Below are 57671 nucleotides of genomic sequence, written 5' to 3'. Positions count from 1 at the left end.
CACGGCCGACTTCCACAGACCCGAGGAGGGCGGCATCGAGCACCAGCACCCGATGCCGGAGGTCGCCGCCCCCGAGGAGCTGCCCAGCGCCCTGGACGAGGTCGGTTCCCGCCTCGGCGAACTGCCCCCGTTCATCAGCCGCCGCCAGCCCTTCGACATCCGCTACGTCGACCGGCTGCGCTGGACCAAGGAGGAGCTCGCCGGTGTCGAGGCGCGCAGCGGCGTCTGGCTGCGCACCAACGGCCGGCTGCCGGACGACCCGCTGATCCACGTCTGCGCCCTCACCTACGCCAGCGACATGACGCTGCTCGACGCCGTCCGCGCCCCCGTCGAGCCGCTGTGGGGCGACCGGCACTTCGACATGGCCTCGCTGGACCATGCGATGTGGTTCCACCAGCCGTTCCGGACCGACGAGTGGCTGCTGTACCAGCAGGAGTCCCCGATCGCGCACGGCGCCCGCGGCCTGGCCCGGGGGCAGATCTTCGACCGCCACGGGCAGCTGGTGGTCTCCGTGGTGCAGGAGGGGCTGTTCCGGCCGCTGAAGCGCCAGGACGGGTAGCCGCCGGGCTATCCGTGGTGTGTGCTCCGTGTTGAGCGGTGTGTCGGTGCGTTGCCGCCGCATTGCGGTTCCGGCGGTTCCGGACCGGCGGGAATGATCCGTCCCAGCGGGCGGTGTTGTGGATGACCGAGACGGGCGGCCCGAACGGCGGGCCGTCCGCGGACCGACCGGGAGGGTGACCGATGACGGCGACGGCCGCGGAGGACTGGAAGCACTGGAGCGACGGGCGGGCGGCGTCCGTGAGCGCGCTGCACGGCCAGCTCGCACTCACCGGTACGCACTGGCTGGAGCCCGGGCCCGCCGGGATCCCCGGCCTGCCCGGGCAGTGGTGGGCCGACGCCGAGGGCGTCCGGGTCCGGGCGACCGCGGGCGACGGCATCACCGTGGCCGGCGCCGACGGGCCGGTGGACGGCGAGGTGCTGCTCCGCCCGGACAGCGACCCGGCCGCCGACACCGCCACCCTGGGCGACCTGTTGCTCGTCCCCATCGAGCGGGAGGGCGAGCTGGCCCTGCGGGTCTTCGACCCGGCCTCGGAGCGCCGGACGGCCTTCGCGGGCATCTCCGCCCACCCGTACGCCCCCGAGTGGGCCGTGCCCGCCGTCTTCACCCCGTTCGACGGCGAGGCCCGGTCGGTCGTGGTCCCGAACGCCGACGGCAAGGAGCGCCCGCTGGCCGTCACCGGGCAGATCGCCTTCACCGTGGCCGGCGAGCACCGCACGCTCACCGTCAGCCGGTCGGGCGACCGCCTGAGCGGCGTGATCGCGGACGCGAGCAGCGGCATCGACACCTACCGCTTCCGCTTCATCACCCTGCCGGCGCCGGACGCCGACGGCCGTACGGTCCTCGACCTCAACCGGGCCTACCTGCCGCCGTGCGCCTTCTCGGACCACTTCATCTGCCCGTTCCCGCCGCCGGGCAACCGGCTGGACTTCGCAGTGGAGGCGGGGGAGAAGCAGGTGCTGACCCGGTAGCGGGCGCGGGGGCGGGCAGGCAAGTGCGGGTGCGGGCCCCCGGTGCGGGGACGGCCGGGGGCGGGGCGGAGCATGGGGAACTATGTCGAACGATCAACATTCCGCCTCCGCCGCGTCGGCGGACACCCCACCCGCCGCCGAGCCCGCACCCGACCCCGCGGGCGAATCCACCGGCCCCCTACCCGAGGACCCGGTGGCCACCGCCGCACCGTGGTACCGGAAGGCCTTCGCCGACCTCAGCCCGCTGCGCGACAACGCCGACTACCGCCGCGTCTGGTTCGGCCAGGCCGTCTCCTCCATAGGCCAGCAGATGACGGCCGTCGCCGTCTCCGTCCAGGTCTACGACCTGACCGGCTCCGCCTTCGCCACCGGCCTGGTCGGCATCTTCTCCCTCGTCCCGCTGGTCGCCTTCGGCCTCTACGGCGGCGCCATCGCCGACACCGTCGACCGGCGCCGACTGGGCCTGATCGGCTCCGGCGGCCTGGCGGCCGTCTCCGCCGTGCTGGCCGCCCAGGCCCTGGCCGGCCTCGGCACGGTCGCCATCCTGTACGTCGCCGTCGCCGTCCAAGCCGGCTTCTTCGCCCTCAGCTCACCCGCCCGCTCCGCGATGATCCCGCGACTGGTGCCCGGCCACCAGCTCCCGGCGGCCAACGCCCTGAACACCGTCAGCATGAACCTCGGCCTCACCGTCGGCCCCATGCTCGGCGGCGTCCTCATCGGCGCGTACGGCGCCCAGGCCGCCTACCTGCTCGACACCGTCGCCTTCACCGGCACCCTCTACGCGATGTGGCGCCTGCCCGCCATGCGCCCGCTCGGCGAACGCAAGGGCCGCGCCTCCGTCCTGGACGGCCTCCGCTTCCTGCGCGAGCAGCCCAACCTGCGCACCAGCTTCCTAGCCGACCTCGCCGCCATGGTCTTCGGCATGCCGCGCGCCCTCTTCCCCGCCATCGCGGTCACCTTCTACGGCGGCGACGCCGGCACCGTCGGCCTCCTGGTCTCCGCCCCGGCCGTGGGCGCCCTGATCGGCGCGCTCTTCTCCGGCTGGGTCAGCCGGGTGCACCGCCAGGGCGTCGCCGTCCTCGCCGCCGTCGCCGCCTGGGGCCTCGCCATCGCCGCCTTCGGCGCCCTCCACAACCTCTGGCTAGGCCTCCTGCTGCTCGCGGTCGCGGGCTGCGCCGACACCGTCAGCATGATCTTCCGCAACACGATGATGCAGGTCGCGGCCCCCGACGAGATGCGCGGCCGCCTCCAAGGGATCTTCATCGTCGTCGTCGCCGGCGGCCCCCGCCTCGGCGACTTCGAGTCCGGCACCGTCGCCGCCCTCACCAACCCCGCCACCTCCGTGATCAGCGGCGGCATCGCCTGCGTCGCCGCCGTCCTCCTCCTCGCCGCCCGCCGCCCCGCCTTCCTCGCCTACGACGCCCGCCACCCCACCCCCTGACCCCACCACTCCCGAACCTGGCAGCGAGCACCCCCCGACGTGCTGTATTGTTTTCCACGTCGCCGGGACAACCGGAGACAAGGTCGAGAAGCCCACAGCAGAGCCCCCCAGGCCCTCGCTGAAGGCACCGAGACCACGGGACGTGGCGCAGCTTGGTAGCGCACTTGACTGGGGGTCAAGGGGTCGCAGGTTCAAATCCTGTCGTCCCGACGTGAGTCGGAAAGGCCGTTGGCCGGGAGAAATCCCAGGTCAGCGGCCTTTTGCATGACATGGCGTCAGATTCAACAAACGGTTGTTCGCATGCGGCTGGGGACCAGTTGGGGACCAAGTGGTCTCGAAGTGGTCGCATCCGGGGACCGAGGGGTCTCTCAATGGGCATTTCGTGCCTCGAAATTGACTACCCACGGTGACCGAGACCGAATCGTGACCAACGATTTTCCGACACCCCATGACGCAATCCGGCCATGTTTTCGGGCAGTTGAGCGACCGCTCCCGAATCTGTCAAGACGTCAGCCGACTTCGTGACCTCGCGCCGGAGGCGTCGCGCGGCACCTCCCGGACGCCTCCGCAGGCCCGCTCGGGAACCTGCTTGCGACCCCTGATCATCTACACACGGTGACCATCGCCGAGACAGCGCGAGTGGGAGAATCGGCCGACGACCACGACCGCGCGGAGGCCGCAGGGTGCTGGCAGGCGAGTTCCGACACAAGGGCGCCGGCCCACTGCTGGGCGCCCGACGGCCCGGCGAGATAGGGCCCTTCGGACCGTACGGATCCGGCGACCGGGCCGACTCGGCGATCGGTCGCCTCTCCGATCCCGGCACGCAGGAAGAGGGGAGCGCAGATGCCGAGTCATGAACCGACCGACGGGCCGCCCCCGTACAGCGCCGGCCCCGGTGACGGCGCGCCGCTCGGGCCGTGGGCCGGGGCACAAGTCACGGCCTGGCGCGGCAAGACCGGTGCCCTCTGGCACGCCGATCCGAACTGCCACGCCCTGCGCAGCCGAGCCGTGGAGGAAGTCTTCGTCCAGCCGGCCGAGGGCACCCTGGGCGACCGCAGGCTGCCGGAGAACCTGCACTGCCCACCGCCAGGCCCGCTCCGCGACTACCTCACGGCGGCCCGGAAGCTGGAGGAGTACGAGCGCGCGACGGAGATCGGGCACGAGCAGCTCGCCGACGGTCGGCTGCCGGTGATCGCCTTCGGCGCGCTGACGGCCCGGAGCGAGGTGATCGACGCGCTGGAGAGCGATCCGTTGGAGTCCTCCTGGCGCTCGGCCCGCCGGCGCCGCGACGAGCTCGTCGACCGGACCCGCCCCATGCTCGCCGGGCGTCTCCCGCTGCTGCTGGCCGCCCAGTGGGTGCTCACCGGCAAGACCGCAGGCCAGTATCAGCACCGCTACACCGACTTCGCCGACGTCGTCATCGACGCGTTCGAGAACGAGGGCCGTGCCTTCGTCGGTCTTTACGACTACATCACCAAGGACCTGCTGCCCCGCTGGCTGCACGACGTCACAGCCGGCTACGCGCCCAACCGGGCGAGCGAACGGATGGCAACGGAGGAGGCCCGCCGCCTGGAGCAATCCCACCAAGCGCCGGAGCCCGAGGACGTCCACCGCGTGAGCCAGACCATCGCACGTATCGGGCAGGACTGGTCGGACCGCCTCGCGCACCTCGCCGCAGCGCACGACGGCCAGGTGATCGCCCTTTTCAACGCGGAGCGGTTGCCGATGGACAAACCGCTGTGCGACCTGTTCATCACCGTGCTGCCCTGTGCGCACCTGCATACCCGCGACTTCGTGTGGACAGCTGGCCGTGTCCCGGCGGTGCTCGGCCAGTTCTTCTTCGACAAGCATGCCGGTGAGCGGATCGGCGTGATCCTGGAACCCGACGACGTGGCTGCCTTCGACCCGGCGACCTGTGTCCTGTTCCTGCGCAACCTCGTGACGCAACTGGGCCAGCCGGACCTCGCCGACTACGTCGAGGCCGGCGTCGGAGCCGCGGCATCGGACGACGTCCGAGCCGACTACCCGGCAGCACGGCTGAGGTGGCCGCATGGGGGCCTGGTCTACGTCTACCCGGGACTAGGGATGACCAGCGAGGACCTGCTGCCCGCGTTGTATGCGGCCAAGGATGGGGTGAGCGTCCCTGCTCCCGGGCTGTGACCTCGTGACTGTCGGGGTCCCTGCGGTGCGAGGCGCATCGACGCTGACACGTCAAGGCCCTTCCGGTCAAGGGCGCACCTTCGGCTGCCAGGGGCGAACAGCCACACCCCCGGCTTCGCGGGGCGAAGTTGGCGACCAGCTTTCAGTCGACCTCGAAGTGGGGCACACCCCTGGCCTCGCGGGGTGAACTCGAAGTCGTTGGTGAAGTCCGGCGAGTCCTCCGGCGCACTCCCGGCCGAGCGGGGCGGGCGTTCTGGGCTTCGACTGCTCGGGCCTGAGTGGCTGTTGATGCCCCTATGGATGTCAACTTGTGGTTCCGTCGGGTTTTGCGTGGCACACGGCTGTCCTGCTGGGGGCGATGAGTCGGTAGATTTCACGTGCGGCGTATCGCTTCAGGCACCTGATGATCTCCCGGCGGGTCTTGCCCTCGGCAAGGCGTCGCCGCAGGTAGTCCTGGGTGCGGTCGTCCCAGCGAAGGCGGCTGAGGACGATCCGGTAGAGGGCGGCGTTAGCCTGTCGGTCGCCTCCGCGGTTGAGCCGCCGTCGTTGGGTCTTTCCGGAGGATGCCTCGACGGGGCTGGTGCCACACAGGGCGGCGAAGGACGCTTCGCTGCTGAGGCGGTCGGGGTTGTCGCCTGCCGAGATCAGCAGGCTGGCGGCGCTGTCCGGGCCGACGCCGCGCGTGTCGAGCAGGCCGGGGAAATGCGCTTCGACTCCCGCGGCTATCCGCTTGTTGAGGCTGTCGATCTCCCCGGTCAGGTACTGGATGCGGCCGGCGAGGAGCTTCAGCACGTGTCGGGCAGTGTCCGCCGGCCCGTCTTCCTGCGAGTCGTCCAGTTCGGCACACCGCTTGAACAAGTGCGGATTGCTCAGCCCGGCCAGCGCCTCGCGCAAGGCGGCGTCGGCCGAGACCAGGACGCTCTTGAGCTGGTTGATGGCCTGGGTCCGGGACTTGATCGCGGACGCTTTCGCGAGCTTGAGCAGTCGCAGTGCTTCGACCGGACCGTCGCTCGTCTTCGCGGTTGCGGTCGCGCGACCGGCCAGCACTGCGCGGGCCGCCGCTTCCGCGTCAACGGCGTCGGTCTTGCCACGGCGTCGACGCGCCGCCTTGTCGGGCTGGTTGACCTCGGTCACCTCGATGCCCTCGGCGCGCAGGAATCGGGCGAGCGCGGCGCCGTAGGAGCCGGTGCACTCCACCCCAGCCCGGTGCAGGGCACCGAACGAGCGTGCCCAGGCGACGAGTTGGCGATATCCCTCGGTGGTGGCCGGGAAGGTGCGGCCGTCCAGGGCGGCGCCGAGGACGGTGACGACGGCCGCCGCGTGGAAGTCCTTGTGGGTGTCGACGCCGAGGAGGATCTCTTCGCCGGGATCGGCCGGGGTGTGACGCTGGGCAGCGGGCTGCGTGATGCTGGGCAAGGTCGCCTGTCTCCTGATCGCCTCGGAACCGGTAGCCGTCGCCGGACCGGGGAGGTCAAGACTGTGATCGTGCCTGTCGCGAAGGCCCCTATCGGGACACGTCCCCTGCCCGGCGGCAGCTGGAGCCGCTTCGGGCGGTGGCCGACAGATCAACAGAAAGGCACCAGGGCCAGTCTTTCCGCGAGTCAAGCCGCCGCTCGAAGCGGCACCAAATCATCCTCACAGTCTTTCCGGGCGTGAGGGCTGTGTTTCCGCTGCTCAGGCATAGGGTCGGTGGCCTCGGGGAGTGGTGACGTGTTGAGTCGCCGCTCGTGTGGAGGTCGGGATGCCGTCGGTTGTGGGGCTGCTGGAACAGCGTGAGCTGAGTGCTCGCCGTCGTGTGGACGACCTGCGGGCGGAGGCCGACCGTATCCAGGCCGAGCTGGTGGTGGCCGAGCGGGAGTTGAACGAGTGGGTCATCGCCCGTTCGCGTGTCGACGAGGTGCTGTCCCCGGGCGGAGGTGACGGTGCCGGCCCGGATGCCGCAGAGGAGCCGTCGGATCGCGGTGTACCGTCGGCTCTGCCCGCATCTTCGGGGGCGGCGAAGCCGAAGTCGGTGGTGCCGATGTGGCGTGCGGGGCTGGCCTGGTCGGTACTGTCGGTGGACTACCAGCGCATCCTGCAGGTGCTCGCGGACCGGAATCGTCTCGGCCAGGGGCCGCTGACGTGCCAGGAGATGGCCGCCTGCTTCGGCCTGGACCCGGTGCCCGGGAAGGTGGAGGCCCTGCGGTCGAAGGCGAAGCGGCTGACAGCGCGGGGGTGGCTTGCCGAGCCGACGCCGGGCCTGTTCACGCTCGCGAAGGCCGGGGCCGGGCAAGGCGCCGGGTCATGAGCATCGTCGCCGACCAGTAGACCATCGCCTCCGCGCTGGTGGTGCAGCGTTCGAAGTCCCGCACGAGGCGACGGCTTCGCATCAGGTGGGCGAAGAACCTCTCCACGATCCACCGCTTGGGCAGCACGACGAAGCCGCGCATGTCGTCAGTGCGTTTGACGATGGCGAGGACCAGGCCGAGGGCGGCCAGGCAGTACTCGACGAGGCTGCCGGTGTAGCCGCCGTCGGCCCAGACCAGCGCCAGCAGGTGGTGCGCGTCGGCCACCTGGGCGAGCAGGACGTGGGCGGCGGCGCGATCGCCGATGTCCGCGGCGGTGACCATCACCCCCAGCAGCAGACCGAGCGTGTCGACCACGACGTGGCGCTTGCGGCCGTTGACCAGCTTGCCGCCGTCGAAGCCGCGGCTGTCGGCGCCTGCGACGGCGTCCGCCTTGACGGACTGGGAGTCGATCACGCCCGCGCTCGGCTCCCGATCCCGCCCCGCCTTCTCGCGGACCTCTCCGCGCAGCCGGCCGTGGAACTCCTTCACCAGGCCGTGGTCGCGCCAGCGGCGGAAGAACGCGTAGACCCGGTCCCACGGCGGGAAGTCGGCCGGCATCGCCCGCCACTTCGTTCCGTTGTCGACGAGGTAGCGGATCGCGTCCAACATCGTCCGGTGGCAGTAGGCCTCCGGCTGACCGCCCCGGCCTCGCAGCCAGCCCGGCACCGGCAGCAGCGGCCGCACCACCGCCCACTCCGCGTCCGACATGTCCGTCGGGTAGCGGCGCTCGCGCGCCCCGTGGTCGGCGGCATTCCCGAACCGGTGAGCGAGGCAGTCACACGCGAGGGTGACCGAAGTGGACCCCGCTCCCGCGATGGCGTAGAACTGCGACAACAGGGCCTCCTGGAACGCTCTTTGGCGTAGACACCCTTCGAGCTACCAAGAGGCCCTGTTCTCATGCCCGGCACCCACCGAAGTCACCCGATCGAGACTCCCGTTCGACCAACACCGCTCAAGATCGGAACGACAACAGCCACTCATAGCCCGCGCGGGCGTTGGCGTCGCGGATCGCGGCCATCGCCAGGCGCAGGGAGCTGACGGGCGCGCCCGTGCCGTCGCGGCCGCCGCGGCGGCGCAGGTGGGAGATGTAGGAGACCATGTTCGCTTCGCTGGTGCGCGGGCCCGAGTGGCGGCCGTTGTCGGCGCACCAGCGGGCGAAGTAGCGCCACTGTTCGGCGTAGGTCTGGCTGGTGCGCGCCGGCCGGGCGGTGGCGAGGTCGTCGGCCGCGTCCTCGGCCAGTCATCGCGAGGTGGGTTGAGCCATGAGTGACCGAGGGCAAAGCGGGACCCGCGACTATGCGCCCATCACGGAAGTCCAGCTGCCGCCGGACCCGGGCCTTGGCGGCCTTTCCGCGCTCATCCGTCTCGATACCCGGCCGCCGTCCCCCGTGCGGGCAGACGGTGGCGGACCCGGAGGATGGCTGAATGTCGGCACCCGTCGAATCCCCCGTCCGCTGAACGCTTCCGAGCGAGCCGTGCGGGAGGATCCGGTCCCGAGCCAGGAAGGCATTGCCCTCCCGCCGGGCGGGGCCGCACAGGCCAGGCCGCAGAGGTCCGCCAGGAACGCGGCGGCGGCTGGCAGCTGCCCCTGCAGGCCGGTCGTCCAGCGCGAGAACTGCTCCGGGGTGAGGCCCGGTGGCGGGCCTCACCCCGGGCGCCTCACCACACGGTGTCGAGGATCTGCAGGAGTTCGACGACTCGTGCCGTCTGCACCGGCGCGAGGTCGGGATCCGGGGCCACCGAGTTGAAGACCAGGGCGAGCATCACCGCCGTGTCCAGCCGGTAGAGCACGTCGGCCACAGGGGTGACGGACGGACTTCCCCCCGCCGCTTCGTAGCCCTGGCGAATGGCCTGCTCGTCCAGGCCGTTGTCCGGGATGAGCGCGTACTCGGACAGGCGCGCCAGCTCCATCGCCGGGTCCCCGATCAGCACGTTGGACCAGTCGATCAGCGCGGCGACCTCCCCCCGGCTGCACAGCAGGTTCTGCCGGCGCAGGTCCAGGTGGAGCAGCGCGGGCCGGGCCGAGGTCTCGGCGAGCCTGGCGGTGATCGCCGCGCGGGCGGGGATCTCGCCCAGGCCCGGGCGCAAAGCCAGCAACCGGGCGAACCGGTCCGGCAGTCGTTGCGCGAGCAGTTCGGGAACCGGCCGGCCGCCCTGGACGACGGGCGCGATGTCCGGAACCGGCTTCCGGTGCAGAGCGGCGACCAGCGCCCCGACCTCGGACCAGTCCGGAGTCTGGGAGTCGGAGTCGACGAAGGACGAGACCAGCACCGGTGTGCCGGTCCGGGTGTGCTCGATGCCCAGGGCCCGGGCGACGGGGAAGCCGTCCGCGGCCAGCCACTGGGTGAGCCGCAGCTCCTGCTCCAGCAGGGCGTGCGCGCCGACGCCGACGTTGTTCGCGGTGTGGAACGTCCGGGCGCGCGGCACCCGCAGCACCACGTCACCGCGCCCCGCCCCGGCCGGCGGGCTCGCCAGGTAGACGAGGAACTCCACCCCGCTGCTCAACACCTCCGGCGGGGTGTAGCCCAGCGAGGCCGCCAGTTCGGCGAGCCCGTCCGTGACGTCCTCGTCCCCGGCCGGTCCGGTGGTCGCCTGGTCGGTCATCGGACGGCATCCGCGAGTGCTGCGGCGCCGGGGACGGCGTCGTGATCGGCGGCCGTACGCCGCCACATGTGGTGGAGCCAGTCCTCGTAGGCAGGACCCCGCGGCTCGTCCAGCACCAGGCAGAGCGGCTCGATCACCCGTCCGGGGCCGCCGGCCAGGCCGCCGTGGTGCATCGTCAGATTGTCGCCGATCAGCAGGTCGAAGCGCTCGCTGGGAGCCAGGATCTCGTAACGTTCACGGAACTCCCGCCAGTTGAGCCCGGCTCCCAGGGCCGTGACGTGGCAGAACACCCGTCGCACCTCCCCCTCGCAGCCGCCGCAGGGGCACCGGGTACTGAGCACACGCAGCAGCGGGAAGCGCTCCTTGGCCGCATCCGCGAGCGGACGCTCGCAGTGCAGCAGCGGCGTGGCCAACAGCGCCTCCTCGGTCAGCCCGAGGAACCCGGCGACGGTGGGGTAGGAGGATCCGTGGCGCTGGGCCGCGGCGAAGGAGGCGCGGATGTTGCGGGCGAGCCAGCGCGCCGTGCTCACGCCCTGCGCGTCGCCGCGCGACCGGCGGACGTCGTCGAGGACGCGCAGCCAGTCGTAGTAGGTGGTGACACTCAGGCCCTCCCCGGGGCTGGCGATGAAGATGCCCTGGTACAGCTTGTGGGGGTGGGTGGTGGTGTACCCGGTGTCCGAGAACGTGCGCAGCGACGGATCCCACTCGGGGTCGTCGAGCAGGCTCGGCGTCAGGTAGGAGGAGTGCTGGCCGTCGTGGTGCGGCAGCAGCGTGCGGACCTGCCGTTCGTCCGGGACGGGTGTGGGCTGCGCCGCGTCCGCCTCGACGTACAGCTCCTCGGGCGCTCCGTCCCGCACCAGTTGCTCGCGCAGCTGCGCCGTGAGACGGTGCGCCACCTCGCGGCTGTCCTGCTCGCCCCAGCGCAGCGCCCCGATCCGGAAGACGACGAAGCCGTGCCGGCGCAGCGCCGTCGCGCCCTCGGCGGCCACCGCCGGCAGGGAACGGTCCCACCGGGCCCGGTCGCCCAGGGTCGCGCAGTCGATCAGTTGTTCAGTGACGGGAAACCTCACCTGACACCTTCCTCAAGCCCTTCTCCGTGCATTGTCTGGCATCGCTCGACGCTACTTGACCGCCAGGAACCCCTCGAAGCAGATGTACTTCTGCATCGACATGACCTGGCTGAATCCGGCCCCGCGGAGCATGTCCACGTTCTCCTCGCTGGTGAGGCAGTCGAGGACCCCTTTCAGGCTCCGGGACTTCCCGAGCACCTCGTCCGGGGTGTACCCCTGGTTCATCTTGAACTCCTGGTACGTCTGCTGCATGAGGTCCTGCAGCATGGGGGTGGCGGACCGAACCTTCTCGAACACCACGACGGCCCCTCCCTCCGGGAGCGCGGAGCACAGGGAGGCCAGCAGGACCCTGCGCCGTTCCCGCGGCATGAACTGGAGGGTGTAGTACAGGGTCGCGAAGTCCAGTCGGTCGAACTCGATGGCGGCGGCGTCCGCCTCCAGGATCGAGATCTCCGGGTACTTCGCGCACTGCTCCGCGGCCGCCGCCGCCATGCTGGGCTCCACGTCGATCCCCAGGAACCTGGCCCCGGTGCCCCGGTGGCGCTGCGCCAGGGTGCGGATCAGGGTGCCGGTCGAACAGCCCACGTCCAGGACGAGGCCGGCCGGGCGGACGAAGAAGTCGGACAGCTGGGCGACCAGTTCATGACCCTCACGGTAGAGCGGGACACTCTTGCTCACATGCTCGTCGAACGTCTGAGAGACGCCCCCGCCGAACGTCCACCGGGCGGGTTCGGCGTGGATCCCGTCGCCCACCGGTAAGGGCGCGGCTACCGTCCTTGACACCATGTCGTTCTCCCATCACATTCCTCTTCTCACGATTCGCGAGCGCCGGTTCCCCGCTCGCCGGAGTCGGTCGGCAACGTCTCCCGGTACAGGACGCGGGCGACGGCCAGGGCGCACAGGACGGTGGCCAGACCGCCCAGGACGAAGGGCGCCCGCAGCCCCCAGGCGCCCGCGGCGGCCCCGGACAGCAGGCCGCCCAGCGGCATCGCGCCCCAGCCCAGCAGCCGGTAGACGCTGTTGGTGCGTCCCAGGAACTGCGCCGGAACCATCATCTGCCGTAGGGACACCACGACGACGTTCCACACCGTCATCGCGAACCCCATCAGGACGAACGCGGCCAGGGCGGACAGCAGTTCGGCGGCCAGCCCGAGAACCAGGGAGGCGGCGCCGATGGCGACGAGCGCACCGGTCAGCGCCGCCCGGCGCTCCAGCCGCCGGACCAGTCGTGGGGCCAGCAGACCGCCCGCGACGCTCCCCACCGCCATCGCGGTCAGCAGCAGTCCGTAGTACCGCCCGGCCAGGCCGAGTTCCCGGGTGGCGAACAGCACGAGGACGGCCAGCTCGCCGAGGAAGACGGCGTTCGCCACCGCCGACGCCAGCGCGAAGGACCGCAGCACGCGGCTGCGCAGGACCAGCCGCCAGCCCGCCGCGATCTGCGCCGCCATGGGCTCCTTGGCGGCCCGCTCAGGCGGGACGCCCTCGGTGCGCACACCGGCGATCAGGAGACCGGAGGCCACGAAGGAGAGGAGGTTCACCGCGAACGGGAGGGACCGGGACAGCGCGAAGAGCGCCCCTCCCACGAGCTGCCCGACGAAGTCGCGGCCCGCCGTCACCCCGGTGAAGAGCCTGCCGTTGGCGGGCTCCAGGTCCTCCTTTGCGACGACGGCGGGCAGGAAGGACTGCGCGGCGCACTCGAAGAAGACCTCGCCGACACCCAGCAGCGCCGACACGACGAGCAGCAACGGCAGGTTCGGCCCGTCCGCCCGGAGCACGGCGATCAGAGCGACGACGGCCAGCGCGCGGCCGACGTCCGCAGCGACCATGATGCGCCCGGGGTCCGTCCTGTCGACGAGCACGCCGGCGGGCAGTGCGACGAGTAGCCACGGCAGGCTGCCCAGGACCGTCACCAGGGAGAGCAGGCCGGGATCCGAGGTGACCTGCGCGGCCAGGACCGGGAAGGCGGCGAAGTGCATGCCCGTCCCGACGGCCGAGACCGTGGCGGCGGCCCAGGTCCGGCGGAAGCCGGCGCCGAGCCCGCGCTCCGCACCGCCCCGGGTCCCCGCGCGCAGGCTGGTGTTCATGCGTCCGCTCCCGGGCTCTCTCCCGGGGAGAACACCGTGCACCGCAGCTCGCTCGTGTACCGATGCCCGTCGGGGGAGAACCACAGCGTGTCCGGGCCGGGCAGCATCTCCGAGAGGGTGACCTGCCCGCCGTCCCGGCGCGCCATGCGCAGCAGCTGCCGCACCAGGAGCGGTGCGTCCCAGTCCACGTAGACGGGCTTGGGCTCCGAGGCCACCTTGGCGAAGACCTGGGCGGGCAGCTCCAGTTCGGCGCGCAGCCGAAGGGCCGCGGCGAAGTCGGCGCTGTCGTCCCCGCCGGTCCGGCCCCCGGTGAGCCGCTCGGCGGGGACGCGCCACTCCTCCCGTTGGAGGACCACCCGTCCGCACGTGATGCGGGGGATGTGCGAGCGGTGCCGCACCGGCAGGACGCCGCCGCCGAAATGCCGGGGGAAGGCGAACACGCTGAGCGGGTCGCCCAGGATGCTCGGCGTGCCGGCCGGCGCGGCCATCAGCCGCAGTCGCCCCGGCAGCGAGGCGTCGCGAAGCTCCAGTCGACGGTCGGTCACCCGGACGAACACCGACTCCGGGGTGATCACCCTGTCGCGTGGCAGCGGCGAGCGGCCGGCCACCTCGAAGTCGGGCAGGCCCAGGTCCACCCGGGCCGACGTCTTGGCCCCGTGCTCGCGGACGATGTCGACCACGACCTCGTCCTCGGCGACGATGCCGGCGTAGTACCGGGCGACCAGCTCCGGCAGCTGCGGGAACTCCTTCGCCAGCAGGGGGGCGATGCTGGTGTGGGTCTGCAGGTCACGGACGGCGTGACAGTCGCCGATGACCGCCAGGAAGTCGCCCGCGGCGAGCTCGGCGGCGCCGTCCGCCACGAACATCACGTCGGGGTTGAGTACGGCGCCGGGCCATGCGCGGCAGCCCGCGAGCAGGTCTCGTACCGACTTCTCGGCGACCTCCACCCGGTGCCGCCGGGCATTCCGTGGCAGCAGCACGTCGGTGACCTCGGCGGCCTTGTCCGCCAGTCGCTTCTCGACGGCCGCGACCTCGGCGGTCAGCCCGGCCACGTCGGCGAAGAAGTCCTCGTACAGCGTCCTCAGAGGGATGTCGTGTCCGGGACCGTACCGGCTCAGGCACCAGTGGTGCAGGAGCTCGGTCTCCAGCTGGATCCGCAGTCTGGGCAGCACCAGCACCAGCTCGTAGGCGAGCGTCAGCTCCCGGGAGAGGAAGTCGGTGATCGCGGGGCCGACAGTCAGGTCGCGCAGGGTGCTGCGGCATTCCTCGAACAGGACGCTGCGGTCGGCGTAGATGTCGCCCTGGCCGCGGTTCGCCGAGCGTCCGGTGGTCTCCTCGAAGCGGCGTTTGATCCGGTCGAGCAGCACGGGCCTGATGTCCGGGCCGGCCTGCGCGAACTCGACCAGCAGGGCCTGGAGCTCGTCGGTGAGGCGCAGGAGGTCGGCGGCGGCGGGGTGCCGCGGCAGTGCCGCCCGCAGGTCGCCCAGGGCGTCGACGGTGCCACTGGGTATCTCGAACTCCGCGATCAGCCAGCCGTCGGCCGTCAGGTCCGCGACCACCCCGTCGAACAGGGTCGGGTCGGTCGGTTCCTGCGGATGCCGCGCGTGCCACAGGCGACGCAGCTCGCGCAGTTCGCTCCCGCCGTCGCTGTGCCGCAGGATCCAGGCCTCGACGGGGCTCAGAGCGCGCTCCGCCGACTTCCGGAACCGCCAGTTGCCGAAGTCCGACACCGCGGCGGTGGCGAACGCGAAGCGCTCCGCGCGTTCGTCCCGCAGGAAGGTGAGCGGGTGGCGCCTGGGCCGCACCCGGTCGGCCAGCCGCGTGTCGCGCAGGGCGGTACGGGCCAGCTCCTGGGCGGCCCAGTGCGTCAGGAAGACGGTACGGACCGTGTCCGCGCCCGCGGACCAGCCCAGTTCGCCGTGCTCGGTGAGCCGGGCCGGGGTGAAGGGGCCGAAGTGGGAGTGGGTCTCGTTCTTCGTGCAGGCCCGCTGCAGGTAGCGGGCGAGCGTGTCGACCCGGCTGCGCTCGGCCGCCGAGAGCGGTCCGCTGCGGGTGTCCAGCCAGTCGGCGAAGAAGGCGTACTGGGCGTCGTTGGACAGCAGCAGCATCTGCCGCAGGGCGTCGTCGTCGAACGCGCAGACGACGGCCGCGCGGCCCGCGTCCAGCGCGGTGCGGTGGGCGCGCGCGAACTCCCGTCCGGCCTCCCGGCTCAGCCGTACGGCTTCCTGCCACTCCTCGAGGGCCCGCTCCGTGTCCGGGCCCAGGGCTCGCAGCCGTCTGAGGTGCCGCGCCCTGAGGTCCCGGCCCTGGCCGAGGCGCCCGGTGATGTCCGGATGGGCGTCGCCCAGGGCGTTGCGGTGGAGCAGGGCGCGCAGCCTGCCGGCCGCCGCGCGTTCCGCCGCCTCGGCCCGGTCGGTCCGTGCCGCCTGTGCGCCCACCTCCGGTGCCCGCAGCGGGTCGAGCAGGGCCAGCGGGAAACCGGCCTGGCGGAGGAAGGCGAAGGGCAGGACACGCCATGAGGCCGTGGGGCCGGTGTCCGGTATGCCCGGTAACATGCGTCGGATCTCCTCGGTGTCGGACGGTCCGTCGGTCGGCTGGACGGTCCGTCGGTCGGTCGGCTGGACGGTCGGGTTGGCTGGTCGGTTGGCTGGTCAACCGGGGTGAGCCGGTGTCAGGCCGCTCTCAGGGCGTTTCCTCAGGAGCAGAGCAGGGCCTCCACCAGTGCCTGCGGGTCGGGGGATCCGCCGCCTGGCAGGAGCCCCGGGCCGGTGGCCCAGGGTTTGATCCGGGTGCCGTGGAAGTCCGAGCCCTGGGTGGCGACGAGCCGCAGCCGGGAGCACAGCCGCAGCACGCTCTCGGCCTCGGCCCGAGTGTGCCAGGTGGTCCACGCCTCCAGGCCGGCGAGGCCGGCCTCGCGAAGCCCGGCCAACGCGTCGAGGCCCTCCGGGGCCTGTGCCAGGGCGCGGGCCGGATGGGCGAGTACGGGCACGCCTCCCGCCGTCCTGGCCCAGCCGATCACTTCCGGCAGTGGCGGCCACGCGGGCTCCGGCACGTACAGGGGACGGCCCTCCTCGAACCAGTCGCGTTGCAGGTCCAGCAGCGTGCCCGGCGTGTAGCGGGCGAACCGTTCGTCCCCCGCCGCCTTGTGGAGCACGAGGCGCAGGATCTCCCCGAAGTAGGGGATCCGGTCCGCTCCGACCAGCGACTCGACATCCGCCCAGGAGAGGGGGACCCCGATGGCCCGTATCGCCTCCACCCGCTGCCGCAGGCAGGCGAGGTGGTCGTCGTGGATGCGGCGCACCCGGCGCGCGAAGTCGGGGTGGAGCGTGCCGTAGACGAGCAGGTGGGTCTCCCGGCCCAGCCAACTCGTGGTCACCTCGCAGCCGGCGATGCAGTGTCCGCCGAGCCTCTCGAACTCGGCGCGGAAGACGCTGGCCGAGGCGAAGGTGTCGTGGTCCGTGCAGGAGGCCACCGTGACTCCGGCGGCCGCGGCGTGGCGCGCGAGCTCCTCCGGGGCGAGGTCCCCGTCCGAGGCACGGCTGTGCAGATGCAGGTCGACCGTGGTGGGCCGCAGGGCGGCGGCGGTCACGAACGCTCCCGGGCCACCAGCGCCAGCCCGCCGGAGAAGACCGCGCAGCGCAGCTCGCTGGTACGCCGCCCACCGCCGACGTCGAGCCACAGCTGGTCCGGGGCGGGCAGCATCTCCGTGAACTCGACGGCCTCCTCCACCTTCCTGGCCAGCCGGAAGAGCTGTCGCACCAGCAGCGGCGAAGTCCAGTCCACGAACACCGGCTTGGGCTCGCCCGGGATCTTCGCGAAACCGTGGCGCGGAAGTCCCAGCTCGGCGCGCAGCCGGCAGGCGGCGGCGAACTCGGCCGCGTCCCCGGCCGCCCGGTGGACGCCCGGGCTCCAGCCGCGCAGCGCACCGGGCGGTATCCGCCACAGCTCCCGTTGGAGCACCACCCGGCCGTACCGGATCCTGGGCAGGTGGGCGCGGCCCGGCCCGCGCAGCCCGAGGCCGCCGAAGTGCCGGGGGAACGAGAACGGGACCAGGGGATCCCGGCGGATGCTGGGGCCCCCGGCCAGTGGCGCCATGAGCCGCAGGCGCTGCGCGACACCCTCCGCGCGCAGCTCCAGCCGGCCGTCGCGCACGATGACATGGCACTGCGCCGGGTGGAGCACCCGGTCCCGCGGCTTGCCGGACAACCCGTGGACCTCGAAGTCGGGGCAGGGGTGGCTGAGGGCCGTGCCGGTCTTGTCCCGGTGGGAGCGCACCACGTCCACCAGCAGTTCGTCCTCGGCCAGCAGCGCCCGGTACCGGCGCTGAATCTCGTCGAGCAGCTCCGGGGCCTCGGACTGGAGCATCGGCGCGAAGCTGGAGTGCGTCAGCAGTTCCCGAACCGCATGGCACTCACCCACGACGGCCAGGTAGTCGCCCCGGTCCAGCGCCTCGCGGTCCCGGGCGGCCAGCAGCACGTCGGGGTTGCAGACGGCGGGCAGCGGATCGGGCTCCCGCGCGATCAGCTCCTCCAGCAGGCCGGCCTCGAGCACGACCTCGTGCTCCCCGGTGTCGTGCTCCCCCAGCAGCGCCTCGGCGATGTCCGCCTCCAGGCGCGCCACCTCGCGGTCGACCTCCTCGCAGTCCCGGTCCAGGACCGGCTTGTGCGCGAAGAACCGGGCGTAGAACCGCTCCAGGGGCACCGGGGTGTCCGCCCCGAACGTGCCGGCGACCCAGTCCCGCAGCAGCTCACCCTCGCGCCGCAGCCGGCGGCGGGAGGCCAACAGCGCGAGGTCGTACGCCGGCGCCAGCTCCGTGCCGAGCGTGGCGGCGACGTCGGCGCCGACCGTCATGGACCGCACCGGTCCGTAGGCCTCCTCGAAGACAACCGTGCGGTCGGCGTAGTGCCGTCCGCCGGCCCGGTTGGCGGACTGCTGCGTCATCGCCGAGAACTCGGCCTTGATCTCCTCCAGCGCGGCGGCCCGCCGGCCGGGCGGGGCGCTGGCGAACCGCCCGAGGGCGAGCTCCAGCCGCCCGACCAGGGCGCGTTCCTCCGCGCCGTCCGGTCCGGCCTCGTCCAGGAGGCGGGCCAGCACGCCGAGCGGGTCCGGGTCGCCGATCGGTATCTCCCAGCGCGCGACGACCCAGCCGTCCCGGTGCAGGGCGTCCAGGACCCGGTCGAACTCCTCGGCCGCGGCCCGGGGATAGCGCTCGTGCCACGCGCGGCGCAGCTCGGCCCGGCTCCTCCGGCCGTCGCAGCGCTCCCACACCCAGCGCTCCTCGGGCGTCGCTTCGGCGACCCCGTCCGGCAGGAAGCGCCAGTCTCCCGCCGTCCCGCTGCTGGTCCGGAAGGCGTACCGTCGCAGCTCGGCGCCTTCCAGGAAGGCCAGCGGGCGCCGCCTGGGCCGCACCAGGTCCCGCAGACCCGGCCGGTCGCTGAAGACCTCGGCCAGTGCCTCGCCGGCCCAGTGCGCGAAGAAGGCCCGGCGTTCGAGCCCGCCCTCGGACCAGGCGACACCGCCCGGCCGGGCGGTGACCCGCACGGTGGACAGCGGGCCGAAATGCGAATTGGTCTCGTTCTTGGTCGTCACCCGCTGCAGGTACATCGTCAGCAGATCCGTCATCCGCCGCCGGTGCCCGGCCGATCCGGCGCCGCCGCGGTCGAGCCAGTCCGTGAATTTCCGGTACCCGGCGTCGTTGGAGAGCAGCAGCACCTGGCGCAGGGCCGGATCGTCGAAGGTGTCGACCACGTACTGCCGTCCGGCCTCCAGCCGCGCCGCGTGCTGCGAGGTGAACTCGCGCCAGGCACCGTCCAGTTCGGCGACACCCCGGTTGTACGCGTCCAGCGCCTCACATCCCGCGCCGTCGAGCCGGGGCCGGATCCGCACGCGGGCCTGCTCGGGCACGCACCGCAGCATGCCCAGATCGGAGGCCAGATCGCCGTCCTTCCCGATCCCGTGCTCCCGGAACGCCGCCTTCACCCGCTGGGCCAGCCCGGTCACCGCACGCGTCAGGGCCAGCAGCTCCTGCGCTTGCCCGGCCGCGGCCTCATCGGCGAGCGGACCCAACAGGTCGAACGGGAAGCCCGCGTACCGCAGCAGGCCGATCGGGGCGAGATCCCACCCGGCCACCTACCGCTCACCTCGGCACATCTCGTCACCCCAACCGTGCGGAACACCCATCACGGACCCCCTGTCGACCCTTCCCCGTCAGATTTCCTCACAGGCCCGCCGCGTCGGGACCGGCGCCCGAGGAGGGCGGTCGAACCGACGAGGTCGGGCCCGGCCGCACCGTCACTGCGGCCGGCAGGATCAGTGCGCCACGGTTCCCTCCCGCAGTCTGTCGATCATGTGCAGGGTCGATTCGATGGGGGACTGGGACGGTGCGCCCAGGGCCTCGGACACGTCGGGCCGTGCGTTCCATTCCTCGTGTCCCCGGAACGGAATCGTTTCTCCCGCGACGAACGGCGGAACGCTCCGGTACTGGTTGACCCCCTCCTGGGCCTGGCCTCGGACCAGGATCGGGTCGAGGTAGACACCCTCGCTGCGGATGCGCGTCGAGGTCGAGATGTAGCCGATGTCGAGGCCGCAGCGCCGGTTCGCCGAGGTGTTCGGCTCCGAGTAGTGCAGGAGATGGGGGTGGTGGATCGACACGTCTCCCGGGTTGAGTTCGATGTCCACGATGCCGCGTTCCCGGCTCCACTGCCGGACCAGGTCCTCGTCCGCGGCGGAGAAGAGCATGTTCGGCACGTCCGTGCGCAGGGAGGGTTCGTGCAGAGGAAGCCGGTGGCTTCCCGGGATCATGCGGAGGCAGCCGTTCTCCCGGTTGCTCGCGTCCACCGCGAGCCACACGGTCAGCGCCTCCATAGGGTCGAGCTTCCAGTACGCCCCGTCCTGGTGCCACAGGACCGATTGCCCGTCATGGGGCGGCTTGCAGATGTAGTGCGCGGTGAAGCAGGCGAGATCCGGTCCGAGGAAGGCCTCCGCGATGTCCACCAGCCGGGGATCGGTGATCAACCGGACCCAGAACGCGTCGTTGCGGATCAGCGGGTGGTGCAGGTGCTCCGGCCGGAGGTCCGGGTACCTGCTCATCAGCCATTCGACGTGGCTGCGGGCTTCCGCTATCAGGTCCTCGGGGATCACGTTCCTGATGACGGCGAATCCCTGTTCCTGGTAGTCGGCCTTCAGCCGCTCCAACTCCGCCCGGTCGATCGTCCGGCCCAGTTGGTCCGTCGCGTTCATGGGTTGTCCTTCCAGTGAGTGTGTATGTCGGCGGCCCCATCGGCATGGGGCTCCGGATCTGCCTGTGCGGCCGACGTCCACGTCCGGCGCTCGGCCCCGGGTCAGTCCGCCTCCCACTCCGGGGGCAGCGTGCGGATCGAGCGCATCGGTGAACTGATGAGGAGGATCAGTGGAATGCACATCTCCAGGACACCGACCCACAGGGAGACGCTGGTGGTCGTGGCGCTGGCGACGATGCCGCCCATCACGGATCCGAGCGGGGTGGCGCCCTGGGTGACGACGTTGTTGGCGGCCGTGACGCGACCGAGGAACCGGGAGGGGGTGACCCGGGCCCGCAGCCCGGCCGTGGCCACCGCCCTGCCGACGACGACGAAGCCGACGCATATCTGGGCCGTCGCCGCGAGCGGCACCGCCGCACCGCGGAAGACCGAGGCGAGCGGCGCCGCCACCAGGGCCACCGGCGTCAGGGCCGAGAAGACGAGTGTCATCCGGATCTCTCCCAGGGAGCGCCGGAGCCTGGGACAGACGAGGGAGGCGGTGAAACCCGCGAGTGCGCCCAGCGTGGACAGCAGGCCGAACATCCACGAGGAGAGGTGGATCTCCTTGAGGAGGAACACCGGCATCATCGAGAGCATCATGCCCGCGCCGAAGTTGTTGAGCGCGGCCTGAGCGAAGAGCAGTCGCAGCAGGGGCTGGTCCCGCAGCACCCGGATGCCCTCGGCGGCCTCCCGCCAGAAGTGCCGCTTGGCCGCGGGCTCGGCCGCGGGCACCTGACGGTCGACCCGGATCCTCCGCACCATCAGGGCGGATCCCAGGTGGCACACCAGGGTGAAGCAGTACAGGAGCGGCGCTGCGATGTTCTGGGTCAGGACGCCGGCGACGCTCGGCGACACCGCTTGGACGGCGGTCTGGGAGGTCTGCAGCCGGGCGTTCGCATCGGCGATCCGCTTCTTGGGCAGGATCTGCGGCAGGATGCTCGCGTGGGCGACGTCGAAGAACACACCGCAGACGCTCACCGTGAAGGCCACGGCCATCAGCTGCGGGACGCCCAGGCCGCCGAGGGCGTAGGCGATCGGGATGCTTCCGAAGGAGCATGCGTACATCAGGTCGCTGGCGATCAGGACGCGCTTCTTGGGCCAGCGGTCGACCCAGACGCCCGCAGGCAGGCCGATGAGGAGGTAGCCCAGCCTGCTGCAGAAGAAGATCGCACTGACCTCCAGCGGGCCCGCGTGCAGCAGGAGGAGCGCGGTGACGGGTAGGGCGAAGCTCGCCACCTCCGCCGCGGCGTTCCGCATCGCGTTGGCCACCCACAGCCGACGGAACTCAGGATGACGCAGAACGTCGCTGGATCCGTCCGGGTCGGGGCCCCGGCGTGTGTCGTTTCCAGCCGGGACGGGCGGGGATGCTGGCACCTCGTTCAACTTCCTCTGTCAGTCGACGTGGACGGTGTGGCCGCCGGGTTCGGGCGGCGCGGGCAGGGCGGCGAGCTCGGTCAATCGTCGGCGATCGGTCTTCCCGTTGCTCAGTGTGGGCAGTTCGCCCTCCAGATAGCGGATCTCCTGGGGGACCATGTAGTGCGGGAGCTGGGAGACGAGATGGCTGCGCAGGGCCTCGACGACCTCCGGCGCCGCTGCGGTGACGAAGAGGGTGATCGCACTGCTGAAGACCGCGTCCGGACTCGCCACGGCCGCGCAGGTGTGGACGCCGTCGAACGCCCGGGCCTGCCGTTCGACCTCGCCCAGCTCCACGCGGAATCCGCGTGACTTGATCTGCGTATCGCGCCGGCCCCCGAACTCGAACTCGCCCCGCGCGTTCGCTCGCACGTAGTCACCGGTCGCGTACCAGTCCAGGTGGTCGGCGGTGCGGACCATGGAGCGCGCGGTCTGCTCGTCGTCGAGGTACCCCTTCATCAGCATGCTCCCTCTGACCAGGAGCTGCCCGGTGGTCCCGTCGGCGACCGGGGCGAGATCATCGTCGACCACGACCACCTCGGCCCCGGGCAGGACCTTGCCGATCGGGATCGCGACGCCCTCGTCCTGCATGCCCCTGACCTCGTGGAAGGTGCACACGTTGCTCTCGGTCGGGCCGTAGACGTTGAGAAGCCGGACGTGGGGCACCGCCGACAACAGGGCGTTGACGTCTCCCGCCAGGAGCGCCTCGCCGCCCACCACGGCCGCTCGGAGCCCACTGAGCTTCGGCAGCAGTCCCGTTCCGTGGCGGGCCAGCCACACCAGCGTGGACGTGACGGCGTACCAGATGGTCCCGCCGACCTGCTCGCAGAACTCGATGTACGTCGCGGGGAAGAGCGCGGTGCTCTCCGGCATCAGCGCTACGGTCGCTCCCACCCGGGCGACGGCGAACAGGTGCAGGACCGTGGGGTCGAAGTGGAGCGGGGCCGAGTTGATGACCACGTCGTGTTCGGTCATCTCCAGCTCCTGGACGCACCAGTCCACGAACGCGGAGGCACTGGCGTGGGTGTGGACCACGCCCTTCGGCGCTCCCGTGCTGCCGGAGGTGTGCAGCACGTACGACAGGTCCTCCACCGGGGCGCGGACAGGCTCGCTGCAGACGGCTACCCACAGACCGTCCTCCGGCCCGTGGCCCTGCGGCAGCCGGTACCAGTCCAGGGCCAGACCGGAGGCCTGCCACTGCTCGCGGAACTCCGAGCTCACGACCAGTGCTCGGGGCCTGGTCCGCCGTGTGATCAGTTCCGCCCGGGCGAAGGGAGCGTGCGGATCGAGGGGGACGTATCCGGTCCCCGAGCGCAGGATGCCGTGGATGACCGCGACGGCGACGGCGGACTTCGGTCCGTGCCAGACCACGCATTCGCCGGCCCCGACGCCGTGCCCGCGCAAGGCAGCGGCGACCCGCTCGGCGACGCCGTCGAGCTCGGCGTACGTCAGGGTGAGCGAGCCGTCGGTCACGGCCGTTCGGTGCGCGTGCTTTCTCGCGCTGGTGCGCACGTCCTCGGCGAGGGATCGGTGGTTCATCGGGACGCCGCCTTCGTGGCCACGAAGTCCCGGATGGCCCGGGTGGTCGCGAAGTGAGTGGGCCGGATCTCGGTGTCCCGGATGGTGATGCCGAACCGTTCCTCCAGTTGCGCGACCAGCTTCAGCAGCGACAGCGAATCGATGACGCGACGCTCGATGAGCGGGGTCTCGTCGTCGACGTCCATGTCCTTGGCAAGGTCCTGCAGCAGAGAACGGACGGTCGCCAGCGTCGTGTCTTCGGACATCAAAGTCCCAGTCCTTCCGCGATGATCTTCGTTTGCATGTCGGACGTCCCGGAGTAGTAGCGGCTGACCACGGCGTCGGCCGCGAGACGCAGTGCCCCGGTCTCCGCGAGGACCGAATAGCCGCCGTAGAGGTCCGGGAGTTCCGCGCAGAACCTGTTGAACTCCGTGCTGACGTGGAGTTTCGTCAGGGAGGCGCGAGGGTGGTCGAGGGTGCCGGCGTCCGCGGCGCGCGCCGAGGCGAGGAGCAGTTCCCGCGCACTGGTGAGGCTGAGGTGCATCCGCACCACCCGTGCGCGGACGGTGTCGAACGAGCTCAGCGGTCGGCCGAACTGCTGCCGCATGCGGACGTGGGCGATCCCGTCCTTCAGGGCGCGCGACATGAGACCGAGGACCGGCGCCAGGATGAAGGCCCGCTCGTGGCGCATCGCGTGCATGAGGACGGCGAGGCCGTCCCCGACTCCGGCGAGGACGGCGTCGGCCGGCAGGCGGCAGTCGTCGAGGTGGAGGGAACTGAGCGCCGCGCCGTCCAGTGCGGCCTTCTCGACCGGTGCGCCCACGCTGAAGCCGGACGTGTCGCGGGGCACCAGAAAGGCGGTGAGGGCGGCCAGGGGGCTTCCGTCGCCGGTGCGTGCCAGCACGATGAAGACGTCGGCCGTCGGGCCGTTGGTGACCAGGGCCTTCGTCCCGTTCAGAACCCACCCGCCGTCCGTCGCACGGGCAGCGGTCGTCCGCAGGGAGAGCAGGTCCGAACCCGCGTCGTACTCGGTGGCGGAGAAGGCGCCGACGGCTCGTCCGGTCAGGAGGGCTTCCAGGTGGCGTTCGCGCTGGGCGGGCGTGCCGAAGGCGGCGATCGGCTCCTGGCAGGCCCACATCTGGGCGGCGAGGGAGAACGCCAGCCCACCGTCGCCGGTCTGCTCGGCCAGTGTCTCCAGCGCGAGGCAGGCCGCTTCGTATCCGAGGCCGGCTCCTCCGAGTTCGTGCGGGACGGCGAGGGACGTCAGCCCCTGGCGTGCTGCCTCCCGCCAGGCCGCCGGGCCACCGGAGGACTTCGCCGCCCACGCTCGGAAGCCGTGCAGCCATTGCGTGAACTCCGCTTGCGCGGTCGACGGCGTGGGTTCGTCGTGCATCATCGGCGTTCCAGGATCGAATCGGGCTCGGGGACCCCCCACTTGACCACCTGGTGGGAGGGGCCGGTCGCAAAGCGCCGGAAGGCGGAAGGGAACTGGTCCACCGGGGTCAGGAGGAGCAACTCGCGCTCGCGCCCCACCCCGAGGTGGCCCTCCAGCCAGGTGAGGACGTCGTCGACGACGTTCGTGCCCCGGTACCGGGGCCGCATGCGCATCTCGTACATCAGGAGGCGCGGCAGGCTGGCGGGGCGCAGACGACCGAGTTCGACCAGGGTGAAGACGGCGATCACCTCGCCGTCGTCCTCGACGACGTGGAAGGTCGTGCCGGGAACGGCACCGGCGGGCTCGAGGCGTTCGGCGACGTCCTCCACCGAACCCCGCTGGTGGATCTCGTGGATGGCGGCGGCGTCCTCCGCTGTCGCAGTCCGGACCGTCCGCTTCGGGTCAGCCACCGGCGACCGCCGTCACGATGAGCAGGCTGCTCCGCGGGGGGATCTGCGTGTCGGGGTTCCTGACGCTGTCCTCACCCAGATAGGCGCTGACGAACGGCAACAGGGCACCGGAACCGTCGGTCAGCCGCTTGCGCAGGTGCGGGTAGCGCTCGTGGATCTGGCCGATCACGTGGGAGAGCCTGCCGCTGGCGACCGTGAAGGTCGACTCGTTCCCGGCGTACGGCGCCAGCGACTTGGGCAGGACGACCTTCACGTCGCCCACCGCCTCCTTGCGTGCCCGCCGCTCCTCCCAGTGCCGGACCGCCTCGCTCAGACGGGAGTCGTAGTCCGCGTCGGAGATGAAGCCGTGCCCCCGACCGTCCCGAAGGCGGACGGCCCGCACACTGTCGTCGTATCCCAGCGATTCCATGATCGGGCGCAGGTGGTGCAGGGCGAAGTAGGCGTCGTTCTCCGGGATGACGGCATAGAGGAGCCGCGCCGAGCCGGCGGAGTTCCAGTCCCGCAGGACCTCGGTGATGACGGCGGGCTCGGCCATGTCCGGCAGGTCCAGGAAGGGGACCGCCTCCCGCTCCCACTGCGGCAGGACGGTCGGATCGTTGTGCGGGGAGACGGCGAAGACCAGGTCCTCACCGCCGGCCCGGGCGCAGTACTTGAGAGCGGCGTAACCGCCGGAGGACAGGCCGTGCCAGACCGTGCCCCGGAGCCCCCACTGCTCCATGAGCGAGTCCTTGAGCCGGAGTACCTGGGGCAGGAACTCCTCCTCCCCGAGCAGGAACCAACCACATGCGGACTCGCTGGTCTGGCGGATGATCGGATCCGAGAAGGAGAGGCAGACGGCCTGTTCGGCGCTGGCCCACTGCTTGCGCGCGAAGACCGGGGGCACATGCCGTTCGATCATGCTGAATCCGTGGAACAGGATGTGCAGGTAAGGGCTGGAGACCACCTCGGGTCGGGTCACTTCGTATTCCAGGACGTAGCCCCGGGAATGCTGGAAACTGCCTCGTATCGAATTCACGGAAACCTCGCCTCAACCAAGGTGGTGCTGACTGAAGTCGTTGGGAATGATCACCGGGAACAGCAGTGCCGCCCGGCGCGGGGGCGCTTGGCCGGCGCTCGGCACCAGTCTGCTGAAGTCCTCGCTCGGTACGACCTGCCGCGGCCGGAAGGACAGCCCGTGCTGCCCGGCCAGGTCCTCCAGCCGACGGACGACGGCCTCGTGCACGGCGTGGGTACCTCGGGTGCTCCGGTACAGGAAGCCGGCGGGGACCGATCGGAGCAGGGCCTTCGGCAGGCGCTCCGGCAAGGTGAGCACGTAGTACCTCGGCCAGTCGCCGCGCCCTCCGCGTTGCAACCAGCTGCGGCCGAACGGCCGCAGGGAGGAGAACATCGCGAAACTCCAGTCGAGCTTCCAGCCGGTGACCACCAGACCGGCGTTGAGCAGGAACAACCCGCCGACCACCCCGTGCACGGCGGTGACGTTGCCGCCGCCTGCGGAGGGCGGCTGCGGCCACGCGAGCGACGCCGCGCACACGACGCCGTACACGAGTCCCTGGAGGACGTCCTTGGCCATCAGGCCGAGCGACCGGGGGCCCGCTGCCGTTCGACCGAGCGCCAGCGCGAGCACCCCGAAGACCGGCACCGCCCACCAAGCGGGGTCGGCGGCCGCGGGCAGCGCCAGGGCACCGCTGACCGGCGACATCACCAGGGACCACAGCGCCAGGGCGACGATGGAGAACGGGAAGTTCCCGGACACGCCGAACGCCGCGTGCATGGCGACGGCCAGGACGAGCGCCGGCACCACGCCGTCCGGAACGCAGAGGAGGACACCCACCGCGAGCTCGATCAGCACGACTCCGGCCGGCGTCCACCGGAGCTGGAGGCGGGTGGGGCGCACGCCGAGCAGACGGCAGTAGAAGGACAGGACGGCCCGGCCCGCGCTACGGCTGCTGAGCAGGTACTCGCCGTGCAGCTTGAACAGGGTCGCGGACAGGTAGACGCCGACGAGGAGATCCCGCGCGACGACCGGTACCAGGTGGTGCGGGACGAACGCGAACGCGACCGCGCAGACGCCGCCCAGCCAGGCGTGGTTGGCGAGCCGCCGCTGCACGCCGAGCATCCAGAGCAGCACCGACGCCGCGCAGACCCATCGCGTCCAGGGCGCACCGTCCCACAGGGCCGCCGCCAGTGCCACGGGCAGTGCCAGGAGTTGGCAGGCCGCCGTGGCCCAGCCGGGCAGACGGACCGCGAACACCGGTGCGTAGTTGTGCCTGAGCGATCGCAGGCCCTCTTCCCATGTCCGGCTGACCTGGTGCACGAGAAGAGCCGCGACGATGACGGCCGGTGCGTTCAGAGCTCCCCCGTTCATGCCGACAGCATCCGACCTTCCGTGTAGACGAGGCCGGGGCAGACGACCCGGACGACGCTGAACGGCGATTCCTCTTCGGAGAGTTCGAGGAACAGCGGGTCAAGTCCGGTGACGTCGCGGATCCGCCGGACCACCTCTGCCAGCTCCCCGTCCATGTCGTCGAAATCCGCTCCGTGCCCTTCGAGGGCGGCACGGAAGTGACAGCCTCCGGAAGGCGCCGAGAACGGTGCGGCCGTGCTGGAGTCACGGGCCAGGGAGAAGTCGGAGGGGATGTCGTCGCGGGTCGCACTGATCTCGGTCAGACGGCTCTGCACCGCCTCGGTGACGGCCCTGGAGAGCGCGACACCGGGGTCGAGGTGGGACCCGGACCCGGCGCACACGACCGGGAACAGCGTCGACCACACATAGGCCGCGAAGGTCGGGATCCCGAACCGGTTGGGCAGGCAGACGATCTCGAACTCGACGCCGGCATCACTCACCTGGTCGAGCAGGGAACGCACGTGGTCGTCATCGATCGTCGCCGGGTCCACGATCATGCGCGTCATGCCGCCTCGATCGGCACGGCGTGCCATGACGTCGCGCTCGACGGCTTCGTAGAGTCCGTGCAGGCACGCCTCGGCGGTGTCGTTGCCCGACGCGAGGCCGGTGCTACTGGCCTGGAACAGCCGGGGCCGCCAGAAGTGGCCCCCACTGTAGGACAGGCGCACCAGGTCCAGCGGGACCGGAACGGTGGCGCCGTCGACCAGCGAGCGCGCCGGAACCCAGCACAGCGTCAGCTCCTCCAGCCAGTCCGCGCCCACCCGCAGGTTCAGGTCGGCGAGGGCGTACGGCAGGTGCAGCTCGGCCGTCGACGCCCTGAAGGAATCCGGCGCCGGGCGTTCCGCGTGCCACAGCTCGATGGACTCCATCACCGCGGAGAGTTTGGCAAGAAGCGGGGTGGCTCCCTTTCCCTGGGAAACGGCCAGCGTCTCGGAGGCGGGGCGCACGGCCAGGAACACCGGGATCCCGATGACGTCGAGCCGGGTCACATCGGCGATACGAGTGATCCCGTAGTCCGCGAGCCGCGGCGCGATGCGGGTCCATGTCGTCTCCGGTGCCACCGACCGGTGGGTGCCGGCCAGTCTGAGCTTCCGGGGACTGGTCATGGATCCATCAGTTACGGCCGGCATGGTCACACGTCCTGGATTCCGGGGCACCGGGGAGGGCCGAGAGATCGGTCAGGTATCCGATGAGGAAGGGGCGCAGTGCGTCGGCCGCGAACCGGAGCGACAGAAATCCGCGGCGCGACGATTCCTCCCGGAGCCGTCGGCCGTCTGTGGCCCCGAGCGACCAGATGCGGGACAGCACGGCCGCACACGTCGATTCCGCGATCTGGGAAAGGCCGCGCGCGGGGTGGCGGTCCAGGTGCTCGCGGGTGGCAGCCAACCAGCGTGTCGCGGTGTCCCGATCGAGGGCCGTCTCGCGGCCGAGCAGGACCGCCCGCTGCGCGGCGCTGCCGAGATCGGGAACGGGGCAGATGACGCTGGTGATCCGATGGGCGAGACCGGGCTGTGCGAGCCACTCGACGGCCTGCGGCCCGATTTCACTCCGCAGGTGATCCGCGAGCGAGGCCTGCGCCCTGCCGAAGCCGAGTTCGAGGTATTCCCACCAGAGTTCCGGGAAATCCGGGCGGAATATCTGCTGATAGGCCAGCTGCTGGTACGCCAGGAGCGGTTCGTGGCCCGGCTGGAATCGGTTTCGCCAGCGCCGGTGGTATTCGGTCCGCCAATCCCGCCCGTTTACCGCTTCCAGCGGTCGGCGAATTCCCGCGGAACCAGCCCTATTTTGTGCCTCCGCTATCGCGGCGAGTGCGTCGCTGCGTTTCTGGTCGAAGCGGTCGGGATCCACTTGGGAGTGGATCCGGAACCATTCGGAGAATTCTCCTCCACCATTCTGCTCGGCGATCGAGAGAACGCGGGAGTGAGAGCGCAGGGGATAGTACTCCGCCTCGAAGAGCGCGAGTAGACGCCCGACCTCGTCGCCGTCGACGATTCCCTCGGCCTGCGCGGTGGTGAGCGCGCCGTAGAGATTCACGAGCGGAACGTTCAGGCCGGTGAGCGGTCCGCTGTCACCGTGGGCGACACTCACGGCGTCGTCGCCGTCGAAAATCCCGTCACGGTACCACTGGAACACCTTGCCGACGCCGATCATGCCCTGGGATTCCAGCTCCACCGCGCGCAGCGCGCCTATGCTGGAGGCCCCGATGACAGTGACTCCCCGGTCGATGGCGTCCAGGATCTCCTTGTGCCGCAACGCCAGACTGTGGTGGTAGACCCCGTCGAGGACGACGGCGACGTCACCCGCATTGATGCCGCCGGCGAACAGATCGCCGTGGCGGATCGGGCCGCGCACAGTGACGGTCGGAAATGTGCGGCGTATTTCAGGTTCGGGGCATGACGGCCCGACGAACACATGAACCCCCATGCCCCTCCCCCTTTTGCTACCGACTACCCCAGGCGGCGGTCAGGCCTGGGCGGCTTCCGCGCCAACCGGCACGGAAAGCTGCTGAGTCAGTCCTTGACCTCGCTGTCGGTAATGACGAGCGGAGTGTCGGCGAAGAGCGCCTCGAAGTCGTCCTTCGTGAGCTCCTCAGTGTCACTGACAAGCTGGACCTGCTCGGACATTTTCTCTCCCATCTGTACGCGGATGGACCTTAGCGCTCGGTGAACGCAATTTGAGGTTACGTCCCAGGAGTATCAGAGTCCAGGCCTTTTCGCAATGTCCGATTCATGTCAAATGTCAATTAAGTATTGTTTCACCAGCATTGCCCAGCGAGGCCTGTCCGCCATTTTGCCATTCATTTAACATTCCTGCTCGGTCGAGGGTCCTGGCGATTCCGAACAAAGTCGGTCGGTATGCGGATCGGTCGTTCGCGTCCGCCCTGATCAGAAGACCGCGGGCGTGGCCGCCCGTGGCGCGGGCGCCTCCGGGAGGCTGATCGGACCGCGCGGTTGGATCGCACACGGTTCCATCACACTCGCCGACCCCCAAGGCCGGGCAACGAGGCGGTCGGCGTCTCGCCCTGCGCGGCACGAGGCCCCGGTCCGCCCTTCGTCGCCCCTCGTCGACGCACCGGCGAAGCCACCCCGACCCCGGCGCGGCACGCGAGCTGCAGCGGGCCGCTGCCGGGGCTCAGGCCTCGTCCGCCCAGATGGCCGTGCGGCCGTCGGGCTGGATGTGGACGGTCATCGACATCTCGCGGTAGAGGGAGACCGCGTCCAGCTCGCCGACCTCGGCGCGGGCCTGGAACGCGGTGGCCGGGAGCAGGGGTTGGACGCACAGTTCCGGCGGGCTCAGCAGCGTCTGGCCCGGCGCCACGACGATCCGCACTCCCGTGCCCCAGGAGCCGGGGCACGGATGGCTGGCGCGGGTGCGGACCCAGCCGACCTTGGCCCGCACCGTCACCGCGTCGGGACCGGTGTTGGTCAGCCGGACCGCGAAGCTCAGGCCCGACTCGTCCACCCGGGTGCACGCCGTCCAGGCGAGGCCCTCGACGTAGCGGATCCGTCCGCACCGGTGGTTGCCGCCGATCTCGGTGCGGGCCCCGGCGGCCGGGGAGAACAGCGGCAGGTCCGCACGCTCGGGAGTGGCGGTCGGCGGTTCGCCCGCGGGGCTCGCGGTGCTCGCGGCCGATGGGGGCGGCGGTGCGGGGGCGGCCGCGTCCATACCCGCACCGCTGCGCCCCGCCAGCAGGACCAAGGGCAGGACGGCGGCCGGGACGAGGACGGCCGCGGCGACGGGCAGCGATCGGCGCACAGTCGTGTTGACGGGGCGTGTGCTCCCGGCGCGTGCCGTGTCGGCGTCCTCCAGGGTGGTGCTCGCGTCCTCTTCGTCGGAGCGCCGGCCCTCGCCGGTCCCATCGAGGCCGGCTGGCACCGTCCCGTCCTCGCCAGGGCCGCCGCGTCCGCGTCCGAGGTAGGCGACCGCCTTCCGCCGCCACCCGGCGCCGCCGAGCTCCGCCAGGCGTGACCGAAGTACGGCGATCTCCTCGCCGTACCCGACCAGCAGCTCGGCCGCCGCCGCGACGTCCGGGCGCAGGACCTGGGCGAGAGCGGCGGTGTCGGCCTGTGACGGCATCCGGTTGGCCTTCGAGACGAGCAGCTGGCGGTGTCCCTTCAGCCAGTACGAGAGCAAGGGTTCGTCGATCCGGTGTCCGGCGAGGCGCAGCCGCCGTACGAGGGCCTTGCGGGACGGCCGCTGGGCGCGGTCGGTGACGTCGGACAGACACCTGGCCCAGTCGTCCAGTGCCCGGGCGAGCTCGCCGGTGGCGTCCTCGAAAGCCTTCTGCCGCTGCTCCACAGGCGCCCTCCGGGTTGGTTCGGTGTGCACCGCGGGCCGTTCGGGCGCAGGTCAGCGCGGTGCAAGACAGAGCGCAAGTTGCACTGTTCCGCGCCTGATGGACAGCCAATCCCGTCGGCCGCGAGGCTCGTTGGCGGCGGAAGCGGCAGCGTGGTCAGCGCGCTGGTGGCACACGGCCGGTCGGCGCGCACACCGCGTAACGGGTGGCACGCCGCGCGTCGGCGCCGCCCGTCCCCGGGCCATGGCGGCCCCCGCCAGGAACCAGAACGGCAAGCCCGAACCGAAGCAGGACAGGAGCAGGACATGCGGACGATCCCCTCGTACCCCCACCGCGGCACCTCCCGGCGGCGGCCTCTCACGGCGCTGTTGCTCGCCGCGGGCCTGACGGCCGCGGTCGCGGCCGGCACCGCGCCCACCGCGCAGGCGGCGGACAACGGTGTCCGGCTGACCTTCGTCAAGAACCACGAGCACCCCGACCGCTCCACCCTCTCGGTCCGCGTCGGCGGCGAGACCCTCGCCTCCTACCGGGCCGGATCCGGTGTCGGCGCCAGTGCCGAGGGCCGTGACAGCTGCCGGACCAACAAGGGATGGCTGCCCAACGGCACCTACCGGATCGAAGGGCACGAGCGTCACCGGGACAGCGTCATCAAGGGCCTCGCCATCGCCCTCGCGGACAAGAAGTGCTCCGACGGCACCCTGCGGTCCGACCTCTTCATCCACAGCGAGATGAAGGCGGACGGCACCCAGGGCACGCCCCAGGAGCCCGAGCCCACGCGCTGGGACGGCGACCAGGACTACCGGTCCTTCGGCTGCATCAAGCTGCACCCCGACCACATCAAGGCGCTGTTCGCCAAGCTCGACGCCCGGGGCTGGCCCACGACCCTCGAGGTCAGCGGCTGATCCCTCCCGGCGGGCGCGCGCCGTGCACCGCGCGCGCCCGCCGGTTGCCGTGCGCCTGGCCACTCCGTGAGGCCCACGCCCGGGATCAGCGCGGTGATCACGGGGCGGGCTCACAGGTGCCGTCCTTAACCTCACCGACCACGCAGACTGGCCTGCCGCCGACCCGTGCGATCAGCTCCCGGGGGGCAGCACGGTCCCGATGTTCCGAGCTGCGGGAAAGACCTGGTACCCGTGGCCCGGCTCACCGGCAGGGAGAGCTGACCCCGCGAGGGCGGGACGACCCGCAGTCGTGGCGCCGCTCGCAGAGGTGTTCTCATCTGGTGATCTCCGAGAGCCACGTACGCAGGGGCCCTTCGAGTTCGAGATTGTCGCCTCGCGTGGTGGTTTGGAGTAGTTCGGTGATGACGACCAGTCCAGCGAAGCGCCCGGCTGGGGTGGTGAGGACGTGAGCGAGACGGCGACGGACTTCGGCGGCGGTCTCCGGGACGAGGAGGCTGTAGGCGTACAGGAGGGCCGCGTCGTAGCCAGCGGGCGCGGTGCCCCAGCCTTCCCAGTCGAGCACGGTGAGCGTCGGGCCCGTGAGGTTGGCCCAGTGCAGATCGCCGTGGGCCGTCGTCCAGGCCGTCACCTTGGTGTCGATCGGGATGCCCAGGTACTGGGGCATGGCGCGGTCCAGGTATTCCTGCCGGACCGCCACCCGGTCGCTGGGGACGGCTGCGATGGCGTCGAGGGCGGTGCCGAGTTCGTCCCACCAGGCGTCGTCCAGATCAGGGGCTTCCCGGAGGACCGGCTCGTGGGTGGTGATGGTGGAGGCGGTGATCCTGTCCTACAACTCCGCCAGGTAGCCGTGCTCGCCCTCGGTCCACGTTCGTCGCTCCCGCAGGCGCGGCCGGGGTACCGCAGGAGGCATGAGTCGTTCGGCCTCCTGCGGCCCCTCCCAGAGCTTTCCGCCGGCCTTGTCGGCCGGGGCGGACACCAGGCGGAGCCATCCCTCGCCGGACGCCGTGGCGACCGGGCGGCTGAGCGTACGCCCACGCCAACCCCATGCTTCGCGGGAGCCGATCGGCGCCGCGCCGAGAGCCGTCGTTGCCGCTGCGTGCATCCCGCGCATCCGCCTGGCGGTGTCCGGCTCAGGTTCCGAGTACATCAACGACCCTTCGAAGTACTTCCGGAGACAACGGCGGTCGGCCGACGACTTCGGCGGCCCGTGTCCAGTGTTCCGGGTCTCCGGTCGACAAGAGCACGCGCTTCACCCCTGGGATTGACGCCACGACGGCGAGGGCGGCATCGGCAGGGGCCCTGCCAGGGGTGATCAGCTCGGACAGTTCGGGGGTCACCAGACCGGGGACCTCGCCGCCGTCGAGCGGAGCGGAGGCGAACACCTCCAGTCCCGCCGCCAGGGCATCGGCCAACGGGCCGTGTCCGTCGAGGGCCTGGGCGACGGGCGAGAGGCGGACGAGGGAGACCGGGAGCTGGACGGCACCCAGGTGGTGATTCGGCCCGCCCGCCTTGGTCGCGAGTTCGAGCAGCGTGGGTACGTCGAACAGGCCGCTACTGAAGCCGTCCCAGGTCGCCACTCCGTAGGCGCTGGCGATGACCTACATCCAGCGCCTGGCCGAGGCCAGCGACGATTTCGCGTACAGCAAGGGGCTGCTCAACGCGCTGCACTTCATGATGCAGGGCCACCATCTGGTGAAGCGGCCCGGCTGGTGGCGTTCCGGGCCTGTGTACGTGACCTCGTCGGAGGACCCAAGCATCGCCGCGTACACCGCTCCCGACGCCGAGCAGGTGCCGGCGCTGACCGGCGAGCTGGTGGGGTGGCTGAACGAAGGCGACCTGGACGCGCCGGGGCTCGTGCGGGCCTCGATGGCGCACCTGAACCTGGTCGCGATCCACCCGTGGCCGGACGGGAACGGCCGAATGTCCCGTGCCCTGCACACCCTGGTCCTCGCCCGGGAAGGGATCATGGCACCCGAGTTCTCCAGCATCGAGGAGTGGCTGGGCCGGGCCCGCAACACCTACCGCTACTACGACGTCCTCGCCGAGGTCGGCGGCCCCGTCTGGACCCCGGAGCGGGACACCCTGCGCTGGGTCCGGTTCTGCCTGCGCGCCCACCACCAGCAGGCCCAGAGCGTCGAGCGTCAGGTGAACACCACCCGCGAGGTCTGGACCGCCCTCGACGAAGCCGTCGAGCAGCGCGGCTGGCCCGACCGCATGCTCTACGCCCTCTACCCCACGGCCATGGGCAACCGCCTGCGCCGGGCCACCTACCAGGCCGACGCCGAACTCAGCGAGCAGCAGGCCCAGCGTGACATCCGCGAACTCGTCCGCGCCGGCTGGCTCGCCGCGAAGGGCGAGGCCCAGGGCCGCTATTACGTTGCTGGTCCGGACCTCCCCGAGGAGATTGCCCGCGGGGCGACTGAGCCCCGGCCGCTGCGGGACCCCTACGCGTGAATCGGCACGTGCGGAATGCGGGGCGTGCTCACCAGCGCCGGCCGCGGGTCCTTCCGTTGCTGGGTCGGTAGGCGTCCTTCACGATCTGCGCCAGATCGTCCTCGCTGAACATGCGGTGGCTGCCGATCTCCCGGTGCGGCACCCGGCCGGCAACTGACTCCGAACGCAGCCAGGCCACGCCCACGCCAAGGCGCTTCGCGGCCTCCGTGATGGAGTAGAGCAGGGGGCCGTCGCTCCTGGTTTTGTCATTGCTCGGGGGAGCCTTTGGCTTGCGTTCGGACTCGGGCAGGCCTGTGGGTGGGGAAGTTGCAACGAGCCGCACCCCAAGTGCCGGGAAACCGGCGCCACCCCGGCGTCCGCGACGGGCGTGGCCCTCACCGGCCGGACGTCTCCCAAGGACGGATGGTTGCGCTGGCTCGCCGCGGGGGAGTGATCCGGAGTCCCGTCGGAACCCGGTGACGGATGGGCTGTCGGTCCACCGATCACGGATCGCGAGCCGTCCGGCGCGACTGTCGAGGCCGCAGGGTCCGCTCCGGTTGGACCCTGCACTGGTGAAACTCCTGAATGCTGGATCAAGATCGATCTTCCTCGCCCGCCTCCAGCGCCTGGAGGTCACGGCCCAAAGCAAGGCTGAGGTGACTCGCGCACTGATAGAAAGGTCTGCGTTGTCATTTGTTCTGACTCCGCGGCATCCCGCGCCGCCCTGGAGGGGTAGCCGGCCAGGAGGCGAGGCCGTTCTCGATGGGGTCGGAGATAGTCTTCGGCCAGGTAACCCCAGCCCTCGGCCTTCACCTCGTGAAGGCGGCCAACGCTGAGCGTTGGTACCACATGTGACCTTTCGTCGAGCATGGCAGTCCTGTCGCCGCAGGGATCGCGGAAGACGATTCGAGAAGGAGTTCCCGTGGAAGATCCAGAGTTTGAAGCCGTGCTATTAGACCCCGGTGCTGAGCGGCTGGGCGTCGTTAAGGCGCTACGTTCAGCTGTTGGGTTGAGTTTTTGGGATAGTAAACTCATGCTGGATGATTTGCCGAATGTTGTTCTGGAGCGCAGCAGGTATGAGGATGCGATTCGGGTGGCCAGGATTCTGGAGCAGGCGGGTGCCCGGGCGGCCCTAAGGTGCTCTTGGTGTGAGCGGGAATTTGGTCAGGGGGAAAGAGTCGATCCCGGGCCGTGCGAGTCGGCCGGCTCGGCGGAGAACTGCCGAGCGAATTCAGCTCACCCGTATCCTGCGGATGTCGGCAAGTAAATTCCGAACCGGACTTACTTGACGCCGGTCAGGGCACGTGCTGGATGCCCGACGGGCCGTTTGGGAGCCATGAGGTACCCAAACGGCCCATCCGCGTTGTCTAGGGAATCAGGATGGCGATGAACCTGACTGAATTACCCGTACCACCTGATACCTTCCGTATCAAACGAGGTGACCCTCCCATCGTGTCCCACGGGAATGATCTTCGAGGTCCTCATGGGGGAGCCGGCGTCCATGAACTTCTGTATCAGCTTCCTGTCCGCATCGCTCGGCGACTTAGCCCCCTTGGGGTGCGTATGGTAGATGAGGACCGTGTCGGCGCTGACCGGCAGCTCGACCCTGTTCCCGATTCCGGAGTAGAGATAGTAGGTGCCGCCGGAACCCTTAGGGCCAGGGCCCAGCTTGTACATCACCGCGAACTCGACCCCGTGCTTGACCGTCAGGTTCTCCAGCTCTGTAACTGTCGGTCGACGCGAAATCTGGACACCCGCGCTGCCCGGTAGCCCTTCCTTTTCGGACGCTCCGTACAGCAGCCGGAACACGGGGCCCATTTCGCGGGCCACACCGATCGACGCTGCCCTGGCGGGTGCCTTGCTCAGCCACTTGCTGATGCCGCCCAGGCCGGCGACAGCGACCTGCTTTGCCAGCTCGTCGGCGTTCTTTTTTACGAAGTCGGCAACCCTGTTGCAGCCGAACTCTCGAAGCTTGCTCTCCGCGACGTACATCGCGTAGGCAGGGCGGATGGGGACGTACTTGTCAACGAAGGCGCCGACACCGCCGTTGTTCCCGGCAAGGGCGTTGTAGACGTCGTTCCCGAAGATGAACGGGGCTTTGAACCCCTTGACGAGGCCGCTTCCGATGGCGTCAAGGACGCCCATCTTCTCGGGGTCGTCGGGGTCGTCGTCCTCGGGCGACAGGCCGGTAGGGTCGGTGTAGATGGTGGGTGCGCCGGCCGCGTAGGCGTACGCGGATGTGTACGGCGAGTTCGCCCGGGTGTCGAGCGGGTCACGGCTGTTGAAGCGGCCGTTGGCGGTGTCGTACTCGCGGGCCCGGAGGTACTGCTTGCCCGGTACCACGGGGTCGTTGTACTGGCCGGCGAAGCCGAACGGGGTGGCCGGTGCGCCGGGGGCGGTGGTGGCTGTGCCAGAGCGGCCGTAGGGGTCGTAGGCGGTGCGGCTCTGCTGGGCGCCGGTGGAGTTGGTGAGGTCGGTCACCGAGCCGACCCAGTCGTGGTGGTGGTAGGAGGCCCCGGAGGAGTCGTGCTGGCTCTGGGGCAGGCCGAGCGGGTTGTAGGTGTAGTCGCCGATCAGCGCGCCGGAGCTGTTGGTCTCGGTGGCGATCTGGGGCAGCGGGTTGTTGGTGTCCCAGGTGAGGGTGCGGGACAGGTTGCCGTTGGTCTTGGTGGTGACCCGATTGCCGTCGGCGTCGTAGGTGAAGGTGAAGGTTTGCTTGCCGACGATGCTGCTGGGACGGCCGGCGGCGTCGTAGGTGTAGGTGGTGGCGTGGATCGCGAGGGGGTCGCGGTAGGTCTTGGAGGACCACAGCGCCTTGTTGGCAGTGTCGTAGAGGACGAAGTTGCCGTCGTCCTGGACCTTGGCCACGGCCCCGGTGTTTCCGGCGGTGTTCGTGCTCCACAGCACCGTGCCGCCGGTGTCGGTGACGACGAGGTTGCCGTCGGTCTGCATGGTGGCGCGGGCGCCGGGGTGGCCGGTGGTTCCGGTGGACCAGACGGCCAGGCCGGTGTCGATCTGGTACAGGACGAGGTTGCCGTCGGCCTGCATGACCAGCCGGGCGTTGTTGGACGTCAGGATCGCGCCGGAGGCGAGGCTCGTACCTGAGGCGATCGTCTGGTCGCGGTAGGGGTTCTTGACGGTGGTGAGGTTGCCGTCGGCGTCGTACGCGTAGGTGGTGGTGGCCGAGCCGATGCTGGTCTTGGTCAGCTGGTCGGCCGCGTCGTAGGTGGAGGTGGTGGTGCCGTAGGCGTCGGTCTGGGTGAGGCGGTTGCCCACCTTGTCGTAGGTGTAGGTGAGCGCGCCGTTCGCACAGCCGACGGTCGACGGCGAGACCGGGCAGCCGGACAGCAGACGGCCGGCCTGGTCGTAGGTGTAGGTCTGAATGCCGCTGCCCAGGCCGAGCCGGTTGACGTTGACGCTCGTGGGCTGGCCTGCCGCGTCGCGGGTGAGCTGCCAGGAGGCGAGGGTGGTGCCGGCCTTGGTGCTGGCGATGGCGCTGAGGCGTCCCGTGGGGTCGTAGGCGCGGGTTTCGGTGTAGCCGTTGCTGGCGGGCAGGGTGGTGCTGGTCAGCTGCCCGGCGGGGCTGTAGGCGTAGAGCGTGCTGGCGCCGTCGACCGTCTGCTGGGTGCGGCGGCGGTCGCCGTCGTAGGCGTAGGTGAGCTTGCGGCCGTCAGGGTACTGGCGGCTGGTCAGGTTGCCCACGGAGTCGTAGGCGTAGATGAAGCCTGGGCCGCCGGTCGGCTTGGACACGGAGGTCAGCCGCCCGGCCGGGTCGTAGCCCACGGCCCGGGTCCCGGTCACGTCGGTGATGGTGGCAGGGCGCCCGGCCTTGTCGTAGGTCCGGGAGACTGCGGGTGTGGTGTCGGAGTAGGTGGTGCCTGTGGGCAGGCCGCGCGGGTCGTAGCCGACAGTGGCCGTGAGGCCGCGGGCGTTGGTGGCGGTGGTGGCGTGGCCGTCGGGGTCGTAGCCATAGCTGACGCTGCCGCCGAGCGGGTCGGTGACGCTGGTTACGCGGTGGAGCGCGTCATAGCTGTAGCTGGTGACATGGCCGTTGGCGTCGGTCCTGCTGGTCCGGTCGCCGGCCGTATTCCAGGTGCTGGTGGTCGTCGCGCCCGCCGGGTCGGTCACAGTGGTGACGCGTCCGTTCGCGTCGTAGGCGGTGGTGGTGGTCCGGCCCAGTGGGTCGGTCACCCGGGTCGGCCGGTTCAAGGCGTCGTAAACAGTGCCGGCCGTGTTGCCGAGCGGGTCCTTGACGGTGGTCAGGTTTCCTGCGGCGTCGTAGCCGTATGCGGTGGTGTAGGTGGCGGCGTTGGCACCGGAGGCGTTGCCGCGCGGGTCGGTGACGGCGGTGGGACGCTGGTCCTTGTCGTAGGTCCAGGTGGTCTTGTTGCCCTCGGGGCTGGTGCGGCTGACCGTGTTGCCGTCGGCGTCGTAGCCGGTGGCGGTGGTCTTGCCCAGCGCGTCCGTCAGCGCCGTTGGCCGGCCGGCTGCGTCGTAGCCGAGGGTGGTCTTCGCACCGGTCGGGTCCGTTGTGGTCGTGACCTGGCTGGCGCCGTCGTAGGCGGTCGTGGTGCTGTTGCCGAGCGGGTCCGTGACGGTGACCGGCCGGTTGATCACGTCGTAGGCGGTCGCGGCGGTGGCCCCGGTCGGGTCGGTCGCGGTGGTGCGGTTGCCGTTGGCGTCGTAGCCGTAGGTGGTCGTGTAGGCGGCGGCGCTGGCACCGGGGGCGTTGCCCCGCGGGCTGACCGTGCTGGTGGGCCGGTTGTTCTTGTCGTAGCCGTAGGTGGTCTTGTTGCCGAGCGGGTCCGTGACGGCGATCAGGTTCCCGGCCGGGTCGTAGACGCTGGTCGTGGTGTTGCCGAGCAGGTCCTTGGCCGTGGTGCGGTGGCCCGCCGCGTCGTAGCCGTAGGCCAGGGTGTTGCCGAGCGGGTCCTTGATGTCGGTCAGGTTGCCCGCGTTGTCGTAGCCGTAGGTGGTGGTGTTGCCGAGGGGGTCGGTGGCGGAGGTGAGCAGGCCGGCCGCGTCGTAGGTGTACGTCGTCGTGTAGGTAGCGGCGTTGGCCCCTGCCGTGTTCCCGCGGGGGTCGGTCTTGCTGGTGAGCCGGGAGGACGCGTCATAGGCGAACGTCGTCTTCTCACCGAGCGGGGTGGTGACCGAGGTGCGGTTGCCCGCGTCGTCGTACCCGTACGTGGTGGTGGCCCCGAGGGGCGTGGTCACGGTGGCCAGGGCGCCGAGCGGGGTGTACGTGTAGCTGGTCTTCCCGCCGGCCGAGTCGGTGCTGTCGGTCAACTGGTTGAGCGAGTTGTAGGCGTAGCTGCTGGTGCGGCCGAGGGCGTCCTTGCGTGAGGTGACGTTGTTGTTGCCGTCGTAGGTCCAGATTTGGGTGGCGGACACCGGTGCCGGTGCCGTGCTGGTCAGCACGTTTCCGTTGGCGTCGAACGTGAACGTTGAGGTGTTGCCGTTCGGATCGGTGAACGCCGTACGGTTGAACGCGCTGTCGTAGGTGTAACGGGTGGTCTTGCCGTAGGGGTCGGACTGCCAGCTGATGACGCCGCCGGAGTAGACGTGGGTCCAGATCCCGCCGTCCGGGTGGGTCACGTACGTCGTGGAGTTGGCGGTGTCGTAGCTGAAGGTGGTTGTGCCGCCGAGCGCGTCGATCTGGCTCGCCACCCGGCCGGAGTCATCGTAGGTGTTGGCGGTCACGACACGGCCGAGCGGATCGGTGACGGTGGTGAGCCGCCCGTTCGCGTCGTAGCCGTAGGCCGTGCTCTGGCCGCGCAGATCACGAACATCCGTGAGCAGGTTGCCCGTGTACTGGTAGGCGACCGTGCGCTGTCCGGGCAGGGTCATGCTGGTCAGCAGACCGCTGGCGTAGCCGAAGCTGACGGAGCGCCCGGCGCCGTCGGTGATGCTTGTGAGCTGGCTGCCCGTGTACGACATCGTGAGGCCGGTTCCGGCGGCGTCGACCATGGTGGTGAGCCGGCCGGCCGCGTCGAACATCAGCTGGTGCCGGTCGGGCGTGGTCAGCAGGTATCCGGCGCCCAGCCGCTGCAGGCTCGAGCGGACATAAGGCCGCGTGGCCTTGAGCGAGCCGTCGCCTTGGACCGCGTAGTCGACCTGCGAGCCGTCCTCGGCCCGGAAGGTGACGACCGCCTGGCCCACGTTCAGTGAGGCCGAGTACGGGAACACCCAGCCTTTGCCGAGCACGCCGGAGACCGTCGACGAGGAGGAGTAGCTCCGGGTCAGCTGGAACGGCTGCCCAGGGCCGGGCAGTTCGGCGTCGGTGACCGCTTCGCCGAAGGCACCCGTCGAGGTGTTGACCGGGTCACCGCAGTACTGCACCAGGCTCAGCACGATTCCCGTGCTGGACGGCGAGTTCGGGCACGCCAGAGACACGTTGTCCGGCACGCCGACGATCGGCACCGGCGGGGCCGCGATCGACGTCAGCTCGTCCGAGCTCCCGTCCGCATACCCGTACCGGACCTTCACGTAGTAGTTCACACCACGCTGGATCTGCGCGCTGAAAGAGCACCAGCCGGTGGACTCGTACACCATCCACTGGTCGCCCCATATCGGCGCGTTGTCGGACGCGCGGTAGAATGTGACCGAAACGTTCCCACGGCTGCTCGCCCGCAGTGCAGCCGGGATGTCCGGGTTGAAATCCCAGGTCGCGCACCACGACAGCCCGGTGTTCCCGCTCTGGATGTTGTCGACGAACGTCCGGACATCGGCGATGTACGGGTGACCGGCAGGCCAGTCCGCCGCAACACCCTCGACGTCACGCGCAATGCTCACGGGCGCTGGCTGAGCCTTCACGGACGACAGGGCCCGCAACTCCTCCTTTGTGAGGCTGCTGAAGCCCTCTGTGCCCGGACCTGCGATCCGCTGCGTCACCGGTGCCGGTGGCGGCCCGGCTGGCGCGTCCGCCTTGAGGTCGCGGGCCTGGCGGCGCTTCTGGTCGATCGACCACGGGACCGGGGAAGCGGCGGCCTTGGGAGCTGCACCGCCATCGGCTGTGGTACTGCTGCCTTGTATCTTCGCTGGCTCAGCCCATGCGGGCGGCGTCAAAGTCAGCGACAACAGGGCCAATAACAGGAATCCCAGTATTGACGTGCGGAGGTTCCGCATCATCCGTGAATCCGTCCTTCCGTGTGCAGAGTGTGACTACGAACCAGTGCCGGGACGATCGTGCTGCCATTCGCTTCAGGACGGGGCTGATGGGCGAGCTTCGGCCGGATCTGGCGGATGGATGACCTAGTGTCAGGGGTCGTTATAGGGACAGATCCGATATGACTGTCGTCCAGAACCAGGCGTTGAGGCGACAGCGGATCTTCGCAGTTGGCGCCACTGCCGATCTGACCGGACCGGGCGGGCCCATGAGCCCCGTCGAGCGAGTCGGTGAGTCCGTTGGCCACTCTTGCCCTGAGCCTGCCGCCGCGGCCACCGTGCCCACGCCTTCGCGAACCGGCTGCGCTGGGCCCAAACGAGGATCAACACCGTCGCTGACTTCCTGACCACTATGCAGCGCCATCGAATGGACGGAGGCGACCTGGAAGTCCACCACCGGGTGCGACCGGGTCCCGTCCGGGCGACGCCGCTGCCCGCGGAGGAGTTGGACGAGGACGACCCGCACGACATCGTCGGCGCGATCACGTGGCTCACCGGCCACCCCGACGAGATCGACGGCGTCGACATCTTCACCGACCGGAGCGCTGGCTACCAGCTGCGCCCCGAGAACGGCGAAGAGGTCGCCGACTGAAGCAGCCTCAGTTCGACGGCATCAAGAACCCCGACGGTGACGTCAAGCGTCAGTTCGGCATCGGTGACCTGCGGCCAGCGGCGTGGTTCGAGCCGTTCGACAACGTCGAAGCCCGCGATCCCCGCCGCGGCATCCGCCGCTGACCGACTGCCACCACCACCTGCGGGCCGGAGGGCAGCCCGAGCCCTCTGGCCCGCAGACGGTCACATTTCTGTGATCGCGTGACGGTGTGCCCCCTGCCGAACCTGCTCAAGAGCCAGTGGGCGCCAGCCGCGGCCATGCTGCCAGCGGGTCACAGCCTGACAGTCCCAACCTGCCCCGACTGGTGTCGCCCGATTCAGCGTGGTCGAGGGCCCTTGCCAGTGCACGAACAGCCTCGTCGGCGGAGTCCTTGAAGAGGTGGCCGTAGAGGTTGATGGTGGTGGCGAGGGTGGCGTGGCGCAGGGTCTTGGAGACGATGGCCAGGGGGATGCCTTCGGCGATCATGATGCTGGCTGCGGTGTGGCGCAGGTCGTACAGGCCGATTTTGGGGAGGCCGAGCTCGGCGGTGCGTTTGCGGAGCTGGTCGAGGACCCACTGCGGGCGCGGTGTCCCGCCCGGACGGGCGAAGACGAGGCCTTCGAGCCGGCCTTCTGGGTGGGCGTTCATCTGGAGGGTGTGGCGGTGGAGGGCTGCCATGACTCTGGGGGAGAGGCTGATCCAGGCGCGGCTGGCCTCGGTCTTGGGCTCCCGGAGGTGAGTCTTTCCGTTGTCGATGGCGGCGAGGGTCCAGCGGACGTAGAGCTTGCGGTCCATGAGGTGGACGTCGGACCAGTGGAGGGCGAGGACCTCGCCGCGGCGCATGCCGGTGCCGAGCATGACCTCGAACAGGTCGGTCAGCTGGTCCGCGTACTGCTCGGCGCCGGGCTGCAGGAAGGCAGCGGCCTCGTCGGGGGTCCAGCAGGTGCGTTCGGCGGCGCGGGGCCGGGCCGGGACGGAGTGCTTGGCCGGGTTGTAGCGCAGCCCCCAGGCGCGCACCGCGGCGTTCAGGGCGTTGCGCAGGATGGAGACGATCCGGTAGACGGTGACCTTGCCCCGCTTGGCCTTGCGCTGGGCGGCGATCCACCGCTCAATGTGCTTCGGCCGCAAGTCGGGCAGCCGGTAGTGGCCGAAGGCAGGGATCAGGTCCCGCTCCACGCACGCCTCGTAGCCGGCGTACGTGTTCGGCGCGAGCTCCTCTTTCTTCACCTCCAGCCACTGCCGCAGAAAGCCCGCCACCGTGACCCGGCGGTCCTCGTACACCCCGCGCAGCTCACCGTCCAGCACCGCCCGCATCTCCCGGACCGCCTCCGCACGACTCGCGAAACCGCCGCGCCGGCGGGTCTTTCGCTTCCCGTCATCAGGGGCCAGGTCGACACAGTACGTCCACGACCCGTGACCCGCCTCCTCCAACAACCGCACACACCACGGACCCAACTGCCGCCCCTGTGAGCTGCCCCGATTTTCGTGGAGTCCGCGATCGTGTGATCAAGCGGTCTGCGGGACTTCCTCCGGTCGCGCCCAGTACGCCTGCTCGTATTCGTCGGGCGGCATGTAGTCGAGGGCGGGGTGGAGCCGCTCGCTGTTGTACCACGCGACCCACTGGAAGACGGCGCGCTCGACTTCGTCGAAGTCTCGCCACGGACCCTGATGCTCGATCAGTTCGGCCTTGAACGTGCCGTTCAGGGCCTCGGCCATCGCATTGTCGTAGCTGTCTGCGACGGAGCCCACGGATGCCGAGGCGCCGACCTCGGCCAGTCGCTCCGTGTAGCGAATGGATACGTATTGCGACCCGCGGTCGCTGTGATGAATGAGGCCGGCGTCCTTCTTGATCTTCTGCCGCCACAGCGCCATCTCCAACGCGTCCAGCGGCAGGTCGGTCCGCATGTGAGTGGCGGCCTGCCAGCCCACGATCCGGCGCGAGTAGGCGTCCAGGACGAATGCCACGTAGACCCAGCCCGACCAGGTGCGGACGTAGGTCGGGTCGGCCAGCCACAACTGGTTCGGGCGCTCGGCGGTGAACCGGCGGTTGACCAGGTCCGGGGGACGCGGGGCGGCCGGCTCCGGGACGGTCGTGCGGCGGCGCCGGCCGCGGATCACGCCCTCGATGCCGGCCTCACGCATCAGCCGCTCGACGGTGCAGCGGGCCACCGCGTGGCCGGCGCGGACGAGGGCGCGGGTGATGCGCCGCGCCCCGTAGGTGCGGCCAGAGTCCTCCCACGCCGCTGTGACCAGCGGAATCAGCTCCTCGTCGCGCAGACGGCGGGCGGACTTCGGCCGCTGCTTGCGCGCGAAGTACGTCGACGGGGACAGGCCCAGCACCCGGCACACGGGATCGACCCCGAAGCCGTCACGCAGGTGGTCGATCACCTGCTCGGCCTCGTCCGGGGACGGTCGATCTCCTGGGCAAAAAACACGCTGGCGGCCTTGGGGATCTCGTTGGCCCGCCTCAACTCGGCGTTCTCTTTTCGGAGTTGCTTCAGCTCATCCAGCTCGGCGGTGGTCAGGCGGTCGTCGCGCTCGCCGGCGTCGGCCTCGGCCTGGCGGACCCAGGACCGCAGGGCCTCCTTGTGGATACCCAGGTCACGGGCGACATGGGCCACTGGGCGGCCGGTCGAGCGGACCTCGCGGACGGCGCGCTCACGGAGTTCATCGGGGTACTTACGTGGTGCTGGCACTGCTGTGGTTCTCCTTACGCCTGGATCGTAACCCAGGCTTCAGGGACTCCACGAAAGCAAGAACAGCTCACTGCCCGTCCGAACAACCATACCGCCGGTACACCCGACCACGCTGCGCACGCTGTCCCATGAGCTTCCCCTTCTCTTGGACTGGGTGGTGACTCTGGGGCAAGAGTGACTGCCGTGTCGGGTGTGGCGGCAGAGCGTGCGGGGCGGTGCGCGAAGCACTCAGATCCAGACGGCGAAGACACGCTCAAGACGACACACCGCGCGGAAGATCACGAGCCGTAGTCGGTGGGTATGCGACCGTGATCCGCTCGCAGGAACCGGTGCCGCAGGCCGGCCGGCGTCGTCGACGCAGCGGCTGTCGGGATCGCACGGGCGTGCTTGCTGAAGGACCGACAGATCTCGGTCACCGCCAGTAGCTGCGACGGGGCCGCTGGCCCTGGGACCACTTTGGGACCACGCCCGATGAGCGCCCATGAACGCTGATGGTCGAAAACGGACGCTTGTGCGCAAAGTAAACACTGGGCCACCGTCAGCAGTTCGCGACATCACTTCCGCCGAGAGTTTCTAACTCACGTGCACCTCGGGAGGGTTGAGCAACAAAGAAGCTGAGACCTTGAGGTCCCGGCAGCCGACAATAGTTGAACCCCTTAACTGGGGGTCAAGGGGTCGCAGGTTCAAATCCTGTCGTCCCGACATTGTGTCGGAAGGCCGTTGGCCGGGAGAAATCCCAGGTCAGCGGCCTTTTTGTTGATGGGTCGACAGGTGGTCCACGGCGCTGGAGCGGCCGGTCCGTGATCTTGCCAGGGACCAGCTGGGGACCGGAGAGCCGGCGGCCCCGCTGCGGCTTACCGCGGCCCTGGGATCGCGTGGGCGCGAGGGCCTCTCGGATCGTGCCGAGTCAGTGCGCGTCGTTGGGCGACCGGCGGGCGCGTCGTCGGCGCAGGCCCCAGGCCGCCAGCGCGGTGACCAGCGCCACCGCGAGTCCGCCGAGGAACTCCGGCACTGCGGCCACCAGCAACTCCGGAACGCCGCCCAGATGGCCGGCGCATTCCTCGCCGATCGCCTGGACCGACTCGCTGATCTCTGTCGACATCGCAGTACGCCTCCACCGCCTGGAACACCTCACGGCCGCCGTCGACCGCGCAGCCAGCGTGCTCGGCGTGGGCGTTGTCCCCAACCCGCGCTGGGACGACCTGAGGCAGGCCGGGACCGCTCGGGGCAATCGCCCGCCGGCTGAAGACCCGCCCGGCGGCGCTGCTGCAACCACGTTCCCAGCCGGAGCCGCCCAGCGCAGCGGCGGCCATCGCCACGCTGCAGGCGCAGCTCGACCTCGAACGGGCGCATCGCACCGGGGACCGCCTCCGCCGGGAGCTGAGCGACACCCAGGCGCTGATGGGCACGTTGCTGCAGATCATCGACGCGCTGCGGGACATCATCACCGAGCTCGATCTCGACCTGGTCGGCGCACCACGCACCGCCGGGAGGACGGTTCCGCGCTCGCCGGCCGAGCGGCAGCGCACCGAGGCGGTCGAGTACAAGGCGGCGGCGGAGCCCGAGTTCGACCGGGTTGACCACCGGCGGCGGGTGCTGGAGCTACTGGGGGCCTGGGCCGGGCCCCTGGCGGGGGACCGGCCCAGGGTGGGGTGGGTCAGGGGGTGGCGAGGGTGCCGGTGGCGTGGTGGGTCCAGGGGGAGTGGGGGGTGGGGCGGGTGTGGATGTTGATGTCGCGATGGCCGGTGGGGCTGGGGAGGCCGACGAGGACGTGGAGGGTGAGGGGCTGGTCGGGGGTGAGGAAGATCGGGGCGAGCAGGAGGAGTTCGCTGATCTCGGTGCAGCCGGTGGTGGCGGCGGCGTGGAGGGCGAGTTCCAGGACGGCGGTGCCGGGCAGGAGGACGGAGTCCATGACCTGGTGGTCGGCGAGCCAGGGGTGGGTGTCGAGGGAGACCGTGCCGGTGAAGAGGTGCTCGCCGCTGGGGAGCGCGGTGGACGTCGCGAGGATCGGGTGGGTGTCGCGGGCGAGGCCGAGGGCGGTGGGGTCGGCGGCGTCCGGGGTGGGGTCGAGCCAGAGGCGCTGGTGCTGGAAGGCGTAGGTGGGAAGGGTCGTGTGGTGCACGTCTGCGGGGAGCAGGGCGCGCCAGGTGACGGGGATGCCCTGGGTGTGGAGGGTGGCGAGGGCGGTGGTGAGTTGGCGGGGTTCGGGGTGGTTGCGCCTTGTGGTGGGGGTGGTGTTGTCGGTGAGGGGGGTGAGGGCGGCGTCGGGGCCGATTTCGAGGTGGGTGGTGACGCCTTGGGTGGCGAGGTGGGTGACGGCGTCGTGGTAGCGGACGGTGCCGCGGAGGTGGTTGACCCAGTAGTCGGCGTTGGCGTCGGTGAGGGGCTGGCCGGTGAGGTTGGAGATGACCGGGATGGTCGGCGTGTGGTGGGTGATGCTTTTGGCGATGGCCCGGAAGTCTTCGAGGATCGGGTCCATGAGGGGGGAGTGGAAGGCGTGGGAGACGTTCAGGCGGGTGTGCTTGCGGTCGGCGAACTGCGCGAGCACTGCGTCCACGGCGGCTTCGGTTCCTGAGACGACCACACTGTCAGCCGAGTTGACGGCCGCGATCGTCACGTCGTCGGTCAGGTGCGGGATGACTTCGTCCTCGGTGGCGCGCAGGGCGGCCATGGCTCCGCCGGTGGGGAGGGATTGCATGAGGCGGGCGCGGGCGGAGACGAGGGTGCAGGCGTCGTCGAGGGTGAGGATGCCGGAGGCGTGGGCGGCGGTGATCTCGCCGAGGGAGTGTCCGGCGAGGTAGTCCGGGCGGACGCCGAGTGATTCGAGGAGTCGGTAGAGGGCGGTTTCGAAGGCGAAGAGGGCGAGTTGGGCGGTGCCGGTCTGGTTGAGGGCGTCCGGGTCCTCGCCCCACATGACCTCCCGCACGGGGGCGTCGAAGCGTGCGAGGACGTCGTCCAGGGCGGAGGCGAAGACGGGGAATGCCCCGTACAACTCGCGTCCCATGCCGAGGTGTTGGGCGCCCTGGCCGGTGAAGAGGAAGGCCAGCTTCTCCGGGCGGGAGAGGTCGGGGGCCGGCGGCACGTCCTCGCCCCGGGCCAGGCGGGCGAGCTGGTCGAGGAGTTGGTCGCGGTCGCCGGCGAGCAGGACGGCTCGGCGCTCGAAGCCGGTGCGGCCGGCGAGGGTGTACGCCGTGTCGGCCAGGTCGGTGTCGGGGTGGGTGAGCAGGTGGGCGCGGAGGCGGGCGGCCTGTTCGCGCAGGGCGGGCTCGGTCTTCGCGGACAGCGGGTACGACAGCGGGTACGGCAGCGGACCGGTCGGCCGGGTGGTCGTGGTCGCGTCCGTCGTCGGGGCCGCCGGCGGCTGCTCCAGGATGACGTGCGAGTTGGTGCCGGACAGGCCGAAGGAGGAGACGGCGGCCCGGCGCGGGGTGCCGGTCTCCGGCCAGGGGGTCCGCTCGCCGAGCAGCCGCAGCGGGGAGGCCTCCCAGTCGATGTGCCCGGTGGGCTCCTCGGCGTGCAGGGTCGGGGGGAGTTCCGCGTGGCGCAGGGCCTGGACCATCTTGATGATGCCCGCCGCGCCGGCTGCCGCCTGGGTGTGGCCGATGTTCGACTTGACGGAGCCCAGGAAGAGCGGGAGTTCGCGGTCCTGGCCGTAGGTCGCCAGCAGGGCCTGGGCCTCGATGGGGTCGCCGAGCGTGGTGCCCGTCCCGTGCGCCTCGATGGCCTGGACGTCGCCGGTGCCGAGGCCGGCGTTGGCGAGGGCCTGGCGGATGACGCGCTGCTGGGCGGGGCCGTTGGGGGCGGTGAGGCCGTTGCTGGCGCCGTCCTGGTTGATCGCTGTGCCGCGCACGATGGCGAGGACGGGGTGCCCGTTGCGCTGGGCGTCGGAGAGGCGCTCGACGAGCAGCATGCCGACGCCCTCGCCCCAGCTGGTGCCGTCGGCCTGGGCGGAGAAGGCCCGGCAGCGGCCGTCGGCGGAGAGTCCGCGCTGGCGGGAGAAGGTGACGAAGGCGCCCGGGTTGGCCATGACGGTGACGCCGCCGGCCAGCGCGAGGTCGGACTCGCCGTTGCGCAGGGCCTGGCAGGCGAGGTGCAGGGCGACCAGGGAGGAGGAGCAGGCGGTGTCGATGGTCATCGCCGGGCCCTCGAAGCCGAGCGTGTAGGAGACCCGGCCGGAGGCGACGCTCCCGGACATCGACGTGGCCATGTACCCCTCCAGCTCCGCGTCACCGCCGCCGAGCCGGGCACCGTAGTCGCCGTACATGATGCCGGTGAAGACGCCGGTGTTGCTGCCGCGCAGGGCGGTCGGGTCGATGCCGGCGTGCTCCAGGGCTTCCCAGGAGGTCTCCAGCAGCAGGCGCTGCTGCGGGTCCATCGCGCCGGCCTCGCGCGGGCTGATGCCGAAGAAGGCCGGGTCGAACTGGCCCGCCTCGTAGAGGAATCCGCCTTCGCGTGCGTACGTGGTGCCGGTGCGGTCCGGGTCGGGGTGGTACAGGTTCTCGACGTCCCAGCCGCGGTCGGCCGGGAAGGGGCCGATGGCGTCGACGCCGTCGCTGACCAGCTGCCAGAGGTCGTCCGGGGTGCGGACGCCGCCGGGGTAGCGGCAGGCCATGCCGACGATGGCGATCGCCTCCTCGGCGGGGACCGCGGTGGCGGTGGCCGCCGGGGCGTCGGCCCCGGGACGGGCGCCGCCGAGCGCCGCCTCCTGGAGGTAGCCGGCGAGCGCGGTCGGGTTCGGGTAGTCGAAGGTCAGGGTGGCCGGGAGGCGTAGGCCGGTGGCGGTGCCGAGGTGGTTGCGGAGTTCGACGGAGGTGAGGGAGTCGAACCCGACTTCGGTGAAGGACTGCTGGGCGCCGATCGCGTCGGCGGACGTGTGTCCGAGGACGGTGGCGGCGGTGGTGCGGACGAGGGTGAGGAGGTGGTTGTGCTGTTCGGTGGGGTGGGTGGTGAGGTTGGTGAGGGGGGTGGTTGTGGTTGTGGCGGTGGTTCGTGGTGGTGGGGGTGGTGGGGGTGGTGAGGTGGCGAGGACGGTGGGGAGGGTGGTGGGGTTGGTGGTGCGGAGGGTGCGGGTGTTGAGGTGGGCGGGGATGGGGTTGGTGAGTGGGGTGGTGAGGGCGGTGTCGAAGGCGGTGAGGCCGTCGTGGTTGGTGAGGGGGTGATGCCGGTGCGGGTGAGGCGTTGGTGGTCGGTGGTGTGGAGGGTGGCGGTCATGGTGCTGGTTTGTTCCCAGAGTCCCAGGCGAGGGATTGGGCGGGGAGTCCGGTGGTGTGGCGGTGGTGGGCGAGGGCGTCGAGGTAGGCGTTGGCGGCGCGTAGTTGGCTTGGCCGGGGGTGCGAGGGTGGCGGTGATGGAGGAGAAGAGGATGAAGTGGGTGAGGTCGAGGCCGAGTTGGAGGGTGAGGTCGTGGAGGTGGTGGGCGGCGTGGGCTTTGGGGGCGAGGACGGTGTCGAGGCGTTGGGGGGTGAGGGTGGTGATGGTGGCGTCGTCGGTGATGCCGGCGGTGTGGATGATGGCGCGGATGGTGGGGGTGGCTTCGCGCAGGAGGGTGGTGAGGGTGTGGCGGTCGGTGGTTCGCAGGCCACGATGCGGACGGTGGCGCCGAGTTGGGTGAGTTCGGTGGTGAGTTGGGTGGCGCCGGGTGCGTCGGGTCCGCGGCGGCTGGTGAGGAGGAGGTGGCGGACGCCGTGGTGGGTGATGAGGTGGCGGGCGATCAGTGCGCCGAGGGTGCCGGTGCCGCCGGTGATGAGGACGGTGGCGTCGGGGTCGAAGGGGGTGGGTTGGTGGGTGGGTCCACCGACGCCCGGACCAACTGCGGGACGAGGGCGACACCGTTGCGGACGGCGAGCTGAGGTGAACCCGCGAGGTGCGGGACGGCGACGGGCAGGGAAGCCGCGCTGTCCAGGTCAGCAGGGTGATGCGGTCGGGCTGCTCGTTCTGGCGCTGCGGAACAGGCCCCACAGGGCCGCTGCGGCGAGGTCGACCTCGTGTCCTCGTCGGAACCATCACGGCGTGACGGGTGAGCACCACGAGCCGGTGTCGGTCAGTTCGTCGTCGGCAGCCACTGCTGGACGGCCGCCAGGAAGCGATGGGTGACGGTCGCGCCTGCTCGGGCGGGGGTGCCGGGCACCGGTGTAGGGCAGGTAGACCACCGCGGGGTCGGCTGCTTCAGTCGGCCAGGTCGGAGACGTGGCGGAGCCCGAGCTCGGCGGTCCAGTCGGCCTCACCCAGGACGACCGCGCGAGGGCCGGTCGAGGCGTCGGCCGCGTCGGTGGCGCCGACGGCACCGAGGGCGCGCCACTCCAGCTGGTGCAGCGTGTTGCGGGCGGTGCCGGCGGCGATCTGGGCCGGGTCGAACTCGCGCAGGGTGAGCGAGTCCAGGGTCAGTACCGGTCGGCGGTGGTGTCGGCCGCGGGTGAGCGCGACCTCGCCGGTGCGGCGGGGGGTGATCCGGATACGCAGGGCACGCGCGCGGTGGCGTGGCAGTGCAGGCCGGACCAGGAGAACGGCAGGGAGCCCCGGTCGGAGGCGGCGGAGGTCAGCGTGATGGCGTGCAGGGCGGCGTCGAGCAAGGCCGGGTGCAGGTTGTACGGCGTCGGGTCCTCGTCCTCGGGGAGGGCGATCTCGGCGTAGACCTCCTCGCCGAGACGCCAGGCAGCCCGCAGGCCCTGGAACACCGGACCGTAGTCGAGGCCACCGGCGGCCATGCGGTCGTAGACCCCCGTGACATCCAGGGCCGGCGCCGCGGGCGGCCAGTGGTGACCGGCTCGGCACGGGGCTCCCGGCCGGGCGAGGTGCCTTCGGCGTGGCGGGTCCAGTCCTGCTCGTCGGGAGGCAGTGGATGGTCAGGCGCGGCAACCGGTCGCGTCGGGCGCGCTGACCGAAGCCTGGAGCTGGACCGTGCCCTGTTCGGGGACGGTCAGCGGGGCGTGGAGCGTCAGCTCCTGGACCACCGGGCAGCCGGTCCGGTCACCGGCCTGGGTGGCCAGCTCCACGAAGGCGGTACCCGGCAGGACGATCGCACGCCCCACCTGGTGATCGGTCACCCACCGCTGGTCGGCCACCGAGAGCCGACCGGTGAGCAGGAGCCCGTCACCGTCCGCCAGAGCGAGCGTGGCGGTCAGCAGCGGGTGGCCGACGGCCTGGAGCCCGGTGGCACCGAAGTCCTTCACGGCGGTGCCGGCCGCGTCGATCCAGTAGCGCTTGCGCTGGAAGGCGTAGGTGGGGAGTGGGGATGGTGGGGCGGTGGGGTTGAGGGGGGTGGGTGGAGGGTGGCGAGGGCGGTGGTGAGTTGGCGGGGTCGGGTGGTTGCGCCTTGTGGTGGGGGTGGTGTTTGGGGGTGAGGGGGGTGAGGGCGGGTCGGGGCCTATCGAGGTGGGTGGTGACGCCTTTGGGTGAGTGGTGACGGGTCGTGGTAGCGGACGGTGCCGCGCAGGTGGTTGACCCAGTAGTCGGCGTTGGCGTCGGTGAGGGTGTCCGGTGAGGTTGGAGATGACCGGGATGGTCGGGTGTGGTGGGTGATGCTCGTGGCGATGGCCCGGAAGTCTTCGAGGATCGGGTCCATGAGGGGGAGTGGAAGGCGTGGAGACCTTCAGGCGGGTGTGCTTGCGGTCGGCGAAGTGGCGAGCACGGCCTCGACGGCTGCCTCGTCGCCCGAAATGACGACGCTGTCAGCCGAGTTGACGGCCGCGATCGTCACGTCCTCGCCGAGCAGCGGATGACTTCGTCTTCGGTGGCGCGCAGGCGGCCATGGCTCCGCCGGTGGGGAGGGATTGCATGAGGCGGGCGCGGGCGGAGACGAGGGTGCAGGCGTCGTCGAGGGTGAGGATGCCGGAGGCGTGGGCGCGGTGATCTCGCCGAGGGAGTGTCCGGCGAGGTAGTCGGGCGTACGCCGAGTGATTCGAGGAGTCGGTAGAGGCGGTTTCGAAGGCGAAGAGGCGAGCTGGGCGGTGCCGGTTCTGGTTGAGGGCGTCGGGGTCCTCGCCCCACATCACCTCCCGCACGGGGGCGTCGAAGCGTGCGAGGACGTCGTCCAGCGCCGAGGCGAAGACGGGAACGCCTCGTACAGCTCCTGTCCCATGCCGAGGCGCTGGGCGCCCTGGCCGGTGAACAGGAAGGCCAGCTGCCCGTCGGCGGACCGTCCGGGGATCACCCGGGTGGCTCTGGCCCTCGGCCAACGCGCGGAGCCCGTCGAGGAGTTCGTCACGCCCGGTACCGATGACGACGGCCGCTGGTCCAGCTGGGCCGGGTGGTGGTGAGGGATGGGCGATGTCGCGCGGTCGGCGTCGGTCGCCTCGACGTGGGCGAGCAGCCGGGCCGCCTGGGCCGCGCAGGGCGTCGGTGCTCGCCGCGGAGAGCGGCCAGGCCAGCGGGAGCGAGGAGCCGTCCCGGTCGGCCGCCGGTTCGACGGCTGTCGCCTCGGGGGCCTGCTCGATGATGACGTGGGCGTTTGCCGGAGATGCCGAAGGAGAGACGCCGGCCCGGCGAGGACGCCCGGTCTCCGGCCACTGCCGCGCCGCGTGAGGAGTTGGACCTTGCCGGCTGACCAGTCGACATGGGTGGACGGCTGGTCGACGTGCAGGTCTTCGGCATCAGCCGTGGTGCATCGCCTGGATCATCTGATGATGCCGCCGGCGCCGGCGGCGGCCTGGGTGTGGCCCAGGTTCGACTTCAACGAGCCGAGCCAGATCGGCTGTTCGCGGTCCTGGCCGTAGGTCGCCTGCAGTGCCTCGGCCTCGATCGGGTCGCCGAGCGCGGTGCCGGTGCCGTGCGCCTCGACCACGTCGACCTCGGCGGGCGTGAGGCCGGCGTTGGCCAGCGCCTGGCGGATCACCCGGGCCTGGGCGGGGCCGCTCGGGGCGGTGAGGCCGTTGGAGGCGCCGTCCTGGTTGACGGCCGTGCCGCGGACGACGGCCAGGATCCGGCGGCCGTTGCGGCGCGCGTCGGAGAGCCGTTCCAGGACCAGTATGGCCGAACCCTCGCCCCAGCCGGTGCCGTTGGCGGCGTCGGCGAAGGACTTGCAGCGGCCGTCGGCCGACAGGCCGCGCTGGCGGGCGAAGGTGAGGAACGGAACGGGGGTGGTCATGACGGTGGCGCCGCCGGCCATCGCGAGGTCCGAGTCGCCGTTTCGCAGGGCCTGGCAGGCGAGGTGCAGGGCGACCAGGGAGGAGGAGCAGGCGGTGTCGAGGGTGACCGCCGGGCCCTCCAGGCCCAGGGTGTACGCGATGCGGCCGGAGGCGACGCTGCTGGTCATCGACGTGGCGAGGTAGCCCTCGGTTTCGGCGTCACCCTCGTTCAGGCGCGGCCAGTAGTCGACGTACATGACGCCGGTGAAGACGCCGGTGTTGCTGCCGCGCAACGCGGTCGGGGCGATGCCCGTACGCTCCAGCGCCTCCCAGGCGGTCTCCAGCAGCAGCCGCTGCTGAGGGTCCATCGACTGGGCGCCGCGCGGTGAGATGCCGAACGGCGTCGGGTCGAACTCGACCGCGTCGTAGAGGAATCCGCCCTCGCGGGTGTAGACGGTGCCGCCCTTCGCGGGGTCGGGGTCGTAGATCGACTCGAGGTCCCAGCCCCGGTTGTCGGGGAAGGCGCCGACGGCGTCGATGCCGTTCGCGACGGTGTGCCAGAGGTCTTCGGGCGAGCGCACCCCGCCGGGGTAGCGGCAGGCCATGCCGACGATCGCGATCGGCTCCTGCTTCTCCGACTCGACCTCCTTCAGGCGCAGTTGGGCCTGGTGGAGGTCGGCGGTCACACGCCGGAGGTAATCGCGCAGCTTGCTCTCATTCGTCGTCATACGATCAACCCCGATTTTTCGGCACGAGTCGGCAGTTCAGTCAGCGGTCAGCAGTCAGCAGTCGGAAGGCGGCGCTCGGAAGGCGGCAGCCGTGAGGCAGCGGTCAGAGGTTCTTCAGGCCGCTGTCGATGAAGTCGAAGAGGTCTTCGTCCGACGCGGCGTGGATGCGGTCGGCCCCGGAGGAACCGGTGCGGTCGTCGGTGGCGGGGGCGTCCCCGTCCTGCTGCAGGGTGTGCAGCTCGACCAGCAAGTCCTGGAGCCTGGCGGACAGTTCGGCGACCGCGGCTTGGTCCAGGGTGGCGGAGTGCAGGCCGCGCTCCAGCGCGTCGAGTTCCGCGGACAGCGCGGGTGCCGCGGCCTCCTGCGGGGCGGCCGGCGCGGCGGCGGCCAGTTCGGCCTGGAGGTAGCCCGCGAGCGTACTGGGCGTGGGGTGCTCGAAGACCAGGCCGACCGGGAGGCGTAGGCCGGTGGCGGTGCCGAGGTGGTTGCGGAGTTCGACGGAGGTGAGGGAGTCGAACCCGACCTCGGTGAATGCCTGGTTGAGTCCGATGGCGCTCGTCTCGCCGTGTCCGAGGACGGTGGCGGCGGTGGTGCGGACGAGGGTGAGGAGGTGGTGTGCTGTTCGGTGGGGGTGAGGGTGGTGAGGTTGGTGAGGGGGGTGGTGGTGTGGTGGTGGCGGTGGTTCGGGTGGTGGTGGGGGTGGTGGGGGTGGTGAGGTGGCGGAGGACGGTGGGGAGGGTGTGGGGTTGGTGGTGCGGAGGGTGCGGGTGTTGAGGTGGGCGGGGATGGGGTTGGTGAGTGGGGTGGTGAGGGCGGTGTCGAAGGCGGTGAGGCCGTCGTGGTTGGTGAGGGGGTGATGCCGGTGCGGGTGAGGCGTTGGTGGTCGGTGGTGTGGAGGGTGGCGGTCATGGTGCTGGTTTGTTCCCAGAGTCCCCAGGCGAGGGATTGGGCGGGGAGTCCGGTGGTGTGGCGGTGGTGGGCGAGGGCGTCGAGTAGGCGTTGGCGGCGGCGTAGTGGCTTGGCCGGGGGTGCCGAGGTGGCGGTGATGGAGGAGAAGAGGATGAAGTGGGTGAGGTCGAGGCCGAGTTGGAGGGTGAGGTCGTGGAGGTGGTGGCGGCGTGGCTTTGGGGGCGAGGACGGTTGTCGAGGCGTTGGGGGGTGAGGGTGGTGATGGTGGCGTCGTCGGTGATGCCGGCGGTGTGGATGATGGCGCGGATGGTGGGGGTGGCTTCGCGCAGGAGGGTGGTGAGGGTGTGGCGGTCGGTGGTGTCGCAGGCCACGATGCGGACGGTGGCGCCGAGTTGGGTGAGTTCGGTGGTGAGTTGGGTGGCGCCGGGTGCGTCGGGTCCGCGGCGGCTGGTGAGGAGGAGGTGGCGGACGCCGTGGTGGGTGATGAGGTGGCGGGCGATCAGTGCGCCGAGGGTGCCGGTGCCGCCGGTGATGAGGACGGTGGCGTCGGGGTCGAAGGGGGTGGGTTGGTGGGTGGTGTCCACTGCCGCCCGGACCAACTGCGGAGTGTGGAACGTGCCTTCACGGAGCACGAGTTCGGGCTGACCGACCGGGACGTCACTGGGGTCGGTCGCGCTCTCCACGTCCAGCAGGGTGATGCGGTCGGGCTGCTCGTTCTGGGCGCTGCGGATCAGTCCCCAGGCAGCGGCGGCGGTCGGGTCCACCAGGTCCTCGGGGCGGGCCGCGACGGCCTGGCGGGTGGTCACCAGGAGGTGGCCGGCGGCGTACCGCGGCTCGGTGAGGAACTCCTGTAGCCGGCTGAGGAGATGGTGCAGGTCGGTGGTCTCCGGGGTGAGGCTCAGCTGGAGCAGGTCGGGAGCCGGGGCATCCGGGGCGAGGTCCGCCCAGGCCACGGGCACCGCCGTGGTCACGGCGGCCGTCAGCGGCTTCCAGACGACCCGGTAGAGGTGGCGGGCGGTGCCGGCGGCGGCGATCTGGCCCGGGTCGAACTCGCGCAGGGTGAGCGAGTCCAGGGTCAGCACAGGTCGGCCGGTGGTGTCGGCCGCGGTGAGTGCGACCTCGCCGGTGCGGCGCGGGGTGATCCGCACGCGCAGAGCACGCGCGCCGGTGGCGTGCAGGTGCAGGCCGGACCAGGAGAACGGCAGCGCGGTC

The 57671-nt window shown here is 70.8% G+C and carries 40 protein-coding genes, 1 tRNA gene and 8 pseudogenes (1 of these 49 running past the window's edge); 11 read left to right on the top strand and 38 right to left on the bottom strand.

From position 1 onward, the window contains the following. The 5 genes from ACYP53_RS00245 to ACYP53_RS00225 form a co-directional block, all read left to right on the top strand. Positions 1 to 559: the 3' portion of an acyl-CoA thioesterase gene (locus tag ACYP53_RS00245; protein WP_189925531.1), read on the top strand. The gene continues 311 nt to the left of window position 1, outside the view; only the last 559 of its 870 coding nucleotides appear in the window; its start codon lies beyond the left edge, outside the window; it ends in the stop codon at positions 557 to 559. 182 nt (positions 560 to 741) lie between these two features. After that, positions 742 to 1530, top strand: a complete 789-nt coding sequence (locus ACYP53_RS00240; RefSeq protein WP_189925533.1) for a DUF1684 domain-containing protein — start codon at positions 742 to 744, stop codon at positions 1528 to 1530. Positions 1531 to 1612: 82 nt separating this feature from the next. Further along, the gene (locus ACYP53_RS00235) at positions 1613 to 2971 is read left to right on the top strand and encodes an MFS transporter (RefSeq protein ID WP_189925535.1); all 1359 of its coding nucleotides are present in this window, start codon (positions 1613 to 1615) and stop codon (positions 2969 to 2971) included. Positions 2972 to 3107: 136 nt separating this feature from the next. Continuing rightward, positions 3108 to 3181, top strand: a tRNA-Pro gene (locus tag ACYP53_RS00230). A gap of 633 nt (positions 3182 to 3814) precedes the next feature. Further along, complete coding sequence (locus ACYP53_RS00225) at positions 3815 to 5131, top strand: hypothetical protein (protein WP_459646322.1); 1317 nt, start codon at positions 3815 to 3817, stop codon at positions 5129 to 5131. 303 nt (positions 5132 to 5434) lie between these two features. On the opposite strand, the gene ACYP53_RS00220 is transcribed toward ACYP53_RS00225, so the two are convergent. Continuing rightward, a complete protein-coding gene (locus ACYP53_RS00220; protein WP_459647929.1) occupies positions 5435 to 6538 on the bottom strand; it encodes an IS110 family RNA-guided transposase in 1104 nt (367 codons plus the stop codon). Positions 6539 to 6872: 334 nt separating this feature from the next. On the opposite strand from ACYP53_RS00220, the gene ACYP53_RS00215 reads away from it, so the two are divergent. Further along, positions 6873 to 7418, top strand: coding sequence for a hypothetical protein (locus ACYP53_RS00215; protein WP_459646321.1), 546 nt, complete (start codon positions 6873 to 6875; stop codon positions 7416 to 7418). Here the strand turns inward: ACYP53_RS00215 and ACYP53_RS00210 are convergent. The 20 genes from ACYP53_RS00210 to ACYP53_RS00115 all read right to left on the bottom strand — a co-directional run bounded on the left by ACYP53_RS00210 (position 7375) and on the right by ACYP53_RS00115 (position 31972). Then, positions 7375 to 8292: an IS5 family transposase gene (locus tag ACYP53_RS00210; RefSeq protein ID WP_459646320.1), complete on the bottom strand. Its 918-nt coding sequence runs from the start codon at positions 8290 to 8292 to the stop codon at positions 7375 to 7377. The genes ACYP53_RS00215 and ACYP53_RS00210 overlap by 44 nt on opposite strands. 118 nt (positions 8293 to 8410) lie before the next feature. Next, positions 8411 to 8557 carry a hypothetical protein gene (locus tag ACYP53_RS00205; protein ID WP_459646319.1) on the bottom strand — a complete coding sequence of 49 codons (147 nt, stop codon included), beginning with the start codon at positions 8555 to 8557 and terminating at the stop codon, positions 8411 to 8413. A gap of 560 nt (positions 8558 to 9117) precedes the next feature. Beyond that, entirely contained in the window at positions 9118 to 10062 is a 945-nt protein-coding gene (locus ACYP53_RS00200) for a phosphotransferase family protein (RefSeq protein WP_459646318.1), read from the bottom strand. Beyond that, on the bottom strand, positions 10059 to 11132 hold the full coding sequence (locus ACYP53_RS00195) for a hypothetical protein (RefSeq protein ID WP_459646317.1): 1074 nt from the start codon (positions 11130 to 11132) through the stop codon (positions 10059 to 10061). Before ACYP53_RS00195 ends, ACYP53_RS00200 begins: the two co-directional genes overlap by 4 nt. Before the next feature lie 51 nt (positions 11133 to 11183). Next, a complete protein-coding gene (locus tag ACYP53_RS00190; RefSeq protein ID WP_459646316.1) occupies positions 11184 to 11810 on the bottom strand; it encodes a methyltransferase domain-containing protein in 627 nt (208 codons plus the stop codon). Between the two features lie 134 nt (positions 11811 to 11944). Then, positions 11945 to 13216, bottom strand: a complete 1272-nt coding sequence (locus ACYP53_RS00185; RefSeq protein WP_459646315.1) for an MFS transporter — start codon at positions 13214 to 13216, stop codon at positions 11945 to 11947. Beyond that, a complete protein-coding gene (locus ACYP53_RS00180) occupies positions 13213 to 15771 on the bottom strand; it encodes a lantibiotic dehydratase (protein WP_459646314.1) in 2559 nt (852 codons plus the stop codon). Before ACYP53_RS00180 ends, ACYP53_RS00185 begins: the two co-directional genes overlap by 4 nt. 140 nt (positions 15772 to 15911) lie before the next feature. After that, complete coding sequence (locus tag ACYP53_RS00175) at positions 15912 to 16805, bottom strand: PHP domain-containing protein (RefSeq protein ID WP_459646313.1); 894 nt, start codon at positions 16803 to 16805, stop codon at positions 15912 to 15914. Next, on the bottom strand, positions 16802 to 19345 hold the full coding sequence (locus ACYP53_RS00170; RefSeq protein WP_459646312.1) for a lantibiotic dehydratase: 2544 nt from the start codon (positions 19343 to 19345) through the stop codon (positions 16802 to 16804). Before ACYP53_RS00170 ends, ACYP53_RS00175 begins: the two co-directional genes overlap by 4 nt. 180 nt (positions 19346 to 19525) lie before the next feature. Beyond that, entirely contained in the window at positions 19526 to 20455 is a 930-nt protein-coding gene (locus ACYP53_RS00165; RefSeq protein WP_459646311.1) for a phytanoyl-CoA dioxygenase family protein, read from the bottom strand. 101 nt (positions 20456 to 20556) lie between these two features. Next, positions 20557 to 21867, bottom strand: coding sequence for an MFS transporter (locus ACYP53_RS00160; RefSeq protein ID WP_459646310.1), 1311 nt, complete (start codon positions 21865 to 21867; stop codon positions 20557 to 20559). Positions 21868 to 21885: 18 nt separating this feature from the next. Beyond that, complete coding sequence (locus tag ACYP53_RS00155; RefSeq protein WP_459646309.1) at positions 21886 to 23445, bottom strand: amino acid adenylation domain-containing protein; 1560 nt, start codon at positions 23443 to 23445, stop codon at positions 21886 to 21888. Continuing rightward, complete coding sequence (locus ACYP53_RS00150; RefSeq protein WP_459646308.1) at positions 23442 to 23690, bottom strand: acyl carrier protein; 249 nt, start codon at positions 23688 to 23690, stop codon at positions 23442 to 23444. The genes ACYP53_RS00155 and ACYP53_RS00150 overlap by 4 nt, the downstream gene beginning before the upstream one ends. Beyond that, on the bottom strand, positions 23690 to 24820 hold the full coding sequence (locus ACYP53_RS00145) for an acyl-CoA dehydrogenase family protein (RefSeq protein WP_459646307.1): 1131 nt from the start codon (positions 24818 to 24820) through the stop codon (positions 23690 to 23692). The genes ACYP53_RS00150 and ACYP53_RS00145 overlap by 1 nt, the downstream gene beginning before the upstream one ends. Further along, positions 24817 to 25269: a GNAT family N-acetyltransferase gene (locus ACYP53_RS00140; protein WP_459646306.1), complete on the bottom strand. Its 453-nt coding sequence runs from the start codon at positions 25267 to 25269 to the stop codon at positions 24817 to 24819. Before ACYP53_RS00140 ends, ACYP53_RS00145 begins: the two co-directional genes overlap by 4 nt. Next, positions 25262 to 26227: a ubiquitin family protein gene (locus ACYP53_RS00135; RefSeq protein ID WP_459646305.1), complete on the bottom strand. Its 966-nt coding sequence runs from the start codon at positions 26225 to 26227 to the stop codon at positions 25262 to 25264. The genes ACYP53_RS00140 and ACYP53_RS00135 overlap by 8 nt, the downstream gene beginning before the upstream one ends. 69 nt (positions 26228 to 26296) lie before the next feature. Further along, positions 26297 to 27634: a hypothetical protein gene (locus ACYP53_RS00130; RefSeq protein ID WP_459646304.1), complete on the bottom strand. Its 1338-nt coding sequence runs from the start codon at positions 27632 to 27634 to the stop codon at positions 26297 to 26299. After that, complete coding sequence (locus ACYP53_RS00125) at positions 27631 to 28734, bottom strand: YcaO-like family protein (RefSeq protein ID WP_459646303.1); 1104 nt, start codon at positions 28732 to 28734, stop codon at positions 27631 to 27633. Before ACYP53_RS00125 ends, ACYP53_RS00130 begins: the two co-directional genes overlap by 4 nt. A 52-nt stretch (positions 28735 to 28786) precedes the next feature. Beyond that, entirely contained in the window at positions 28787 to 30097 is a 1311-nt protein-coding gene (locus ACYP53_RS00120) for a TfuA-like protein (protein ID WP_459646302.1), read from the bottom strand. A 708-nt stretch (positions 30098 to 30805) separates the two neighbouring features. Next, positions 30806 to 31972 (bottom strand): hypothetical protein, encoded by a 1167-nt coding sequence (locus tag ACYP53_RS00115; RefSeq protein WP_459646301.1) that lies wholly within the window; start codon positions 31970 to 31972, stop codon positions 30806 to 30808. 303 nt (positions 31973 to 32275) lie between these two features. On the opposite strand from ACYP53_RS00115, the gene ACYP53_RS00110 reads away from it, so the two are divergent. Next, on the top strand, positions 32276 to 32872 hold the full coding sequence (locus tag ACYP53_RS00110) for a L,D-transpeptidase (RefSeq protein WP_459646300.1): 597 nt from the start codon (positions 32276 to 32278) through the stop codon (positions 32870 to 32872). A 313-nt stretch (positions 32873 to 33185) separates the two neighbouring features. Here ACYP53_RS00110 and ACYP53_RS00105 read toward each other — a convergent pair whose 3' ends face one another. Both ACYP53_RS00105 and ACYP53_RS00100 read right to left on the bottom strand, forming a co-directional pair. Then, positions 33186 to 33536, bottom strand: coding sequence for a hypothetical protein (locus ACYP53_RS00105; protein ID WP_459646299.1), 351 nt, complete (start codon positions 33534 to 33536; stop codon positions 33186 to 33188). Positions 33537 to 34002: 466 nt separating this feature from the next. Next, positions 34003 to 34449 carry an aldo-keto reductase family protein gene (locus ACYP53_RS00100; protein WP_459646298.1) on the bottom strand — a complete coding sequence of 149 codons (447 nt, stop codon included), beginning with the start codon at positions 34447 to 34449 and terminating at the stop codon, positions 34003 to 34005. A 16-nt stretch (positions 34450 to 34465) separates the two neighbouring features. Between ACYP53_RS00100 and ACYP53_RS00095 the strand changes: the two genes are divergently transcribed. Together ACYP53_RS00095 and ACYP53_RS00090 are read left to right on the top strand one after the other, a co-directional pair. Continuing rightward, positions 34466 to 35326, top strand: a complete 861-nt coding sequence (locus ACYP53_RS00095; RefSeq protein WP_459646297.1) for a Fic family protein — start codon at positions 34466 to 34468, stop codon at positions 35324 to 35326. Positions 35327 to 36173: 847 nt separating this feature from the next. Beyond that, complete coding sequence (locus ACYP53_RS00090; RefSeq protein ID WP_459646296.1) at positions 36174 to 36572, top strand: ribosomal protein L7/L12; 399 nt, start codon at positions 36174 to 36176, stop codon at positions 36570 to 36572. Positions 36573 to 36706: 134 nt separating this feature from the next. Here ACYP53_RS00090 and ACYP53_RS00085 read toward each other — a convergent pair whose 3' ends face one another. After that, positions 36707 to 42100 carry a DUF6531 domain-containing protein gene (locus tag ACYP53_RS00085; RefSeq protein WP_459646295.1) on the bottom strand — a complete coding sequence of 1798 codons (5394 nt, stop codon included), beginning with the start codon at positions 42098 to 42100 and terminating at the stop codon, positions 36707 to 36709. A gap of 724 nt (positions 42101 to 42824) precedes the next feature. Here ACYP53_RS00085 and ACYP53_RS00080 point away from each other — a divergent pair. Next, positions 42825 to 43064, top strand: a complete 240-nt coding sequence (locus ACYP53_RS00080; protein ID WP_459646294.1) for a hypothetical protein — start codon at positions 42825 to 42827, stop codon at positions 43062 to 43064. A gap of 249 nt (positions 43065 to 43313) precedes the next feature. Here the strand turns inward: ACYP53_RS00080 and ACYP53_RS00075 are convergent, their stop codons facing one another. The 5 genes and pseudogenes from ACYP53_RS00075 to ACYP53_RS00055 all read right to left on the bottom strand — a co-directional run. Further along, a complete protein-coding gene (locus ACYP53_RS00075; RefSeq protein WP_459647928.1) occupies positions 43314 to 44378 on the bottom strand; it encodes a site-specific integrase in 1065 nt (354 codons plus the stop codon). Continuing rightward, positions 44379 to 44504, bottom strand: a pseudogene (locus ACYP53_RS00070) (Arm DNA-binding domain-containing protein); the annotation flags it as partial. A 66-nt stretch (positions 44505 to 44570) separates the two neighbouring features. Then, a protein-coding gene (locus ACYP53_RS00065; protein ID WP_459646293.1) for an IS3 family transposase occupies positions 44571 to 45760 on the bottom strand; the annotation gives its coding sequence in 2 pieces (ribosomal slippage) (positions 44571 to 45496 and positions 45496 to 45760; 1191 coding nt in all). Positions 45761 to 46667: 907 nt separating this feature from the next. Continuing rightward, positions 46668 to 46862, bottom strand: coding sequence for a hypothetical protein (locus tag ACYP53_RS00060; protein WP_189925537.1), 195 nt, complete (start codon positions 46860 to 46862; stop codon positions 46668 to 46670). Positions 46863 to 47426: 564 nt separating this feature from the next. Then, positions 47427 to 50675 (bottom strand): annotated as a pseudogene (locus ACYP53_RS00055) (type I polyketide synthase); the annotation flags it as partial. Here ACYP53_RS00055 and ACYP53_RS00050 point away from each other — a divergent pair. Further along, positions 50572 to 50919: a hypothetical protein gene (locus tag ACYP53_RS00050; protein WP_459646292.1), complete on the top strand. Its 348-nt coding sequence runs from the start codon at positions 50572 to 50574 to the stop codon at positions 50917 to 50919. The pseudogene ACYP53_RS00055 and the gene ACYP53_RS00050 overlap by 104 nt on opposite strands. Before the next feature lie 48 nt (positions 50920 to 50967). Here the strand turns inward: ACYP53_RS00050 and ACYP53_RS00045 are convergent. The 9 genes and pseudogenes from ACYP53_RS00045 to ACYP53_RS00005 all read right to left on the bottom strand — a co-directional run. Further along, positions 50968 to 51036, bottom strand: a pseudogene (locus ACYP53_RS00045) (hypothetical protein); the annotation flags it as partial. Positions 51037 to 51151: 115 nt separating this feature from the next. Beyond that, a pseudogene (locus tag ACYP53_RS00040) lies at positions 51152 to 51268 on the bottom strand (KR domain-containing protein); the annotation flags it as partial. 122 nt (positions 51269 to 51390) lie between these two features. After that, a pseudogene (locus tag ACYP53_RS00035) lies at positions 51391 to 51456 on the bottom strand (hypothetical protein); the annotation flags it as partial. Positions 51457 to 52140: 684 nt separating this feature from the next. Next, a complete protein-coding gene (locus ACYP53_RS00030; protein ID WP_459647927.1) occupies positions 52141 to 52575 on the bottom strand; it encodes a polyketide synthase dehydratase domain-containing protein in 435 nt (144 codons plus the stop codon). A 27-nt stretch (positions 52576 to 52602) separates the two neighbouring features. Next, positions 52603 to 52929 carry a polyketide synthase dehydratase domain-containing protein gene (locus ACYP53_RS00025; RefSeq protein WP_459646291.1) on the bottom strand — a complete coding sequence of 109 codons (327 nt, stop codon included), beginning with the start codon at positions 52927 to 52929 and terminating at the stop codon, positions 52603 to 52605. Positions 52930 to 54084: 1155 nt separating this feature from the next. Continuing rightward, positions 54085 to 55550: pseudogene (locus ACYP53_RS00020) on the bottom strand (type I polyketide synthase); the annotation flags it as partial. Positions 55551 to 55653: 103 nt separating this feature from the next. Next, a complete protein-coding gene (locus ACYP53_RS00015) occupies positions 55654 to 55800 on the bottom strand; it encodes a hypothetical protein (RefSeq protein ID WP_459647997.1) in 147 nt (48 codons plus the stop codon). 162 nt (positions 55801 to 55962) lie between these two features. After that, positions 55963 to 56337 (bottom strand): annotated as a pseudogene (locus tag ACYP53_RS00010) (acyl carrier protein); the annotation flags it as partial. 194 nt (positions 56338 to 56531) lie between these two features. Beyond that, positions 56532 to 57412: pseudogene (locus tag ACYP53_RS00005) on the bottom strand (beta-ketoacyl reductase); the annotation flags it as partial. Between the last annotated feature and the right edge of the window lie 259 nt (positions 57413 to 57671).

This window comes from Kitasatospora sp. Ki12, from assembly GCF_054601375.1.
This window is presented reverse-complemented; position numbering and strand designations above follow the sequence as displayed.

Bases quoted from the DNA above. Each gene is read 5' to 3' on its own strand.
- ACYP53_RS00080 (WP_459646294.1), top strand. From the start codon at position 42,825: ATGCAGCGCCATCGAATGGACGGAGGCGACCTGGAAGTCCACCACCGG.
- ACYP53_RS00060 (WP_189925537.1), bottom strand. From the start codon at position 46,862: ATGTCGACAGAGATCAGCGAGTCGGTCCAGGCGATCGGCGAGGAATGC.
- ACYP53_RS00105 (WP_459646299.1), bottom strand. From the start codon at position 33,536: ATGCCCCAGTACCTGGGCATCCCGATCGACACCAAGGTGACGGCCTGG.
- ACYP53_RS00215 (WP_459646321.1), top strand. From the start codon at position 6,873: ATGCCGTCGGTTGTGGGGCTGCTGGAACAGCGTGAGCTGAGTGCTCGC.
- ACYP53_RS00095 (WP_459646297.1), top strand. From the start codon at position 34,466: ATGACCTACATCCAGCGCCTGGCCGAGGCCAGCGACGATTTCGCGTAC.
- ACYP53_RS00200 (WP_459646318.1), bottom strand. From the start codon at position 10,062: ATGACCGACCAGGCGACCACCGGACCGGCCGGGGACGAGGACGTCACG.
- ACYP53_RS00090 (WP_459646296.1), top strand. From the start codon at position 36,174: ATGGCAGTCCTGTCGCCGCAGGGATCGCGGAAGACGATTCGAGAAGGA.
- ACYP53_RS00235 (WP_189925535.1), top strand. From the start codon at position 1,613: ATGTCGAACGATCAACATTCCGCCTCCGCCGCGTCGGCGGACACCCCA.
- ACYP53_RS00180 (WP_459646314.1), bottom strand. From the start codon at position 15,771: ATGTTACCGGGCATACCGGACACCGGCCCCACGGCCTCATGGCGTGTC.
- ACYP53_RS00075 (WP_459647928.1), bottom strand. From the start codon at position 44,378: ATGCGGGCGGTGCTGGACGGTGAGCTGCGCGGGGTGTACGAGGACCGC.
- ACYP53_RS00155 (WP_459646309.1), bottom strand. From the start codon at position 23,445: ATGAACCACCGATCCCTCGCCGAGGACGTGCGCACCAGCGCGAGAAAG.
- ACYP53_RS00185 (WP_459646315.1), bottom strand. From the start codon at position 13,216: ATGAACACCAGCCTGCGCGCGGGGACCCGGGGCGGTGCGGAGCGCGGG.
- ACYP53_RS00150 (WP_459646308.1), bottom strand. From the start codon at position 23,690: ATGTCCGAAGACACGACGCTGGCGACCGTCCGTTCTCTGCTGCAGGAC.
- ACYP53_RS00205 (WP_459646319.1), bottom strand. From the start codon at position 8,557: ATGGTCTCCTACATCTCCCACCTGCGCCGCCGCGGCGGCCGCGACGGC.
- ACYP53_RS00165 (WP_459646311.1), bottom strand. From the start codon at position 20,455: ATGAACGCGACGGACCAACTGGGCCGGACGATCGACCGGGCGGAGTTG.
- ACYP53_RS00240 (WP_189925533.1), top strand. From the start codon at position 742: ATGACGGCGACGGCCGCGGAGGACTGGAAGCACTGGAGCGACGGGCGG.
- ACYP53_RS00120 (WP_459646302.1), bottom strand. From the start codon at position 30,097: ATGGGGGTTCATGTGTTCGTCGGGCCGTCATGCCCCGAACCTGAAATA.
- ACYP53_RS00130 (WP_459646304.1), bottom strand. From the start codon at position 27,634: ATGAACGGGGGAGCTCTGAACGCACCGGCCGTCATCGTCGCGGCTCTT.
- ACYP53_RS00145 (WP_459646307.1), bottom strand. From the start codon at position 24,820: ATGATGCACGACGAACCCACGCCGTCGACCGCGCAAGCGGAGTTCACG.
- ACYP53_RS00110 (WP_459646300.1), top strand. From the start codon at position 32,276: ATGCGGACGATCCCCTCGTACCCCCACCGCGGCACCTCCCGGCGGCGG.
- ACYP53_RS00225 (WP_459646322.1), top strand. From the start codon at position 3,815: ATGCCGAGTCATGAACCGACCGACGGGCCGCCCCCGTACAGCGCCGGC.